Below are 57446 nucleotides of genomic sequence, written 5' to 3' on the forward strand. Positions count from 1 at the left end.
CCAGGTCCGCACTGAAGTCCATGGTGTTGCGCCCGTGGAACCAGCGTCCGTATTCCCCGCGCGAGGTGAAGGGGTAGAGCTGCACGCCGACGTCCCGTAGGCGCTCGTCGGCGCAGGCGAGCATGGCCGCGGCGATCAGATCCACGTTCATCGCCGTGCCGTGGGTGTCCCACAGCTCGCGCAGGGCGCGCTTGAGACCGGCGGTACGGTAATCGCCGAGCGGTTCGGTCGGGGCGGCCATCGCCGTGACCATGGCGGCGATCACGTCGGCGTCTTCTTCCCACGTCTGCAGCAGCTCGAAGGGATTCAGCACGATGTCCGAGTCGGCGGTGAAGGCGACGAACTGCCCGCCGAGGGATTCGCAGAGGTTGGCGTAGCTGCGCCCGACGTCGATCACCCAGCAGCGCCCGCCGACACTCAGGTTGGTCGAGAGCAGCTCGTTGGCGAGGAACGACTTGCCCGAGCCCGAGGAGGCGGCGATGACGGCGTTGTAGTTGGTCGCCGAGTCGAAGAGGCTCAGATCCACGAGCTGACCGGTGCGCCCGATCAGGTTCAGCACCGGGGTGCCGGTGCCCTTCCAGTCGCCGAAGACCGGCATGAGCGCGACGGCATGGGCGGCGGAGAGGGTGCGATAGCGAAAGCTGGTGCGGATCGCCCCGCGATCGGCCCCGAACGGCAGGCAGTTGAGAAAGAGCGGCAGCACGAAGAAGCGGTCGGTCAAGACCTGAAAGCCGAGCTCGCGCCAATAGGTGCGCAGATTCGAGGCCGCGCCGGCGGCCTCCTCCGGGGCGGTGAAGAGCACGATCCCCAGATAGGCCTGCAGCGGGCGGTCGCCGTGATCCAGCCGGGCGAACAAGGCATCGAAATCGCGCTTGTTGTGGGCCAGCCGCGGCATGTAGTGCGAAAGATTGCCGCTCACCTGATGGGCCGCCCATTGCGCGCGCGAGGTGAGATTCACCCGCGTCGCCTCGGGGTCCGGAAAATGCATGGTCAGGGTGATCAGCGCATTGTGGCGCACCCCGCGCGAGCCCGAGAAGGGATCCCCGAGGAAGCGCGCGGCCAGCCCGAAGCCGGCCCGGTCGGGAAAGCGCTTGACGGAGAAGGTCTGGATGCGCTGCTCACCGAGGGTGATGCCCTTGGCGTCGACGTCGATGCCGACGTCGTAGTCCAGGTACTGATCGCGGACCGGGCGCCGGGCATCGCACTCGGGCGTGATGCGGTCGCGCCAGCCCGCCTGCGGCCCCCAGTTGAGCAGGGTCGTCATGATCCGCACGTGACGGTCGGCGGTGAGGCTCGTCGGGCGCATCCCGGCGGTGACCAGCACCTGCAGGGCGGTCGCCTGCAGCTCGCGGGCATCGCGCAGCTCGTGCGCGCTCGGCTGCGGGGCGGCCAGCGGCAGCTTGGCCGTGACCAACACCTGCAGCTCGCGCAGCCGCAGATCCCCGGCCGGGGAGAGCGGGGCGGTGCTGCCGGCGCGCAGATAGGCGGCGGTGCGGCGCGTGGATTCCCGCAACAGCGCGGTGGCGGTCTCGATGCGCAGCCCTTCCATGCGCGCGACGGTCTCCTCGATATCCGGGGAGGTCCAGAGCGCGACCTGCAGCAGGGTCTCGGGCGGCCAGTCGAGATTGCCGAGCACGAGCAGACGGTCGGCGTTGGACTGATCGGCGGCGGACAGGGGCTCGCACAGAAAGCCGAAGGCGAGCGACTGGTCGTCGAGCAGGAACAGATGGCTGTCCGGGTCGTAGGCCAGGGTCGGGAAGAGCGCGTTGGCGCGCGAGCCGGTGAACCGGCGAGGTGTCGTCATGAGGGCTTCTCGGTCAGGCGGATGATCGGGGGTGTCGTCGAGATCCAGGTCGCGCGACCGCGGCGGACCATCTCCCGGGCGCGGCGGCGGGCGCAGTCGCTCAGGGGCTTGCCCGAGGGCGAGCGCACCTGGACAGGGGCGGTGCGGGATCGGCTCATGGGCGTGCCCCCTGCGCACGGTCGAACAGGCGGGTCTCCGCGAGTCGGACCATCGGAGTGCGGTTGCTCGGGTCGGCAGGCAGGGAGCCGAGCGACACCAGGGTCGCGCCGTCGACGGCGGCGACTTCGCGCGTGACGATCAGCGCATCGTCGATTGCGGAGGCATGGAGCCGGAAGACGGCGCCGCGCACGTCGAGACCCTGCTCGGTGATCGAGATCGGCGCGAACACAGGCTGGGGGTGGCGTCGGATGTGCGCCGCGCTCCAGGCGAGCGGGTCGACCGCTTCGGCGGTGATGAGCGTGCCACCGTCGGGGAGCAGGATGGCCAGACCATGCGCGGTCGTGGCGACGGCGAGGCGACCGGCACCGTCACGTGCGCCTGCTGACTGCGATTCGGCGGAAGGTTCAACGTGATACTCCGCTTCGCTGCAGAGCGCCGTCGGCCCGGATCCCGCGGAGAATCCGAGGTCGGAATCCCGTTTCGGGGCACAGCGGGTGACGACGAGCGTCCGGGACCGGGACGGAGCGCCGTCGGCGTGGTGCCGTGCCATCCGGTAGGCGACCAGGAAGAGACCGTCCGCGCCGTCCGCGGCGAGGGCGATCGCGCGATCGAGCACCGCGATGTCCGGATCCCTCGGATAGAGCAGATCGGCGGTGCCCGCGAGCCAGGCGTCGCGATCGGCAAGCGCGCCGTCGATGACCTGTCGTGCGCTCGTGCAGGCCGCCTGGTCGCGCGCGGGGATGCGCCGGCAGACGTGGACGTCGCCCGAGCGCGGATAGACGACGAGATCGCCGACGCCGGGCAACGCGCCCATCAGGGATTCGGGAAGCCGCGGAGCGACCTCGGCGTGCGTGACCGAGACCGCCATGACGAGGGCCACGCCGGCGACGGCGTGCCTGTCGAATCCGACCATAAAGACCTCGCGTGAAAGGGGGTCCCGTGGTCGGGACCCGGCAATGGACCCGATGGTCGGGGTCCGGGCGATCGGAAGGCTCCGATCAGAGGACGGGCAGGGTGGCGGTGACGACGCCGTCGACGATCGCCGGGGCCAGGAACATGCCCACGCCGGCGGCGATGCCCAGGACGAAGCCCATGATCGACTGGCGTGCGGCACCGGCGATGACGCCGATGATGATGAAGATCACGGCCACCACGCGGCCCAGAAAACCGGTCATCCAGCCGGTGAGCAGGGTGTAGAGGGCCGAGAACTCGGTCCCGGTGGTGCCGGCCGTGGCGGTCGCGGAGAGCGCCAGGGCGAGCAGGGTCGCGGCGAGGCCCGCGAACAACAGGGTCCGGCGGTCGCGACCGGACAACGGGGGCGGGGACAACATGAAAAGCTTCTCCTGAAGGTTGAGGACCGCACGCCGCGCGCGCGGGTTCGAGTGGGCCGATCGTCCGGTCTGCACCGGACCACGGTGTTCAGGCGCCGCGCTTCTCCGCCCGCGGCAGGTGCATCGGTGCGTGTGCCGGATCCGTCGGAGGTGCATCCGGGGGCATGGCCGGGTGTGCTGCGTCTCCGGGCGCGGGCGATCGCAGCTGTACCTGCAGCGGCCGCAGCACGGTCAAACGCCCGTGCGGTGCACCGTCGTACTGCCAGTGTTCGCGCAGCACCTCGATGTACACCGTGGAGGGCGGATACAGATCGCCGGTCGCATCCTCCCAGGGGGCGATCCAGGCCTGCATGGACGAGGCGGCGGCGCGTGTGGGTCGATACTCGGCAGGGCGTTGGTCTTGGGCCGCCACCGGTTCCGGGACGGGGGCTCGGGTGGCGCAGCCGTTCAGGGCGGCGAGCGCCGAGAGCACGATCGGCAACGTGAGGCGTGAGGTCATGGCGGTCTCCTAATCCCGCAGGCGTGTCGTCCAAGCCCAACCGGACCCGGCAGCAAACCCGCTGTCGGTCTCCATCGGGAGCGGGCGCGCGATGGACGCGGGCGGCGATCCGACACCGTCGCTGAGGCTGTAGACGGCACTCGGCGGCAGACAGAGCGGTTTGCCCGGATAGCCGGGACAGGCATATTCGGGGTTGCCCGAAGCGCAACCCCCGAGCAGGGCCGCGCACAGCAGCAGGGGTGTGGCGTGGATCATTCGGCGTGCTCCTCGACGGCGGCGAGCCAGGCCGCGAGGTCGTCGGGTCGACCTTGACGCAGGCGCCCGTCCGGCGCGATCAGGAAGGGCGTGCCGCGAATCCCGAGAATCTGGGCTGCGATCAGGGTGCGTTGCGCGACCGCCTCGCCGCATCCTGCCGCGGGCTCCGGGAGATCCGCCGTCAGTCCGCCGAGCAGCGCGTCGCGCGCCTGCTCGGGATCACTCCCGGACAGACACGCCAGCGCGAGCACGGCGCGCTGCGAGGCTTCGCCCAGCACCGGAATCGGGACCAGCCGGAAGCGATAGGTCGCGCGCAGCGGCGCCAGATCGGCATACATCGCGGTGCAATGGGGGCAGAAGGGATCGACGAAGATCACCACCTCGGGGCCTTCGCCGACGTCGATCGCCCCCAGATCGGCCACGTCGAGCTTCAGTCGCGCCAGATCGATCCGCCCGGCGAGGTGTTGCGTCTGATCGAACGCGGTGAGCTTGGCTCCGTGCCAGAGATCCACGGCACTGCCGCGCAGCACGTAGCGTCCGTTCTCCGAGAAAAACAGCAGCTCCCCGTCGGTGGTCTCCACCGCCTGCAGACCGCCGGACGGCAGCTGCGCCATGCGCGCGATCGACGCGCTCGGCAACGGCTCGGCCACGCCGGGGTTCGCCAACGACGCCGCCGCCAACCCGAGGGCTGCCAGCGAGGCAGCGAGGTGCCGGGCAATACGCCCGGGCGTCTCGTCGAGAGGTGAATCGAGGTTCTGTCGCATGCCGCTGCCCTGTCCGTGAAGGTGCGGACAGAGTGCCGGCCGACGGGCGTGACGGCGACGGCGCTAAGCATCCGAAAACGCGGCTTTACTCGCAGGTGTGTCGGCTGCTGCGCGGACGGCGCAGCGGGGAGGTCGTCACGGCGCCGACGGCTTTTGTTCACAATCCCTGTGGCCGGTCGTGTGGATAACCTGTGCTCGAAGGGGTTAAGCGCCGGACAGGGCAGGGCGGAATGCCGGCCGGTCGAAGAATGACCGGGTCCGGACGGTTCCGGCGAGACCGTGCGAGATGTTCCGCGGTGGATCCGGGGAGGGTGGCGTGTGCGTTGTGCGAGTGGCGGGTTCCGAGCGGCCGAGTCGGGGTCTTGTCCGCGTGCCGAAGCGTCGGCAGGCGCTGGATGACGGTGGCGTCCCGACGCGTGCGGTGCGACCCGGTGTCGGACCAGGAGGAGACGATCTCGTCGACCCGGGCCTTGGCCTGTGCCTGGACCCTGGCCTGCGATGCTCCGCTTGGCGGCTCGGGTCAGGACCCGCACGCAGGGTCCCCGGTCGGGCGGAATCGGGCGCGCCGGATCGTGGACACTTTCAGGGTGTCGTGAAAAAAGCGGGGGTCGCGCGCGACGACGTCGACTTACTGACGGTTCTATGACGGTTAATATTCCGGTTAGGGGGAACTGCGTTCCCTATCAAAGAGAACTCTGTTCCCTACCGACGGAACTGGGTTCCCTACCGACGGAACCGTGTTCCCTACCCATGGGCACAGTGTTCCCTAGGGCATGCTGTTCCCTCCTCCCGAAAAGGGCACTGGGTTCCCCAGCGCTGTGTACAGGGTTACCTCGGGAACCCGGCTCCCTGCCCTCGCCCGGGGACTGGTGTTCCAGATTCCTTTGGCACCCTGGATCCTTCTGCGAGGCGGACAGCAGAAGGCGGTTGTCAGTCGCTTGTCCGGGTCCGCCTTTCGTGCGCTCGATCAGCATGACGCCTCCGGTGCGGGGATCCGACACCCGCGGAAGAGGAACGCCACCTGGCTTACGTGGCCTTCACCCGCGCCAAGGAGCAGCTGGTCCACGGCATCCCGTCGGACGAGCGCTTCGATGCGGCATGGATGGGCCGCCAGTCGCGAGGCCCTGGAATCTCGCGCACGCCGGTCAGCCGGTTTGTCTTCGTAGTGAACTTCTTGACCACCGTCTCGCTCTGGGCTCCGTGTCCGGATGGCCGTCCGGAAGCGATCCGGAGGCTAAGCTTCCCGATGTGCCGGCCGAAGCGAACGGCCTGCTGAATCGCTATCCGGAGCGGTCGGCATATCCGAATGCTATGCCGCGCTGAAAACGCAACCAACGGCGTCGAACGGGGAGGGCTAGGGAGGGCTCGCCGCGATGGGCGGTCAAGGATCGGATCCGACATCGGGTGTTCGGCGAGGGACGCATCGTCGGTGTGCGCGAGAAGGACGTTCTCGACATCGACTTCACAGGGCGAACGCGCTCGTTTAAGCTCGGCATCGTTGCTTTCGAGCGGATCGGATGGGCACCCCGGCTAGCGCCACCCGAGCGAGCTGTCTGCATTCGATCACGCGCGCCGTCGGTGACGCTCTCGTCGGCGGACCGAAAAGGTGAGCTCGGCAGGCGCCGGTTCTCGGGAGCGACGATGCGTCGTGGTTCTTTGCGTTATCGAAGATCGCGCCGCCGCGGACCGCGGCGATCGTTTGTCGGTGCGCCATCGCCCGGTGCGATCAGCCGTCGATCGAGGTCCAGTCCGAGCCGCAGCGCCGTCTCGGCCTTGGCAAGCTCGGCGCTGAGTCGGCGCTGAGATAGCCGGCATGGTCGAGCTGCGAGACCAGCTCGGTGCGCGGCAGCCCTTGTCTCTTTCTAACCGAAGTTTACAAATATCCGAAGTGTTGGTTCCGGACATTGAAGTCCCGGTGGTGTGCCTGCGATATCTTCACATGGCTTTAGGATTTCGAGGGAGCTGCACGATTTCGTCAGGCGAGGTTTAAACTGACCTGTTCCGTCCGGGCTTTGCAGGGATAGAGCCCTTGATCACAATCTCTGGCTCATCTCCGTCCGCGTTCATGAAAACTATGCGCTAACTGCGTTTTCATGTCCCTCAGTCGCCAGCAGCAACGCAACCCTATTCCCAAGCCTCCGCCAGGCGTCCCGCTGCTCAGCCTTAAGTTCATGGCGTTGGTATATCCGCTTGAGCTTGTTCTGCTCCACATGGTTCAGACAGCGCTCGATTACCTCTCCCATAACGCCCAGTTCGCCCATCATGGTTGCGCCGGTGCGACGCAGATCGTGAGGCGTCCAAGCGCCGCCCGACAGCAGTAAGGACGCCGTAGCCTTAGTGCGGTTGGATAGCGGCTCATCCCGCACGCGGTCCTTGATCTGTTTGGTAATGGATTTCAGACACACATGTCCCAGATCATCTCTGGCTGGCAGGCACCAATTCGAGTCGCCGGTCAAGGTCTTCAGGGCGTCAAATTGCTCCTTGGCGAAGTCGGAAAGATAGATGGTGTGGTCCTTGGCGTTCTTGCTGTTGCCGGCCGGGATAGACCACACGCCTTTCTCCAGGTCCAGATCCGCCCATCGAGCTTGCGATAGCTCGCCCACCCGGCAGCAGGTGGAGAGCATGATCCAGATGGACAGTTCCGTTGTGTGCAGCAGGTTCGCCGCCGGGAGACGACGTTTCAGCTCGATGATCTCCTCCTCGGACAAATAGCGATCTCGCTCCTTCTGACGGCCGCCGATCTTTTCTTTGTTCAGTCCTGCCAGCGGGTGCACATCGACCCATTCACGGGCGAGCGCGAAGTTAAAAAATTGCCGCAGATCGCCGAACAGATGATTAGCCATCACTCGCGCGCCGCGCTCGACCACCCCGTCGAGGACCTCCACCAACATCGATCGCTTGACATCGACCAAGGCCACGTCGCCCAAGGCTGGCAGAATATCCTTCTCGATTGCCCGCATGGACTCCTTGCCTCCATCTTTGCGCCGCGACAGCTCAGCCCGTTCCCACTGACTCATCGCTTCCTTGAAAGATCGGCGCGCGACGGCTTCAGCCGTGATCCGTGACAGCTCCGCCTGATGCTGCTCCACCGCTTGTGCGTCGGCGACCTGCCTACGCAACTTCTCGGCCCGTCCTTGCTCGACCGGATCGGTGCCGGTATCCACGAGCGCTTGCTTTGTATCCCGCAACTTGCGGATGTCCTTCAACGACTCATTCGGCCACTTACCGCAAGCCGCCGTCCGAGTCTTCCCTTGCTGCTTAAACCGATACTCGAAGGTCACGACGATCCCTGCCTTCTGCGCTCGGACCCGTCCGTACAATCCCTCGCCATCGAACAGCTTTCGCCCGACGTCATCGGTGGAGAGAAATTCCAGTTGCTTGACTGTCAGCTTTCCCATCGGCGCACCTTTTTCTGTTCACACTACTACCCACGTTTCAACGAGGCATGATTGATCATGGTCCGAACGTACGGGTTGAGCCTGTTGAAATCAGATGCCATCATAACCGATGGGGCGAGAGCAGAAAGGCGATGCGATACCGGGTACGGGAGGGCGGACGGACGTGTGATGCAGCAGAACTGGAACGGGTTGTCGTGGAGAGCACTTACGTGAGGACGAACGCTACATCTCGACTCATCCCCCAACAGGGAACGGGTCGAGCCTAGTGGATCGTGGTCCTGCGTCGCCACCTGCCGGGGGTGGCCGAATGCCCGTGGATACCGGTTGCCCAATGGACGTGGATTACGCAGATGGAATGCCTGGTGCGTAAGGCAGGCGAGCGCCACGCGCCGCTGCCAGGTTCCGACCGACTCCAGGTACCGTTTGCCTGTGTTCGACAACCGCCTCTCGCGCGATTTCACCCGAGCGGCCCGACTCAGGACTGGAGCGCCGAAATTACGTCCCTGTGGAAGGATCAGGGCTGGCGGCCATCGTCCTCGACCTGTTCAACCGCGAAGCGTGAGCCGGGCGCTGACACCGCGCATGTTGGCCGATCCCATCACGGAACCTCAGACCATGGGTCGGTTTCGGCGAAGCAGGGCCCAGGCTGAGCCACATTTCCGATCGAGTTCGCCATAACGTGAGACATGCGTTCCAAACGAAGCTGGCGCAGAACTGCATGGTCTGCTCGATCGACTCTCGGCGGGGAGAAAAACAGGTACCATGACCCTTGCACTTGGAAGATGAGGAACGGAAGGGATCCTCGCAGCAGAATTGCTGCGATTTCCTGCTCGTCCCGAACGCCGATATCACCGTTGCCGAAAGTTGTGGGGAACAGCATGCGTCTTGGCACTTCGAGTGGGGGTTGGGGTGGGCGAAAATTTTTACCCCCACTTTTACCCCCACTTTCGGGGTGGCTCTGACGGAATCATGGTGGACGTAACTGGACGACACGAGGCATGGAGAAGAGCATTGGCATTGTTTTTATTAGCATAAATGGACGCGATTGGATGAACCTGGATTCCGCAATACCTAACTACGAACCAGGTGGTAGGAGGTTCGAATCCTTCCGGGCGCGCCAAATCAATCGACGGCTTAGATGTACTCGCATCTAAGCCGTTTTTCGTTGTGCTACACCCTTTGGATTCATCGATCTGCGCGGGATCGGCTTGCCGGTTTGGCTCGCCGGCTCTCGCGCCAAGCGCTCGACCTCTTTGTTTGATGCAGAAGATGGCGAGCCTGTTTCCGTCCTGTGTTCGCGCGTTGAGGCAAACCGACAGGGGCTTTTCCGGAAGGCATCGAGATGTCGAAGCGCTCGCGCGGAAACGGGAATTGGGCATTTTCACGGCTCGGCAGCGAAGGATCCTCGGGGTCACCGATCCCGACCCGCACCTAACCGAGCCAGGCGGTTCCGCCGCCGAGCTGTAGCGCCGAGCCTTCCGTCACCGCGCCCCGGGCGACCGCCACCTTGCCGCTCATGTTCGAGAAGAGCGCATTGACCGCGGCATCGTTCTTCCAGAGCGCGACGATCAGACTCTATCGGGCGCGCGTGCACTTCTGTGCGGGCTCGCTCCTGACCCCCTCGACGGACGCACCCTCCATGTCCACGGAGGCGCAGACGCCGATGTCGAGCGGACCCTCGTCGGTGTCGATCTCGGTCGCGGCGGCCGTCGTGACGGCCTGTCCGCCGATGACCCATTAACCGATATATCCGTCCGCGGGTCGGCTTTCGACTATCCCGTCCCGTAGAAATCGTCGTCGGCCACGACGCCGAGCGAAAAGGCGAGGGCGGAGGTGAAACGACGACTTCAGTAGTGCACCCGCCCAGGACTGGCGGCGTACGCTTCGAGGATCTTGAGTGCCTCCGCCCGAAGCAGCGGAATCTCGGGGATTGCTCGCTGTCCCGGTGGCTTTGCCAACTGCTCATGGATGAAGTGGTCATCGAAGCCGATGGCGGCCGCATCCTGGATGCTGAATCCGTAGAACACGCGCTCGATCCGCGCCCAGTAGATCGCACCGAGGCACATGGGGCAGGGCTGGCCGCTGGTGTACAGATCGCACCCCTGCAGGCCGATGCTCCCGATCCGTCGGCAGGCATCGCGGATCGCGACCATCTCGCCATGGGTGGTTGGATCACGGGTGGCGATGACCCGGTTCCAGCCCTCCCCGATGATGTGCCCGGCACGCACGATCACGGCACCGAAAGGCCCGCCGTCGCCCGCTGCCGAGCCCCGACGGCCCAGCTCGATGGCGCGCCGCATGAAGCGCACCTGATCGGATGATCCCGCGGCATCCCCGGAGCTTCCAACCGAAAGATCCGACTGCTCGCCCATATCAATGCCCATCGGCTTGCGGCTGCCCCGGCCGTTCCGTCATGATCTTCCTGCACGCCGCCATACATGCTTCGCTCGATTGAACTTCTTTGTCGGACCCTCGAACTGCCCCCACAGGCAGTAGATCTAGCCGGCAAGGCGATCATGCCGCCAGTCCAGCACGCGATCGATCGCATCGCAGCATTCGGCCAGGCGCGGTCGGCGTCCTCGTGGACTGTCCAAGGAAGCGTACGGCAACGATGATCTCGCGGATGTCGATCCTGCGCCGGCCCAGTCGTCGAGCGTCCGCAATGATCCACCTCCGGGGATACGACTTCGATAAGGCTATTTTACTGTTTGCCACGGCCGCTGGACAGGCGGCGAGGCGTTGCCGCAGCCTCTCGGCGGATTGACAGGCCGTCGCCCCGTGCGGCTCAATGCGTCGCTCACAGCAGCGGACTCGAGGAACCTTCGCACCCGATGGGAGCTCTACGCTGCGGCCTTTCCCTTTTTTACCCGAACCCTTTTGACCGGAAGGAGAGTTTCCAGTGGATCACGACGAGCACAGCATGATCGGCAACCTTTTCGCCAAGCTCAAGCAGGCAGAACAGCAGGCTGGCCCCCGCGATCCGGCTGCGGAGCAGGAGATCACCGCGGCCGTGAGCCGGCAGCCCGCCGCGCCCTACTACATGTCTCAGGTCATCCTGATTCAAGAGCAGACGGTGCAGGCCCAGAACCAACGAATCCAAGAGCTGGAGAAGCAGCTTGCCGAGCGCCCCGCGGCGGGCGGCGGATTCCTCGGCGGTCTCTTCGGGGGCGGGGCGGCTCCGGGCGCAAGCGCTGCGCGGCCAACGGCCGAGCGCACGCCGGCCATGACTCCGGGCAGCACGCCGGCGACGGCTGCGGGCGCAGCTCCGGGCATGGCGTTCGGCAAATCGTCCGCCCCCGCAGCTCCGAGCCGAGGGTGGTCGCAGCCGACACCGTCCGCCGGGGGCGGCTTCATGGCATCGGCCCTGACGACCGCCGCGGGCGTCGCCGGCGGCATCATGATGGCCAACGCCCTCACCGGTCTGTTCGGCGGCAACGAGGCCCAGGCGTCGGAAACACCTGCGGAGCCCGACGAGGCGCCCCTCGAGTCCGAGGAAGCCTTCCCGGACGAGGGCGGTGATTTCGAATCCTTCGAGGAGTTCTGATCCACGCCCGGCGCATCGCCCTTGCCGATGAACGGGGCCGGTTTGGCCCCAAAGGTCGGCGATGCGCTTCCTGCGTTGGGCGAGGCTCGTCTCCGTTACGGGCACTGATGGATAAGCGTATGAGGAATCGACGTTTCGGACAGCTTGCGACCGCGCTTGTCTGCGCCCTATCGGGTGCCCTGGTGGATGCGGCTTGTCTGGATATCGACGCCTCATCCAGTCCCTGTCGATATCCGGCGGGCGATGCCTGGTGTGCCCGCAACGACGGCGCCAATCTTTACGCGTATAAAGACGGCTGCGTCGACGAAGGTCGGCTCGCACAAACCGAGACGCCGGCTCGCGCGCCGGCCAAGGCCGCACCGGGAGATCCCGTTGCCGTCTGGGACTGCGCCAAGGCCAGAACCGACGTGGAGCGCTTGATCTGCGCCAACCCCGACATCCGAGCCCGGGACGCGAGAATGGGTGTCCTCTACACCGAGTTGCAGGCGCTCGGCCTCTCGCCCGAGCGGATGCAGAAAGCCTGGCTCAGAAACGAGCGCGCCGCTTGCGGTGATGCGGATTGTTTGCGCGCCCTCTATGCCGAACGCATCCGCTACTTCGAGTCGCTCTTACAATCCGGTGCTGCGGAGCGCAAGGCGGTTCGGGACGAACCGGATTCGGAGCCCGTTGCGCCAATCGCTGATCCGCCGGCGCCCGATACCGAGGTCGATCGGAATCCGGCGCTGCCGCCCGCGACCGAGCCGGCACCGACTGACCCTTGGGCGTCGAGCTCGGAGGCGACCTTGCCGACGGATGAGCCCGTGGCCTTCCTCCCCGAGCTGCCGCAGCCGGAGTTACCCTCCGCATTTTCGGGTGACGCCTCGGCTGTCGGCGGCATGCCCGGCTCTTCCGACGCTGCTCCGGGCCAGCCCGGCCATCAGGCACCTTCTGGCTGGCTGCGCGTCGGCGTTGTCGCGGGGGGTGCAGCCGCGCTGATCCTGGCGATCGGTCTCTTCGCGTGGCTGCGGCGCACCCGGATCCGCGGCGCGGTTGCTGTCTCCAGCGATCACCTCGCATCTCTGCTTGAGTGGTTTCAGACGGTGTCGGCGGACTGGTTCGCTGTGCTGCGGCGACTCCGCGCCCCTGTCCGCGCTCCGCGGCTCGCTTCCTCGCAGGTCTCGCAGAAGCCATCGCGCCCCGCTGAACCATGCTTCTCGGACGAGATCCTCGCACGCTTGCACGCGCTGGCACGGCCCGGAGAATCGCTGTCGTCCGTTCTCGGGCGAGCGGTCGCCGCGCTGGAAACCGCCTCGGACCAGCCGCGGGAGACGGTCGTTTTATCCCGCATGGCAGCACTTGAGGCCCGCTTGGCAGAGTTGGAAGGCAAGAGGTCGACGTCTAAATACCCCTGAGCGACCGCAGTGGGATTGCCCTGTCGCCGAACGCAGCCTTTCCCTCCAAGCACACTCTGCTAAAGTGCCTGCCCGCCGTCCACTCGGGATCGTCCGCTCGTAATGCCTCGCCGTCCGTCTCGCAAAGCGCCTCCGCCTCGAGCTGCAACCCGACTCGCCGGGCTTGCCCGATTGGTGCCGGCGCTGCGCCGAAGCATGATCGCGCTGCGGGATCTCGGTATTGGGCTGGTCTTGATCTGCGTCGTTTCCTTCCTGCCGATGAGCCTGACGCAGAGCTGGCCGGAACCTGCGGGTCGTGCGGTCGAGATCGCGCGCGACATCCGCGTCTTGTTGTTCGACGTGGTGCGCAAGACGGCTGTCGGCGTCGGATCCCTGCTCTCGTTCGGCGATGGGGGTGTCGCGGCGCCGGTTCGTGCAACCGCCGAACCTACCTTAGGGTGGTGGCCGTTCGATCGTCGGGCGTTCGGCGCTTTGGCTGCGTCCGACGCTCCTCGGTCCGGGATTGCCGGCAGCTTCGATGATGCTCGTACAGTCTTGCTCGACACCGTCTACGCCGATCGTCGGGTCACCTTCTTCTGCGGCTGTCGCTACGACCTCCGGGGTCGGATCGACCTTGCGGGCTGCGGTCTGGGCGTGCTGGTCGGCAGCCGCCGGGCGGAGCAGGTCGAGGCCGCGCATGTCGTCTCGGCAGCCCAACTCGGAGGGTCGCGCCGCTGTTGGCGTGAGCCCGCAGCCTTCGCCGCCTGCACGGCCGGCGGGGCGGCTCCCCTCTCGGGGACGGCCTGCTGCGAACGGGTGGATCCCGCCTTTGCCGCTGCACACCAGGATCTGCACAACCTTGTTCCCGCGGTCGGAGCGATCACGGCCGCGCGCTCGGATCACGTGTGGGGCGAGCTGCGCTCGGGACAACAGCTGGGCGATTGCGCGATCCGTTTCGACCCCATCCTGCGCCGGGTACAGCCTCCGGAGGAGGTGCGCGGGGACATCGCCCGGACGGTGTTCTACATGCGCGACACCCACGGGGTGCGCCTCGGCCGTCAGGACGTCCAGCGCTATACGGCGTGGAGCAACGCCGATCCACCCGATGCCCCGGAGATCGAGCGCAATCGGCGGATCAGGCGCGTGCAGGGCAGGGGGAACCGTTATGTAGAGGACGAGCGGCGGTTCCGAGCGTCCTTGGAAACGGCGATGTAGCCGGGCCGGGGCACGTCCGTTGTGCCGTAATCCTCGGCTATTTGAGGTTCTTGTCCCGCAACCGCCATTGGAAATGGCTCAAGAGCTTGGAGCGCACCTTCTTCTCCTTGTGCTTGGCCGCCGCGGCGAGACGCTTTTCGGCGACACCGATCAGGGTCTCCTGGGCACCCTTGGCGTTTTCGTCTTCCGGTGTGCGTTGGGTATAAATGCCGTCCGAATCCATGTCCCAGGCCGAGCGGGTATCGGCGAACTGCACGTCCAGAATAAGCCTCAGCTCCTGCCTAAGCTCCGGGTTCTCGACCGGGGCATGTACCTCGACGCGGCTGTCGAGATTACGGCCCATCATGTCGGCCGAGCCGATGTAGTACTCTTCCGCGCCGCCGTTCTTGAAATAGATGATCCGGCCGTGCTCGAGGAAGCGCCCGACGATGCTGACGACGCGGCCAGTCTCGCTGATCCCGGGCAGACCGGGTCGATAGCGGCAGGTGTCGCGGATGATGAGATCGACCTTCACGCCGGCGCGGCTGGCCTTGTAGAGCGCACGCGTGATCTCGGGGTCTTCCAGCGCATTCATCTTCATCTGGATCAGTCCGCCGCCTTGGCGCTTGTGATGCTCGATCTCGCGATTGATCTTCTCGATGATCCCGCGCTTGAGCGTATAGGGCGCGGCGAGGATCTTGCGATAGCTCGGGGGCGGCGAATAGCCGGTGAGATAATTAAAAAGCTCGGTGAGGTCCTGGCCGATGTCCTCGTCGCAGCCGAGCATACCCAGATCCGTATAGAGCTTGGCCGTGCCCGAATGATAGTTGCCGGTGCCGATGTGGTAATAGCGGCGCAATTGCGAGTAGTCGCGCCGCACGATGAAGATGAGCTTGCTGTGGGTCTTCAGTCCCATGACGCCGTAGTTGACGTGGATGCCTTCGGCTTCCAGACGCCGTGCCCAGACGATGTTGGCGGCTTCGTCGAAGCGCGCCTTGAGCTCGACCAGCACCGCGACCTGCTTGCCGTTGCGCGCGGCCTGCATCAGCGAGTCCAGGATCGGGCCGGCCGAGGTGCGGTAAAGCGTCATCTTGATGGCGAGCACCTTGGGGTCTTCAGCGGCGGTGCGCAGGAAACGCTCGACCGAGGTGCTGAAGGCCTGGTAGGGATGCTGGAGCAGGAGCGGCCCGTTCTCGCGGATGATATGGAAGATGTTGCGCCGATCGTTGGCGAGCAACGGGTGATCGACTGCACGGTGGGTCTTGTCGTGCAGCTCGGGCTTCTCGATTCCGGCGATCTCGAAGAGGTCGCGCAGGGCCATCATGCCCTCGACTTCGAAGACGTCTTCGTCCTCGTTCAGACCCAGCTCGGCGGCAAGCATGCCGCGATGGGTCCGTTCCATCCCGGGTTGGACCTCCAGACGCACGATGGGCGCGAAGTGGCGCTCGCGCAGCTCGGTTTCGATCATCTCCAGCAGATCGTTCGCAGCCTCGGCGTCCGGCTCGACGATGGCGTTGCGGGTGATCCGAAAGAGTGCGCAGGAGTCGATCTCCATCCCCGGGAAGAGCATGTCGAGGTTCTTCACCATCAGGTCTTCGAGTGTGACGAAGGTGGTGGTGCCGTCGATGGCGATCAGGCGCCGCGACACGTCCTTGCTGACCGGCACCTTCACGCGTGCCATGTAAACCTCGCTGCCGCCCGGGAAGCGCAGGGTGACGAGCAGGTTCAGGGTCAGGTTGGAGATGAAGGGGAAGGGATGGGCCGGGTCCATGGCCAAGGGGGTGAGCATCGGGAAGATGTTGGCGCGGAAATAATCGCGCAGCCGCTCACGCGCCTCCGCCGGCAGATCGTCGTAGAGTGCGATGCGGATGTCGTGTTGCGCGAGCTCCTGCATCAGGATGCTGTCGATGCGCTGCATCTCGGTCTGAAATTCGCGGACCGCGGCCTGGCATTCCTTGAGCTGCTGCAAGGGGGTGCGGCCGTCTACACTCGGGGTGTGCACCCCGGCGGCGATCTGCTGCTTGAGACCGCCGATGCGTTTCATGAAGAATTCATCGAGGTTGTTGCTGACGATCGCCAGAAACTTCACCCGCTCCAGCAACGGTGTGCGGCTGTCGTCCGCCTCGTGGAGGACGCGGCGGTTGAACGCAAGCCAGGTCAGCTCGCGATTCAGATAGAGCGAGGGGTCGCCAAGGTCGATCTCGTCCGGGATGCTCGGGGCGACGTCCGGGGTCGGATCGACGTCTTGCACGAACTCGGAATCCTCGTCGATGGCTTTCTGGATCTCGTTCTTGTTCAGCATGTTGCGTTCCCTTTGACGGCAGGTCGGCAGTGGTGTGGGCGGGGCAGGTATTCTAGCAACCGCGCGGCGGGCGAAGATGGCGGTTTAATGACGTGACTCTGCCTTGCCTTCCGTATTGCTGCAAGCCCATCATGACTGTGATCGAGGATGCGAAGTTTGACGATGAACGAGCCCGATGACCTTTTCGATCGACCGAGCGCTCCAGTCAAGCCGTTCGAGTTCGATGCCGATGTCGCCCGGGTCTTCCCGGATATGGTGCGTCGCTCGGTGCCTGGATATGCCGAGCTGGTGGGTCTCGCCGGACTCATTGCCCGGCGCGTCGTGCGGCCGGGGACACGCTGTTACGACTTGGGGTGCTCGCTGGGCGCAGTCACCCGCGAGCTGCTGCTGCAAACCCCTCCGGATGTGCCCGTGATCGCCGTCGATTCCTCGGAGGCGATGATCGAGCGCATGGGTGCGCGGCTCGCCGGTGTCCCGGGGATCGAGCGACTCGTGCCGCTCTGCACCGATCTCGAAGCGGTCGAGGTGAGCGGTGCCGGATTGGTCGTCTTGAATCTGACGCTCCAGTTCATCCCGCCCGAGCGGCGCGACGCTCTGATGGCCCGTCTGCGTGCCGGTCTGGTCCCGGGCGGGATGCTGGTGCTGGCCGAGAAGGTCGAGATCCCGGATGCGCAGGGCGGGCGCCTGATGCGCATCCTCCATGAGGACTTCAAGCGTGCGAACGGCTACAGCGAGCTGGCGATCAGCCGCAAGCGTGCCGCACTCGAGCGTGTGCTCGTTCCGGAGACCGTCGAGACGCACGAGCGGCGACTCGACGATGCCGGTTTCGCCGGTCATCTGCGCTGGTTCCAGAACCTCAACTTCGTGGCCTGGGTCGCATGGACCTGACGCCGTTCGAGCCCTTCCTCGATCGGCTCGGGCGGACCGGTCTGGGTCCCTGGCGCGAGACGCTGGCCGAGCGCACCGCGTTTCGGATCGGCACGCAGGCGCATGGGGATCTGCCGAGGTGGGAGCAGGCGTTGGCGCGGCTGCCGGATCTGCCGAGCGGTCGGTCTCGACTGGATGGCCCCTGTGTCGGGATCGAAGGTGTCGGGCCGCTCGCCCCCGATCTCGGACGGTCTCTGCGCGATGCGCTGATGGCCATGCATCCCTGGCGCAAAGGCCCCTTCTGCATCCAGGGCGTGCACATCGACACCGAGTGGCGCTCGGATCTCAAATGGGATCGCGTGGCCGGCGCCATCGCGCCGCTCACCGGTCGTCTGGTGCTCGACGTGGGGTGCGGCAACGGCTATCACGGCTGGCGGATGCTCGGCGCCGGCGCCTGGTTGGTGCTGGGAATCGATCCGACGCTCCTGTTCGTGTTCCAGTGGTTGGCGCTCAACCGTTATCTGGTGCGGGACGATCTGGCGGTGCTGCCGCTCGGCATCGAGGACCTGCCGGGCGATCTCACCGGCTTCGATACGGTCTTCTCGATGGGCGTGCTCTATCACAGGCGCTCGCCGATCGATCATCTGATGGACCTGCGGCGGCTGCTGCGCCCGGGCGGCGAGCTGGTCCTGGAAACCCTGGTGCTGGACCGCGAGGGCGAGTGCCTGCTGGTCCCGCCGGGACGCTATGCCGCCATGCGCAATGTCTGGTTCATCCCGAGCGTCGATGCGCTGGCGGTCTGGCTCGGCCGCTGCGGATTCGCCGGGATCCGTGTCGTCGACGTCACCCGCACCGGCCCGGAAGAGCAGCGCTCGACCGACTGGATGCGCTTTCAGTCGTTGCCCGATCATCTGGATCCGGCCGATTCGAGCCGCACCATCGAGGGACACCCGGCGCCGGTGCGCGCCGTCCTGATCGCGAACCGACCGGAGTCCAGACCATGAGCGGATTCGTCGATAAGCTCAAGCTCAAGGAAAAGGCCGAGGAGGATCTCTACTTCGCCCGACGGGACGCGGACCTCTTGGCTGCGCGCAGGTCGGTCGAGGGGCATGATCCGCCCCTTCCCGAGACCGGCATCCGGGTGGTCTCGGGAGGTCAGAGCGGTGTCGATCGCGCGGCGCTGGACGCTGCGGTTGCGCTCGGTTTGCCGATCGGCGGCTGGTGCCCGCTCGGACGCCGCGCCGAGGACGGTCCCATCCCGGACCGCTATCCGCTGCACGAGACCCCGAGTGCCGACTACGCGGAGCGGACCGAGTGGAACGTCCGCGACAGCGCCGCGACCCTGATCCTCCATCGCGGTCCTATGACCGGCGGCACGCGTCTGACCGTGGAGCTGGCGCGTCGACTCGGCAAACCCCTGCTTGCGCGCGACCTCGCGGAGCCAATCGATGTCCAGGCGATCGTCGACTGGCTGGTCGCAAACCGGGTCCATATCCTGAACTGTGCCGGGCCTCGGGAGTCCGGTGCACCGGGGATCGGCGAGGAGTCGCAGCGGATCTTCGTCGAGGTCTTTCGCGCCTGGCCTCGCCTCAGCGCGGCGTCGGGTCTTGTCGATGCGTCAGCAGACGCGTGAGCTTCAGGATAAGCAGAACCCACGGGGTTGCATGCAGCACCAAGTCGAAGATGTCGATCGGCTTCACCAATGTCCCGTCCGCCAGCATCTTGAGCTTTTCCCAAAGGTGCGGCTCCGGGGCGAAGGGCGATAGCCCCAGGGTCAGGGCGGCGACAACGAAGAGGTAAAGCGGAACGCGGTCGGTCCAACGGAACATCGGATTAGTCCTGTGTGCGTGCCGGGTAAGCCCGGTCCCGGTGTCATGTACAAGGGGCGACTTCAGTCGCCCCTACAGGGTGGTCGATCCTTTCTTGGAAATCACCTAAGGCGGGCCCTCGGCCCACATCGGATGATGCCATCCGAAATAGGCCCCGAAGAGTCGATTCTCCTCGCGGCGCTCGTAGGGTTTCAGATCCTTCGAATAGAGCACCTTCATGCGCGTGCGCAGAGGCGGCAGACCCAGCGCCGTCGCTCCGCGCGATTGCGCCTCGCGGATCAGCGCGTAGCGGGCGAGCTTCTCGGCATGAAAGGTCTGCAGGCGCGGGATATCACGCGCGATTTTCGGCACATTCGAGACCGCGAGCAGTGCGATCAGACTGGCCGCCGAGACCCAGCGGCGCACGGGGGCTCGGCTCGGGGACAGGCGTTCGCCGAATGCGTATTGCAGCGCCGCCATCGTCGGGATCAGGACCAGTGTGCCGAGCAGCACGCTGACGCTCTGCACGCGCCCTGGTGCTTCCGCCCCTTTCGCCCAAGCGGCCGGGAAGAAGAGCATGACGAGCAGCCCGATGAACGCCAGTGCGAGCAGGATGCGCTCCGCCGTGGACAGCCGCCCGATGATGGCGTGGAAGCGTGCGAGCCCCTCCGCAAGGAGCGTACGAACGAACCCGATCTGAAGAAAAATCACGCCGAACAAGATCAGCTTCAGCGTGGTCACGAGCGCATGGAAGACCGAGATCAGCAGGCTGCGCGACAGCGATTCGTTCCCGACCTCGCCGATGATCCCCAAGCGCACATCATGCCCGGGGGCGAATGCGGCGATCGCGCCTAATACCAGTATGACGATGAAAGGCGGCAGCCAGACGCCGATCCGCGGCCCGCGCAGGCGAAGTACGACCAGCGCCATCAACGCCGACAACCCCACCGTCACCAGCATGATGGTCTCGTTCATCCCGGCGATCAGCGCCGCGAGCGCGGCCAAAATGAGACCGAAAAGCAGATCACGCGTCGTTGTCGCGGGGCCACCGAAATAATCGGCCCAGACACCGACGAAGACCAGAAACAAGGCGTTGCCCGGCTGATAGGTCGCAGCCCCGGCCAGCCAGTAGAAGGCGGTATCGAGCCTCGGGATGAACAACAGATAGAACAGGAACGCGAGATGACCGAGTACGATCGGACGACCCATTCCGAGCAGCCGGCAGAGCGCGCGGAATGAATAGAGAAAGGCCGCATAGAGGGTCAAGAGGCTCGCCGCGGTGACCATCCAATAGGACTGCGTGAGATCCAGCCATCGGCCGAATGCGAGCGTGATGGCGGCGCTCGCATAGCGGCCGCTCCAGTTCTGATAGAAATGGATCACCCCGCCGAGGATGCCGTGCTCGCGCGCGACATAGGCGTAGTCGAAATCGTCGCTTGTGGGATGCGCGTAGAGCCCCAAATCAAGCAGCAACAGGAGCAGTGCGAGGCAAGCGAGGACCACGCCGATCCCGATCCATCGAGCCTGCAGCTGGGATTGCGCGGTCACAGGTTAGACCCCTTAGGGTCGCCGAGCCGACGACGGCGGATCGGGATGAGGGAGCGAACAGATCGCTTGGTGTCGCAGGTTTTCGGCGGGCTGGGCAAGGCGGGGCACCGGTGTCTGAGTGGCTGGATGAGAGTCCAGTGAGATGCTTGCGCCGCGCAGTATACTCGTCGAGTCGCGAAACACCCGCGTCCGGTGCACCCGAGCACAACTCCATCATTGATGAGGTCACCATCATGAGCAACCCAAAGATCATTGCCGTCTTCGGCGCGACGGGCGCACAGGGCGGCGGTTTGGCGCGCGCGATACTTGACGACTCGGACGGCGGCTTTGCCGTGCGCGCGATCACGCGCGATGTCGACTCGGACAAGGCCCAGGCGTTGGCAGAGCTGGGCGCGGAGGTCGTCGCCGCCGATGTCGACGACGCGTCCAGTCTGCGCCGCGCCTTGGAGGGGGCCTACGGGGCCTACTTCGTCACCTTCTTTTGGGCGCATTTCTCGCCCGAGAAGGAGAAGGAAGAGGTCCGAAACATGGCGGCCGCGGCAAAGGCCGTCGACCTGCGTCACGCCATCTGGTCGACCCTCGAGGACACGCGTCTGTGGGTGCCGCTCGAGGACGCGCGGATGCCGACCCTCATGGAGCACTACAAGGTCCCGCACTTCGATGCCAAAGGCGAATCCGACCGCATCTTCACCGAGATGGGCGTGCCGACGACCTTCCTGCTGACCTCTTTTTACTGGGACAATCTCATCCACTTCGGCATGGGGCCACGGCGCGAGAGCGACGGTCGTCTCGTCTTCACGCTGCCGATGGACGACAAGAAGCTGCCGGGCATCGCCGCCGAGGACATCGGGCGCTGCGCCTACGGCATCTTCAAGCAAGGCGAGCGCTATATCGGCCGGAGAGTCGGTATCGCGGGCGAGCATCTGACCGGCGAGCAGATGGCGGCTGCACTGTCCGATGCCTTCGGAGAGGAGGTGCGCTACCGCACCATTCCCCCGGATGTCTACCGCGGACTGGGTTTCCCCGGTGCGGACGACTTGGGAAACATGTTCCAGTTCAAGCGCGATTTCGAAGCCGACTTCTGCGGTGCACGCGATCCGGCGGTCGCCCGCGCGCTCAATCCCGCATTGAAGTCGTTTCGAAAATGGTTGGAGATCAACAAAGACCGTATCCCGCGCGGCGGGTAGCCGGTCACGGCCGGGCGGCGCGATCCGCGTCCCCGGCATCGGGTCTCGGTCAATGACCGTCGCCGGGCCCGGTGAGCCGCTTCACGAGGTAATAACCCCCGACCAGCGTGCCCAGAAGCGCAGCCAGACCGAACATGTACATGGCCGGATCGCCCTTGCTCTCCAGATCCATGACGACGACCTTGCGGGTCAGCGCCGTGATGGCGATCAACAGCATGATCTCGACGTGTACGGACTTGTCCATCATGTACATGTAAACGCTGGCCATCAGCTCGATCGCGATCAGCACGATCAAGAACATGCCGAAGAGCTCGAAGAGCTCGCCGAGGTCCAGGAGAAACAGACCCTTTTGGCTTGTGATGTCCTTGTACAGCACAAAGCAAAGCTCGATGACGGCGATCACGGCGACAACCGAGATCAAGAACAGCAGGACCGCGGCCAGTATTTTCTCGAAATGGTGAAACATCCGGTCGACCACGGATGTCGGCCGAGTCTGGCTCTGAGTCCGGCTCGCACCCTGTCCCGACCACCCGAACGGATCGAGAGACAGGGGCTGCGGCGCACGCTCGCTCGAGGCAGGGACGATCCGAATCAGTGCGCCGGCGTCGCGGAAGGCGGTCTGGTACCGCGCCGCGGTCTCGCTGTCGACACCCCTCCTGACCGTCACCGGTGTGCCGCCGAAGAGTTGTCCGACAGCGGAGTCGGAAAGGTTGAACGCGTGCTGAATCCGCTGGCGAGCGGCGAGCACGTCGGTCCCCGGAACGAGGTCTCCGCTGAATTGGATGTCGAATCGGTTTCTGTCCATGCTGTGCATCTCCCCGAGGCGCAAGCCCGTGAGGATAGGCGATCGCGGCATCGGCGAGTAGATCCCGCCCCGGTTTCCTGCCGTGGGTTCGGTAGAATCCCGCCCCGAACCTTTTCGCCGGGCGCGATCCGGTGCGACATCGGTCGGCGCAGAGGGTGTGTTCGGGGCGGGGTGGAAGCCTCGTCTATACTGGGCGACACGGCTTCGAGTGGAAAGAACGATGACAACCATCAGCTATGACGCAGACGTTGTTGCTTGGGCGAACGAGCAAGCGCACCTGATCCGGGCGGGTCGGTTCGACCAGCTTGATCTGGAACACATCGCCGAGGAAATCGAAGACGTGGGCAAGAGCGAACAACGCGAGCTGGCGAGCCGCATGGCCGTGCTGATTGCGCATCTCATCAAATGGCAGTATCAGCCCGAGCGCCAAAGCAACAGTTGGCGGCGAACGATCAAAGAGCAACGCAAAGCCCTGGCATTTCATCTCAAACAGGTGCCGAGCTTGAAACCGAGACTCGCCGACGCCGAGTGGCAGGGGGCGATCTGGGCCGATGCGGTCACGCTCGCGATCGACGAAACGGGAATGGGTGCTTTCCCGGACGACTGTCCGTGGACGATCGAGCAGATCCTCGCGGATGATTTCTTGCCGGCTTAAACCGCGCCCAGCGCGGGATACGATGTTTCTGGATGGGATCGGCCCCAGCAGACTTAATGACCGTTGGAGCTGGCGCGGTTTAAGATATGAAAATATAACATTTTCAATCGCGTCCCCGCTAAGGGCTGTGGATGCACCAAACGTCGAGATCCCTCGGAAATGAGCATTGCGCTCTGGATGCGGTTTAGCCGCGCGCAGACCTCCCCTTACATATCCGGCTACGTCGCTGAAACCTAACGGTAGGGTGGACGAGCGAGAGCGACGTCCACCGAACCCTGCACCGGTGCCGGTGGACTACGCTACGCTTGTCCGCCTACGGGCGCTGGTCCACCCGTCGATCTTGTGAACGAGGCAGCCCCCGCATGCCTTCGACGACCTCGTCTGCCGAGCGTCAATCATCAACCACGGAACCTTTGCACTCCAATGACATCGACTCTGTCCACCGCCGAGCAGGCATTGCGCGACGCCGCTCGGGAGTATCACCGCAGCCCCAGTCGCGGCAAGATCGCCGTCACGCCCACCAAGCCACTGTCGAACCAGCGCGATCTCTCGCTGGCCTACTCGCCCGGAGTAGCCTATCCCTGTCTCGATATCCAGGCCGACCCGGCGCTCGCGGCGGAGTACACCTCGCGCGGAAATCTGGTGGGCGTGATAACCAACGGCACGGCCGTGCTCGGCTTGGGCGACATCGGCCCGTTGGCCGGCAAGCCGGTGATGGAGGGCAAGGGTTGCCTCTTCAAGAAATTCGCGGGCATCGATGTGTTCGACATCGAGCTTGCCGAGCGTGACCCGGACAAGCTGGTTGAGATCATTGCCGCGCTCGAACCGACGCTGGGCGGGATCAATCTGGAGGACATCAAGGCGCCGGAATGCTTCTACATCGAGCGCGAGCTCAGCAAGCGCATGAACATCCCGGTGTTCCATGACGATCAGCACGGCACGGCCATCATCTCCAGCGCCGCGCTGCTGAACGCCTTGGAATTGGTCGGGAAGGCCATCGACACCGTGAAACTGGCCGTTTCGGGTGCCGGTGCGGCGGCACTCGCCTGCGTCGACGTGATGGTCGGTCTGGGCATAAGGCGCGAGCATGTCTTCATGGTCGATTCCAAAGGCGTGATCTACGAGGGCCGTCCGGGCGGGTTCGACACGTCCAAGGCCCGCTATGCCCAACAGACTGACGCGCGTACCCTGGCCGATGTGGTCGACGGTGCCGATGTCTTTCTGGGTTGCTCCGCACCCGGCGTGCTGACCGTGGAGATGGTGAAGACGATGGCCGATCGGCCCATCATTCTGGCCCTGGCCAATCCCGAGCCGGAGATCCGCCCGGAGCTAGCCAAGCTCGCGCGGCCCGACTGCATCATCGCCACTGGCCGCTCGGATTACCCCAATCAGGTCAACAACGTCCTGTGCTTCCCCTATATCTTTCGCGGCGCACTCGACTGCGGCGCCACCAAGATCACGGCGGAGATGAAGCTTGCCTGCGTTCGCGAGATCGCTGATCTGGCGAAGAGCGAGACCAGCGCCGAGGTGGCGACGGCATACGCCGGACAGGATCTGAGCTTCGGCCCCGATTATCTGATCCCCAAGCCCTTCGACACGGGGCTGATCCTGCGCATTGCGCCCGCCGTGGCCCAAGCCGCCGCCGACTCGGGGGTGGCCACGCGCCCCATCACCGACATGCAGGCCTACAGGGAGAGCCTGACGCTCTTTGTTTACCAAACAGGCATCCTGATGCGCCCGGTCATCAATGCCGCCAGGGCCCTGCCCGACGCCAAAAAGCGCGTGGCCTTTGCCGACGGCGAGGACGAACGCGCCCTGCGTGCCGCCCAAATCGCGCTCGACGATCGCCTGGCTCGCCCGATCCTGATCGGTCGTCCCGCAGTGATCCAAGCCCACATCGAGAGGGCCGGCCTGCGCATGCGTCTCGGGGAGGATGTCGAGAACGTCAACCCCGAGCAGGACCCGCGCTTCAACCAGTACCGGGAGCATTACCACCGGCTCATGGGTCGCAACGGGGTCACGCCCGAGGTGGCCGCGGCAGCGGTGCGTCGCTCCAACACCATCATCGCTTCGCTGATGGTCGCCCTGGGCCACGCCGACGCCATGATCTGCGGCTTGGCGGGCAGCTACGAGACCCATCTCGAGCGCATCCACAGCATCATCGGTCTGCGGCCCGGCGTGAGCAATTACGCGGCCCTCAACGCGCTGATGACCGAGCGCGGCGGACCACTCTTCATTGCAGACACCTATGTCAACGAAGACCCCGGCGCCGAACAGCTGGCCGAGATTGCCTGGATGGCCGTGCAGGAGATTCAGCGCTTCGGCCTGCCGGCGAAGGTGGCCTTTCTGTCGCACTCGAGCTTCGGCTCATCCAAGCGTGCGTCGGCCAAGAAGATGCGTCTGGCGCGTGACCTCTTCGTGGCGAGCCACCCCGACATCGAATGCGACGGCGAATTACATGGCGATGCCGCACTGGAGGAAGATATCCGCAGCCGCTACCTGGCCGACTCGACCCTCGCCGGCTCGGCGAACCTGCTGATCTGTCCGAACCTCGATGCCGCCAACATCCTCTACACAGTGCTCAAGACCACCACCAGCGGTGGCGTGACCGTGGGTCCGATCCTGATGGGGGCTGCCGCTACGGCCTGTATCCTCACCCCCGCAGCCACCGTGCGACGCACCCTGAACATGACCACCCTGGCAGTTGCGAGCGCTGCTGCAGCGCGGCAATCGCCGGTGTCCTGATCCGGACTGGGCGGATGCCGGGTGCAATCGACTGGCTTGCCCAGCACCGGCCGACCGTCGGCCGTGATCTCGGTCGCCCGCGGGGTCGGGGGTGTCCCGGAGGGACTGCCGAGCCAGCGATGGATTCCGGCACCGGCAAGCACCAGGATCACGACGGCTAGGGCGGGAAGAAGGCGTGCGACGGTCTCCATCGCGGCCCCTCAAACGGCCGATGCAGAGCGTTCGGGTGCGGCCGCGACCGGAGGGCAGCATTCGTCGTAGGTCGGAATCCCCGGGCGCGACTCGTACCAGCCTTGGGTGCGCATGACGACATGCACCACAAGCAGCATTACCGGGACCTCGATCAGGACACCGACCACCGTGGCGAGCGCCGCCCCCGAGTTGAAGCCGAAAAGCGCGATGGCGGTCGCCACGGCCAGCTCGAAGAAGTTGCTCGCGCCGATCAGGGCGGAGGGTCCGGCCACGCAATGCGGGGAGCGCACCGCGCGGTTGAGCAGATAGGCAAGCCCCGAGTTGAAGAAGACCTGAATCAGGATCGGCACCGCCAGCAGGGCGATGATGAGCGGCTGCGCGATGATCTGCTCGCCCTGAAAGCCGAACAGGAGGACCAGGGTGACCAAAAGGGCGATCAGCGAGAGCGGCTGCATGAATGCAAGGACCCGGCGCAGCTTCTCGCCGCTCGGGTCCTGCTTGAGTAAGAGTGTGCGCCAAATATTCGCGATGATCAGCGGCACCACGATATAGAGCAGCACCGACAGCAGCAGGGTGTCCCAGGGCACCGTGATCGCGGCCAGCCCGAGCAGGAGTCCGACGATCGGCGCGAAGGCGAACACCATGATGACGTCGTTGAGCGCGACTTGCGTGAGCGTGAAGTGCGGCTCTCCGCGCGAGAGATTGCTCCAGACGAAGACCATGGCCGTGCAGGGTGCGGCGGCCAACAGGATCAGCCCCGCGATGTAGGAGTCGACCTGCTCGGGCGGCAGATACGGCCGAAACAGCCAGCCGATGAAGAGCCAGGCCAGCAGGGCCATCGAGAAGGGTTTGACGCCCCAGTTGATGAAGAGCGTGACGCCGACCCCGCGCCAGTGCTCGGTCACGCCCTTGAGCGCCTTCAGGTCGATCTTCAGCAGCATCGGTATGATCATCAGCCAGATGAGCACAGCCACCGGCAGGTTGATCTGCGCGACCTCGACCGCAGCGACCGCATGGAAGGCTCCGGGAGCCAGGTGACCCAGAGCGATGCCGACCAGGATGCAGATGAAGACCCAGAGGGTCAGATAACGTTCGAAGAATCCCATGGGTGCGTCGGCGGCGCGTTTGCCCGTGGTTTCGCATTGGCTGCTCATGTTGCCCTCGCAGTTGGACTCGAGATGGGCGCGCCGGGCCGGAATCCGGATCGGCGCGCGCGCTGACGAGGATCATATCCGGTCTTCCGTATATATGAAAAACCGAACGCGCCTGCGTTTGATCCGGGACAGGTGTTTGACCATCAAGTCCATCGCCTGCTACTCGGCCTCCAACGGGAGATAGGTCCGGTTACCGCTGCGCCGATCATTAGAGCGCAAAGTCACCACCGTAAGGCTCGGGTCCGTCGACGACCGGCAGAGTCAGCTCGTTGCCCCAGTGCGACCAGCCGCCGTTGTAGAGCCGCACGTCCTCGTAGCCGAGATGCTTGAGCTGCAGGTAGGCCAGGCCCATCCGGAATCCGTCGTGGCAGTAGACATAGATCCGCTTGTCCTTGGGGATGCCGGCATAGAGTGTCGCCAGACTCTCGTCGCTGCGCCATTTTCCGGTCTGTCCATCGACACCGTCGAGACTGACGACGTTGACGGCGCCCGGAATGTGGCCGCCCATGATCGAGTGTCGGATCACCTCGCCGGTATACATGTCGCTCGGGCGTGCATCGAGCAGGACCACATCCGGATCGCGGCGCGAGACGACATCGTCGTAGACGGCGGGCCATTCGATGAAGAGCGCCGGGTCGGCGTCCTTCAGGGTCACCGTGCCGGGCGTTTTCGGCGGCGTCGGCTCCTTCTCCAGCTCGTTGAAGCCCGTCCATTCGAGGGTCCCGCCGTCGAGGATCTTCACCCGGTCCATGTCGAAGCCGTAGAGGTCGAGCAGGAAATACAGACGCGCCGCCAGCGCCGTGCTGGAATCGTCATAGATGACGAGTGTCGAGTCGTCGTCCAAGCCGTCCGCGAGCCAGTCGGCATCGACCAGGAAATCCGGATCGGCGAGCGCCTGGATGGGCGCAATCGCCAACGCGAGCAGCGCGGCGAACCCGATGGGCAAGAGTGCCCGATACGGCCTGTGCGACATGACAGTCTCCTCTGATGGCGTGTTGAGTCGTTGGGTGGCGCTGCGGGCCGGGCACATCCCGTGCGCCGACCCGGAAGCTCGTTCACGCGTCGGCTGACCCGAGATTCGAGCAACGGCTCGCCCATGCCGGCGACCATGCGGTCTGGGGGCAGCGGCATCGCGATCAGGCGCGGCCCATCGGTCGGGGCGACGCCGCAGTCGTCGAGCAGCCCTCGGACCGCGTCGATGACGGGCGCGGCGGGGTGGGAGTCGGGATGCGCGCTTTCTCCGGCCGGACACCGGGCGCAGAAGCCGCGGTCGAGCAAGGCGACGGGGCGTCCGTCGGCCTCGGCCGTCAGCTCCGCGAGTGCGGCGGTGGAGAGCCCGCCGAGACAGGGAACCCGCACCGCTGGGCGAGTCCTTCGCAGGGACTCGCCAGCAATCGATCGTGATCATCCCGCCCGTCGTCGGAGTGATTTCGAATCCGGGCACGGACAGTGCCTCGGTCGGACAAGCTACCGCTCAGCGGCCGCAGTCCACGCAGCCCGAGGCCAACTCGGGTCCTCCCGATGTCGCGACCAGTGCGCCGGTTGGACAGGCGTCCGTGCAGCGTCGACAGGACATCTCCGGGAATCGCGCGGGCAGGCAAGACCCTTCCCGATAGGCGAGGCGGGCCGAAGGGCCGAGCGCTTTTGCAGGTGGGATCTGCCGCCGGTGCTCGAGGGTTGCGGTCGGGGAGGGCGCCATGACGTCTCTCGGTCGCGCCGTCGAGGGTCGACGGCTTCGGTATCGGCCTATGTAAGCAGGCGATATACCAGACTCTGCGACTATGCTCTGTAAGCGACTGAATGCTATGCCTCGACACGGATGCAAGCCGTCGATCCAACAGCCTTCCCGAAATGCCGGGTTACAAGACGGTAACGCTCTATCCCGTCATCTCCGGTTGAATCAACGAAAGATTAGGGTCTTGCGTCCGAGGTAACACGAATGACGAAGTGTTACCGAAAGGAAACGCATGTGAGACATCAAGGTCGGGAAGCCGCGAGCCGCGCTCCTTGCTGCATGCCTCGCTGGTCCACTCGGCAGGTCCGGGCCGATCCGGATTCCAATTCGGGGAATCTCTATCCGCGGTTTCGGCTCACACGTTTGTCACGACAATCTGCGATGCTCTTGGCCATCGGCGATGGATGTCGTTTTACCGACTCAAAGTCGAAACAGCATCCGGTGCATCGGGCGGCGACATCGGCACGCCGGCGGCGCGATACTCTGCACCTTGATCCAAGCCCGACGAGTTCCTCTGCGATGCCCTTCGCCCACGGCTTTCCCTTCGATCCGAGCTACGGCTATGGCCTGGATGCGCTTCTGGCGGTCGAGCCGCCGCCTGAGCCCGCCGATCTCGGCGCCTTCTGGCGCACCCGCTACGCTCGCGCATTGGAGGTCGAGCCCAACCCCCGCTTGCGAATCTCGGGCGAGACCCACCCGCGTTTTCGAGTCCACAACCTGGAATATGACTCGACCGACGGGTTCCCGATTCGCGGCTGGCTCCTGACACCGCGGGTTGGCTCGCCTCGGCGAGGGTTCGTGCTGGGACACGGCTACGGCGGCATCGAGGTTCCACCCTACGACCTTCCCCGCGACGACGGGGTCTATCTCGTGCCCTGCTTCCGCGGCTTGGGCCGCAGCCAGCGCCCGCCGATCTCGGCGGACCCCGATTGGCATGTGCTGCACGATATCGACAGTCGCGACAACTACATCCTGGGCGGCTGCGTGGATGACGTGTGGGTCGGGGTCTCGACCCTGCTTCTGCTCTTTCCGGAGTTGGCCGGCCATGTCGGCTATCTCGGCATCAGCTTCGGCGGAGGGATCGGAGCCATGGCGATGGCCTGGGATGCGCGCATTGCTCGTGGCCACCTCAACGTGCCCAGTTTCGGTCACCAACCGCTGCGGCTTGCCTTGCCCAGCATCGGCAGCGCGGCTGCCGTTCAACGCTGCGTCGGCGCCCGGAGTCGAATCAGCGATACCCTCGCGTACTACGATGCCGCGGTTGCCGCGCGGTCGATCCGTCAACCGATGCATGTCGCCGCCGCCCGCTTCGATCCGGCCGTCGCGCCGCCCGGGCAATTTGCGGTCTACAACGCCATCCCCGGAGACAAGCGGCTGTTCGTGCTCGACGCAGGACACTTCGACTATCCCGGGCGGGCGCGTCAGACACATGATCTGCTTGCCGAGCTCTGGGCTTTCTTCGCGCCGCTTTGAGGTTTCGTTCCAGCCCAATGGATTGGCGAGACAAGAGACCAGTCCAGCATCCGGCGTCGAGTATCAGGTCGTGCTCCTGCGAGCATGTTCTTTCCGGCCGGCAACGCTCGCGCACCCCATCCGAGCGTCACACGATTGCAACCGTGGATGCCTACAATTCTGCGTATAGGGACGAGGTGAGCCAACCTGGTCGCTATGCCCATTGAATGGGGCCTCTTGGTTGGCGAGCCGTCGCCCCGTCTTGGTTCCGGCGAAGGTTATCAACCATTCGTGTGCAGCGTCTTTTTTGTCACTGGACTCAATGAAGCTCGAGAATGAAGCGCGAATACCACAGATGGTACAGCGACCGGCTCGGCCGGGACATGGAGCTGCTGGTCTTCGGCCATGCGGGAGCCAAGGTTCTCGTGTTTCCGACGCGCGACGGTCGCTTTCATGAATATGAAGATCTGCGCTTGATCGAAGCACTCGGTCACAAGATCGATGCCGGCCAGCTTCAGGTCTATTGTGTGGACAGCATCGTTTGGGAGTCGCTCTACTGCGAGTGGTGTCACCCCGCCGATCGTATCCGCCGGCATTGTGCCTTCGAAGACTATGTCCTCAACGAAGTCCTGCCCTTGATGGCAATGAAGAATCCACACCCCTGCACCATCGCACATGGCTGTAGCTTGGGGGCTTACCACGCCGTGAATATCGCGCTGCGGCACCCTCATCTCTTCAAGAAGATTGCAGCCTTTTCGGGGCGCTATGACCTCACCCTGGAGGTGGACTGCTTCCGCGATCTGTTCAGCGGTCACCGCGACGACCTGATCTACTTCCACAGCCCTGCGCAGTTCCTCGCGAACCTCGACTGTCCGGAACGCCTTGCCGCCCTGCGCGGCATGGACATCACCTTGGTGGTCGGCAACGAAGATCCATTTCTCGATCACAATCGCCGGTTCAGCCACTTGCTTTGGGCGAAAGGGATTTGGCATGCGCTGCACGTGTGGGACGGCCGTGCGCACCGCGGCCACGATTGGCGGCGCATGGCGCCGCTCTATGTCTGAAACCGGGTCTGAATCTCCTCGCGCGTCGCTATCGGGGGATCGGATCGGGCCTCGGCGGGCGGCCTCGCCGAGCCGACTGACCCGGTCTGCACGCAACGTCCGACGGCGCGAGCCCTGGCGCGCGTGACCCATCGCGTCCCCGCATCGACGGGTGTCACACGATTGTCACCGGAACCGTCGATAATCCGGCCTACCTTGACCGGATGTGGTCCAGCCGCCTGGAACCTTGCGTCGTGACTCTTCGCCCGCTGGCTGAACACCACAGCTCCCCTCGCCGTCCCCGTAGCGCTCGGCAAATGCCCTCATGACGACCGTCGATCTCATCTGGTTCAACGCCGGGGGTGGTCATCGTGCCGCGGCGCTGGCATTGGAGCAGGCGATCCATGATCAGGGTTTGCCCTGGCGTGTGCGCAAGGTCAACCTGATGCAGGTGCTGGACCCGCTCGGGTACTTTCGCCGCATCACCGGGATGGAGCCCGAGGACATCTACAATCGGCGCCTGGCCACCGGCTTTACGCTCGGGCTGGCGCAGGAATTGAAGCTTCTGCAAGGCATGATCCGCTGGACGCATGCCCTCATGGTGCAGCGCCTGGCGCTGCATTGGCGAACGACGCGGCCCGATCTCGTCGTTTCGCTGATCCCCAATTTCAACCGAGCGCTGCATGACAGCTTGGCGCTGGCCGCTCCGGGCGTACCCTTTGTCACGGTACTCACCGACATGGCCGACCACCCGCCGCACTTCTGGATCGAGCCGGACCTCGCTCAGCATCTGGTGTGCGGTACGGCCTACGCGTACGCGCAGGCCATGGATGCCGGCTGCTCGCCGGATCGTGTGCATCGCAGCAGCGGGATGATCCTTCGCCCGGAGTTCTATGCGCAGGCGCCCATCGCACGCACCGAAGAGCGGCAGCGGGTGGGCTTGGATGCGGCCACGCCGACCGGTTTGGTCCTATTCGGCGGCACCGGTTCGCGGGCGATGAAGGGCATCGCCGCTCGTCTGCCGAAGACCCCTCTGATTCTGATGTGCGGTCGCAACGAGGCGCTGGCAGCGGAGCTCCGCGCTCTGCCGGCACAGGCGCCGCGTGTCGTGGTCGGTTTCACGACCGAGGTTGCGCGATGGATGCGTCTGGCCGATTTCTTCATCGGCAAACCGGGACCGGGCAGTTTGAGCGAAGCCGTTCACCAGGGATTGCCGGTGATCGTAACCCGCAATGCCTGGACCATGCCGCAGGAACGCTGGAATACCGAGTGGGTGCGCGAACATGGCCTGGGAGTCGTGCGACGCAGTCTTCGGTCCATCAACGCAGCGGTCGACGACATCACGCGGAACCTGCCGGAGTACCAAGCCAGGGTACGCCGGATCGAGAACCGTGCTGTTTTCGAGGTGCCGCGGATCCTCGCGAAAATCCTCGAGCAGACGCGACAGCCTGCTCGGGCCGCGAGCCGAGTGCCGGTGTTGGGTCTGGTCGAGTCATCCTCCGAGCACCGCGAGATGGCCGCGGCCGATCGGCCGGCGATCTCCGAGTACCCGGCTCTCTTAAGGGGCTGCCCGTCGAAGGCGGTATCCAAGATCCCGAAGCTGGGCCGCGCAAAGCGCAAGGAGCGCAATCTCGTTGCCCCTTCGATCGTGACCAAGAAATGGTGAGCGGATGAACCGATGAACACGACATTCGCTGCAATCGGCTGCGTTCTGCTGTCCGTCACCGCACAGTTTCTGATCAAGGCCGGCATGTCGAGCGTCGCGGTCAAGGCGGCGTTGGCGAAGCCCGCCGCGCTGCACGTAGCAGGAACCGTCATGCTTAATCCCGCCATCATCGGCGGCTTTGCGCTCTATACGCTCGGCGCGGTTGTCTGGTTGTGGGTGCTGGCGCGGTGGGACGTCAGCAAGGCCTATCCATTGGAAGGTTTGGGATTCGCCTTGGCGTTGCTGGTTGGATTTCTAATCGGAGAGCAGGTGACCCTGCTGCGCGCCCTGGGTGTATTGTTGATCTGTGCAGGGGTGTTCGTTATCAGTGCAAGTTGAGCATGCGCACGGGTCGCGGTCATCGCATCGTCAAACTTGCTCGGTATCGTGGCGGGTCAACGATCCACCCCCGCGTGTAGACGACCCTGAACCGCTCCGGAGGCCGAGCATGGCTGAGTCACCCTTACTGGTTGAAAAGAAGCGCGATGCATTGCGACAGGGTTTGCTTGCCCTAGGGGAGCAGGTCGAGGTGGCGTTGCGTCAATCGCTGGACGCCTTGCGTGGACACGACCTCGATCTGGCTCGGAGGATCGTGGATGGTGATCAAGCGATCAACCTCCGGCGCCGTGTCCTGGAACAGGAGGCATTGCTCGCACTGGCCGCCTATCAACCGGCAGGCGCCGATCTGCGCATGGTCGGCGCCGCCATGGACATGGTGGCGGAAGCTGAACGTATCGGGGACTATGCCGCGGACGTCGCACGGATTCTGCTGCTCAACGCCGATCAGGTGTTCCCGGCCCCCCTGACAACACTCGTCACGGAGATCGGCGAGGCCGCCGTCGCCATGTTCCGCGATGCCATGGCGGCCTACGGTCGCAACGGCGGAGACGCGGCGATGGCGCGAGCGGTCGCGATCCGCGACGACCAAGTCGATGCCCTCCAGCGCGAGCTCATTGCCGCAATCGTTGCGTCGATCCGAAGCGAGCCGGAGGTCGCGGCCTGTGGCGTTGCACTCTCCTGGATGGCTCACAACTACGAGCGCGTCGCAGACCGCGCGACCAATATCGCCGAACGGGTGGTCTACATCGCGACCGGGCAGATCCCTGAGCTGAATTGAGCCGCATCGGGGACCGACCGCAACGCGGTCGAGACCCGTCTCTGCGCTCCGCAGAGGGACATCGGTGCTCCCCCGAAGGGTCGACCCGCAGCGAAGACCGCCTGGGGCGATCGCCGAGACCGCGACCCGGGCGCGGGCAGCCAGCTGTCGGCACCTCCGGTCTCATCGCCGACATCTCGGACGCGCCTAGGACGATTCGGCACCCTCCATCGAAATTCTCCCAATCGACATCTTCCGGACACGCGTCCTTCACCGGCGCGCTTTAGTCTCTTGTGCGGCGCAACATCCCGCGGCGCCTTGGCGCTTTCCGGCCCCGAACCCGTGAGCCGCCGATCCTCTCAGCCGGAGTCTTCACCATGGCCGAGTACCTCGAGAACCGGGTCTTCGACGAGATCCGAGTCGGTCAGACTGCAGAGCTTCAACGTACCTTGACGCGAGACGATATCGCGCTCTTCAGCAAGGTCTCGGGCGATCTGAATCCGACTCACATCGACGAGGAGTATGCGAAGGCGCGTGGCGCCAAAGGCGTGGTCGGTCACAGCCTTTGGGCGACCAGCCTGGTCTCCAGCCTCCTCGCGAACGTCCTGCCCGGCCCCGGGACGGTTTACCGCACCCAGGACGCGGTCTTTCATCGGACCGTCGATCTCGGCGACACCCTCACCGGCCGTGTCAAGGTCGTCGAAAAGGGACCCGAGACGCTGGTGACCTTTGCGTGCGAGGTCCTCAACCAGCGCCACGAACCTGTGATGACGGGTCTCGCCTCGGTGAATGCGCCGACCGAGAAGCTGCGGATCGAGATCCCGGATCTCGCCGAGATCTCGGTGCGCCATCACGACAGCTTCGGGGTTCTTCTGGAGCAGGCGACGCGGCTGGAGCCCGTCCCGACCGCGATCGTGCATCCGGTGGATCAGGTGTCGCTGGAAGGTGCGATGGAGGCGGCCGAGAGCGGCTTCATCCTGCCGATCCTCGTCGGACCGGAGGCGCGGATTCGAGCGATCGCCGACCAGTACGGGATCGATCTGGGCGGTGCGCGGATCATCGACGTCGAGCACAGCCATGCCGCCGCGGCCCGCGCGGTCGGCTTGGTGCGCGAGGGTGCCGCCGAGATCCTCATGAAGGGCAGTCTGCATACCGACGAGGTACTCGCCGCCGTCGTCGACCGCGTGAGCGGGATCCGCACCGAGCGGCGCATCAGCCATATCTTCCTGATGGACGTGCCGACCTATCCCAAACTCCTGCTGATCTCGGATGCGGCGGTCAATATCGCCCCCGATCTGGACGCCAAGGCGGACATCTGCCGCAACGCGATCGACCTGGCCCACACGGTGGGGGTCGAGCGACCCAAGGTCGCGATCCTCTCCGCCGTCGAGACGATACGTCCCAAGATCCAGTCGACGCTGGATGCGGCAGCGCTCTGCAAGATGGCCGATCGCGGCCAAATCACGGGCGGCATCCTGGACGGTCCGCTCGCGATGGACAACGCCATCAACCTGGAAGCGGCCCGCATCAAGAAGATCGACTCCGAGGTCGCCGGTGTGGCGGATGTCCTGATCGCCCCGGACCTGGAAGCCGGCAATATCCTCGCCAAGCAGCTCATCTTCCTGGCCAACGCCGAGGCATCCGGGATCGTGCTGGGTGCCCGGGTGCCGATCGTCCTCACCTCGCGCGCCGACAGCGTGCGGACCCGTCATGCCTCCGCGGCCACCGCTGTCCTGCATGCCCATGCGGTGCGACGCGGCCTTCATAAGGCCGGGTTTTAGAAGGCTCGGGAGACAGCCATGAGCGACTTGATCCTGACGCTGAATGCCGGCTCCTCGAGCATCAAGTTTGCGGTCTATGCGGTCGAGGGCGAGGGCCTGCAGCAGACCATGAAGGGGCAGGTCGAGGGGATCGGCACCCGACCGCATTTCGTCGCCAAATCTGCCGACGGGGCCTTATTGAGCGAGAGCTACTGGCAGCCTGTCGAGGGCGCACAGGGTCATGCGCGCGCCTTCAAGCAGATCTGGAGCTGGCTGGCATCCGCCGCGGAAGGGGCTCGGATCCAGGCTGTCGGGCACCGCGTGGCCCACGGTGGCGAGGCGTACGCTCGGCCGGTCCTGATCGATGACGCCGTGATCGATGTCCTGACCGGCCTGATCCCGCTGGTCCCCCTGCATCAGCCCAACAACCTAGCCGCCATCCGCGCGGTCGCGGCGGATCATCCCGATCTACCGCAGGTCGCCTGTTTCGATACCGGCTTTCATCGGGGTCGTCCGACTGTGACCGAGCAGTTCGCACTGCCGCGTGCGTTGCTTGATCGGGGGATCAAGCGCTACGGCTTCCATGGTCTCTCCTACGAGTACATCGTCGAGCGGCTCCGCGAGCTGGCTCCGGAGCTGGCCTCCGGTCGGATCGTGGTCGCGCACCTGGGTAGCGGATGCAGCATGACCGCCATGAAGGAAGGTCGCAGCGTTGAGACGACCATGAGCTTCTCGGCGCTCGACGGTGTCCCGATGGGGACACGTTGCGGCGTGCTCGACCCGGGCGTGCTCCTCTTCCTGATGCGCGAGGAGCGCATGGGCGTCTCCGATCTGGAGCGGCTGCTCTACAAGGAGTCGGGTCTGCTCGGTCTGTCGGGTGTGAGCAACGATCTGCGCGACCTGCATCGCAGCGACGACCCCAAGGCGGCCGAGGCGATCGACTATTTCGTCTACCGCATCGGGCAGACCCTGGGCGCGCTCTGCGCCGCGATCGGCGGACTCGATGCACTCGTCTTCACGGCGGGGGTCGGCGAGAACGACGCCGACATCCGTGCCCGTGTCTGTCGGGATGCCGCCTGGCTCGGCATCGCCATCGACCTGGAGGCGAATGCCGCGGGGGCGCTTTGCATCAGTCCCGAGGGTCGGCAGCCGTCGGTCTGGGTCATCCCGACCGACGAGGAGCGGATGATCGCGACACATACCTTGCGGGTCGTTCGCGCCGCCGCCTAAACCGCGTCCAGAGCGACATGCGTCATTTTCATTTTGCGTTTGGCTTCGAAGATGTCCTCGATCTCGGTGGGGCGCGGTTTAAACAGCCCTTTCTTGCTGAATCATTTCATCGGAACTGCACATGATCGATCAAGACTATTTTTCCCTTGCCGGCAAGAAGGGCCTGATCCTCGGGATCGCCAACGAGCACTCCATCGCCTATGGGTGCGCCCGCGCCTTCAGAACCCTGGGTGCCGATCTGGCCGTGACCTATCTCAACGAGAAGGCGAAGCCCTTTGTCGAGCCCTGCGCCCAAGCGGTCGAGGCCAGCCTCTTTCTGCCGTGCGACGTGACCCAAGAGGGCCAGCTCGAAGGGGTCTTCGAGACGATTCGTGAGCGTTGGGGCCGGATTGACTTCGCCGTGCATTCCATCGCCTTTGCACCGCGCGAGGATCTTCAGGGCCGGCTGGTCGACAGCTCCGCGCACGGCTTCGGCGTGGCCGTCGATGTCTCGGCCCATTCCTTCCTGCGGATGTCCAGGCTCGCCGAGCCCCTCATGACCGACGGCGGCTCCCTCTTCGCGATGACCTTCTACGGCTCCGAGCGGGTGGTAAAGACCTACAACCTGATGGGGCCGGTCAAGGCCGCGCTCGAGTCAGCGGTGCGCTACACCGCCGACGAGCTCGGCCCGAAGAACATCCGGGCCTTCGCCGTGTCGCCCGGACCGCTGGCGACCCGTGCGGCATCCGGTCTCAAGGACTTCGACGAGTTGATGGAGGAGGCCCGAGCCAAGTCACCGCTCGGTCGACTCGCGACGATCGACGACGTCGGTGCGGTTACGGCCATGCTGGCGACCCGCACCGGCGTGATGCTGACGGGCCAGACCATTTACGTGGACGGCGGTTACCACATCAAGGGTTGAGATCGCGATCGGGCCTTCGATCGGGAGTCGACGTCGTGACCGGATCCATACCGAGAAACGCACTGATTCAGCGGAGCAATGCCATGTTCGATGTCGCCGATTTCGCCAAGTATTCGGATCCCTTCAAGCTGCTCGCTCAACCCCTCGACCCTAAGGACGTCTTCGATGCCTGGGCCCGAGTCCTGCCGCTGTCTCGACCCTCGACGAACGGCGCCGAGGACAAGTCTGCCGACGCCGGTTTGCCCGACCTCAAGGTCGACGAGTACGCCGACTACGTGCGGGACCTGGAGCGGATCCTTCAGGCCCATGGTTGGCAGGCGTCCGAGAGCACGCTGACCAACATTCGCAAGAACATCGACGCCTGGACCAAGATCAGCGGCGCCTTCATGACGCCCATGCTGGGCAAGCACTGGCTTGACTACACTTTGGATGCCGCGCAGCGTTCGGTGCTCTACACCGATGCCTTGCGTCAGCGGGGCAACCTCTTCGTCGAGCATGAAGAGGGCAGCAACAAGACGGTGCTGAGCTGGGATCACGAGATGGTCGTCGACGGCACCAAGCTGGCGCGTCCGGTCAACTATTCGCTGGTCCGGATCGTCCCGCCGGCCGGCGTCGCGGTGCGCGAAGACGGTCGGCCCTACATCATCATCGATCCTCGCGCGGGCCACGGCTCGGGAATCGGTGGATTCAAGAACGAAAGCGAAGTGGGTGCCGCGATTCATCAGGGCCATCCGACCTATTTCGTGACCTTCACACGCCTGCCCGTGCCCGGCCAGACCCTCGCTGACGTCACCGCGGCCGAGGCCGACTTCGTCCGGGAGGTACGTCGGCGCCATCCGGATTCGCCCAAACCCGTCGTGATCGGCAACTGTCAGGGCGGCTGGGCAGCCATGCTGCTGGCTGCGACCAACCCGGACATCACGGGTCCGGTCGTCGCGAACGGCGCGCCGCTCTCCTATTGGGCCGGTCAAAAGGGCAAGAACCCGATGCGTTATCTGGGCGGCCTGGTGGGCGGCGCCACCACCGTGAAGCTCCTCTCGGATCTCGGCAACGGCCAGTTCGACGGGGCCAACCTGGTTTCGAACTTCGAGCGCTTGAGCCCGAGCAATACCTGGTGGTCGAAGTACTACAGTCTCTGGGATCAGGTCGACACTGAGGTCCCGCGGTTCGTCGGCTTCGAGCGCTGGTGGGGCAGTTTCTACTTCATGACCCCGGCCGAGATCAGCTGGATCGTCGAGAATCTCTTCGTCGGCAATCGTCTCGGGCGGGGTTGCGCCAATCTCAACGAACGCACCCATGTGGATCTGCGCAACATCAACTCCCCCATCATCATCTTCGCCTCGCACGGGGACAACATCACACCGCCGCAGCAGGCGCTGGGATGGATCGCGGATCACTACAAGGATGTCGAGGAGATCCGGGCCCGCGGACAGCGCATCCTCTATACGCTGCACGAGAATGTCGGCCACCTGGGGATCTTCGTCTCCTCGTCGGTCGCCAAAAAGGAGCATGACCAGATCATCTCCACACTCAAGGCGATCGAGGCCCTCGCCCCCGGGCTCTACGAGATGGTCATCGCCGAGGTCCAGGGCGAAGGGGTCGAGAAGTCCTTCAAGGTGGCCTTTGCCGAGCGCAGTATCGAGCAGATGATGGAGCAGACCGGCGGGGACGATTCCAATCGACCCTTCGCGGCGGTTGCCCGTTTCTCCGAGATCGGCACCGAGATCTATGACCTGACCCTACGCCCCATCGTCCAGGCGATCAGCAACGAGACCAGTGCCAAGTTGCTCGCCGATACCAGCCCGATGCGGATGCAACGATGGCTCGAGAGCGATCGCAACCCCCTGATGCAGCCCGTGCAGGGGCTGGCGGAGGATGTCCGCAAGCAACGCCGCCCGGCCGCGGACGACAACCCCTTCCGGATGATGGAGCGGGCGGGTGCCGGTCTGGTCACCCAGTGGTTGGACAACGCGCGCGACATGCAGAACGCCATGATCGAGTGGAACTTCCACCTGCTCTGGGGTGCGCCGCCCGTGCAGGCCATGGGCGAGCGGCTCAGCAGGACCGTCAGCGAAGCGCCGCGCGAGGATCTGCGGACCCTGACCTCCGTCCAGGACGCGCTCGATCGGATCGAGCTTGGCGACTTCGCGGACGGCGTGATCCGCATGCTGATCTTCTTGGCGAGCTCGCGTAAAGAGGTGCGGCGTTCCCGTTTGGAGCGCTCCAACCGGATGCTGATGGCGACGGAACCCTTTGCGAGCATGAAGGCGAAGCACCGCACGCGCATGATCCACAAGGAAAGCCTGATCGTCGGCTACGAGCCCGAGGCGGCGATGGCCGCCTTGCCGAAGCTGATCCTCTCGATGGAGGATCGGCGCCGCGCGATGGCCCTCTGCGAAGAGATCGCCGGTTCTCGCGACGAGATGAGTCCGGAGACGCTCGCGATGCTCGATCGCTTGGCTCGGGTGCTGGACCTGGAGTCATCGCCCGCGTTGGTCGAAACCGAAACCCTGCGTCGGATCGCCTGAGGCCGCAGAGCAGGGCGGGTCGGTCGACGGCGGATTGACCTGCCCCCGCATTCGAAGCCGAGCCGCCATGCGGGCGCGGCTAAATCGCGATCGAGCGAGGAGCGCGAATGACGAACGAGCGTGACCGGCGGATCCCGCAGCCCCTGCGCGATTGGCTCTTTGCCCAGCGCGAGGCCAAGCACAAGGCCCGCGAGCATGGCTATCGGCGCACGGCCACCAATACACGCGAGGCATGGGATCTGCTGACCCGTCGGTTCGTGACCGAGTCCCCCGAGGTCGCTTGGGTGCGCGACGACCTTATCCCGGGTCCGGACTATCGCGTGCCGGTGAGGGTCTATCACCCGCGACCGGATCGGCCGCTCCCGGTGGCCCTCTTCGTCCATGGCGGCGGCCATATCGCCGGCGGCGTCTCTCTATACGATCCGATCGCCCGACGATTGGCGCTTGCGGCGAATCGGGTGGTGGTCTCGATCGAGTACCGACTGGCACCCGAATGCCCCTATCCGGCCGCACTCAAGGACACCATGGCCTGTGCGAAACGGGTTTTTCCGCTGCTCGGGAATCTCGACATGCCTTATGAGCCGCGTCTGGCTTTGACGGGCGACAGCGGCGGGGGTGCGCTCTGTGCGACCGTGTCTCATCTGGCGCAGTTCGACGCGGGCATGAGCATCGAGCGTCAGGTGCTCCTGTACCCGAGCCTGGATTACACCCTCTCGCAACCCTCGGTGACCGAGAACGGGGACGGTTACCTCTTGGAGCGCGAGCGGATCCTCTGGATGTTCGATGCCTATCTCCAGAATGCCGAGGATCGGCGCGCCATCTCGCCGCTCTATATGGACCTGACCCCGGACTATCCCGCGACGCTGGTGATCACCGGCGAATTCGATCCGTTGCGCGACGAGGGCATTGCCTACGCCGACCGCTTGGAGCTTCACGGGATCCGCGCGGAGAAGCGGGTCATGCCGGGGATGATCCATGGGTTCCTGAACCTCGAGGCCATGGTCCCGGAGACCTGTGCCGAGGTTTACGACACGATCGGTGCGTTCTTGAACGCTTGATGGCCCACGCAGGCACGCGCTGCGATGAGCAGGCGCAGCGCATCCGACTTCCAACAGCAGTCGAGACACATCCATGAGCAGCACATTCGGACCCGGGCGTTCAGCGTCCGACGCCACCGCCGACCCGGCGCCCAAGGCGCACCCGATGACCGAGCGCGCGTCCGGAGGCCACGCCGAGCGCGGCAAGCTGGTCACCGCATCGGATGCCGTTCGGCTGATCCGCAACGGCGATACGGTCGCGACCGGTGGATTCGTCGGAATCGGTTTCGCCGAGGCGGTTGCGCGCGCTCTGGAACAACGCTTCCTGGACACCGGCGCGCCGCGCGATCTGACCCTGGTCTATGCGGCGGGGCAGGGTGACGGCAAGGAGCGCGGGCTCAATCACTTGGGGCACGCGGGCTTGGTCCGTCGGGTCATCGGCGGCCACTGGGGACTTGTGCCGAAGCTCCAGGCGCTGGTCAATTCCGGATCGATCGAGGGCTACAACCTGCCCCAGGGTGTGCTCGCCCATCTTTTCCGCGATATTGCCGCCGGCAAGCCGGGCACCATCACGCGGGTCGGTTTGGAGACCTTCGTGGATCCGCGCAACGGCGGCGGTCGGCTCAATGCCCGGACCACCGAGGAGCTGGTCCGAATTCTGGAGATCGACGGCGAGGAGTATCTCTTCTACAAGGCATTCCCGATCGACGTCGCCATTGTCCGCGGGACGACCGCCGACCCGGACGGCAACGTCACCATCGAGAAGGAGGCCCTGGTCCTGGAATCGCTTGCCCTTGCGACCGCGGCACACAACTCGGGCGGGATGGTGATCGTGCAGGTCGAACGGATCGCCGATCGGCACACCCTTAACCCGCGTCAGGTGCGTATCCCGGGGATCCTGGTCGATTGCGTCGTGGTCGCGCCGCCCGAGCATCACTGGCAGACCTTTGCCGAGCCCTACAGCCCGGCCTTCAGCGCCGAGATCCGGGTGCCGATGCAGTCGATCGCCGCTTTGCCGCTGAATGCGCGCAAGGTGATCGCGCGGCGTGCCGCCTTAGAGCTGCGACCGAACGCCGTGGTCAATCTCGGCATCGGGATGCCCGAGGGGATCGCCAACGTGGCGAACGAGGAGGGCATCCTCGACTATGTCACCCTCACGGCCGAGCCAGGTCTGATCGGCGGCCTACCGGCCGGCGGTCTCAACTTCGGGGCCGGGACCAATATCGCCGCCCTGGTCGACCAGCCGGCCCAGTTCGACTTCTACGACGGCGGCGGGCTGGATCTGGCCTTCCTCGGTCTGGCGCAGACCGATGCGCAAGGCAACGTCAACGTCAGCCGCTTCGGTCCCAAGCTGGCCGGGGCCGGCGGCTTCATCGACATCAGTCAGAACGCCAAAAAGCTGGTCTTCGTAGGAACCTTTACCACCGCGAAGGGCGCGATGCGGATCGGCGACGGCCGGATTGTCTTAGGGGAGGGCGACGGCGGACGCAAGTTCATCGAGCAGGTGGAGCAGGTCACCTTCAGCGGCGAGCGTGCCCGACGGGTCGGGCAGCCCGTTCTCTACATCACCGAGCGCTGTGTCTTCGCGATGCGTCCCGACGGCATGACCCTGGTCGAGATCGCACCCGGCGTGGATCTGGATCGCGACATCCTCGCCCACATGGGTTTCCTTCCACGGATCGCCGAACCCCTGAAGACCATGGATCTGCGGATCTTCATCGACCGTCCGATGGGGCTCGAGAAGGATCTGCTGGAGATCCCGCTTGCCGATCGTCTGGTCTACGAATCCGACCAGAACCTGCTTTTCATCAACCTGGAGGCCTTCGCGGTCCATGAGCCGGGCGACATCGAGCGCATCCGCGCCGCGGTCGAGTCGGTCGTCGAGCCGTTGGGGCACAAGGTCTATGCCGTCGTGAACTACGACAACTTCACGATTCGCCCGGACTTGGTCGGCGCCTACACCGGGATGGTCGAGGACCTGGTGGATCGCTTCTATGTCGACATCACCCGCTACACGACCAGCGTCTTCCTGCGCATGAAGCTCGGGGAGTCACTCGCGGCACGGGGCCTGGCCCCGCATATCTACGAGAGCCGCGACGAGGCCAGGCGCGGAATCGAGCCGATGAAGGGCTAATCCGATGCCCGTTGCACATCCCTTTCTGCGCAAAGCATTCCCTTACTTCAAGTGGACGGTCTTCGGTCTGCTCGGCATCAACGTCATCCTTTTCTTCACCGAGCAGACCTTCGTCGAGGGGTTGGACAGCCTGGCCTGGCTCACCCTGCTGCTGTTGTTCGAGTGGGAGACCAGTCAGCTCGACAAACCCTATGTCTCGCGTTGGGAGAAATGGGGCATTCATGCCGGGCGCATCCTGGCTTACGGCCTGATTCTGCACAGCGCGGTGGGTTATGGCGCGGCGGACTACATCACCGAGCACGGCCCGGTCGATCTCTGGAACGCCATGACCTGGATCGGGATCGTGCTGCTCCTCGAGTACGATGTCTACTCGCCGGGCGAGTATGCCCGTTGGGAGTGGTATCTGCGCAACGGAGCCAAGCTGGTGCTCTATGCGGCCCTCTTCGTCTTCGCCCTGCTCTGGGGGCTCGATGGCGAATGGCTGGATACCTATGACGCCCTGCTCTGGATCCTCTGCTTCTTCGCTATCGAAATCAACGTACTGGAGTTCGAGGAGGAGATTCCTTACCGCGATGCTCCCGATGATGACCCCGCGACCGCCGAAGCCTCGCCCGCAGCGGGCCCGGCGTCCGAGGAGGTCTAAGCACGGAGGGCGTCGACCCGGTCGGGTCGGACGCCTCGCCGTCATCTGTTCAACACATTCAACAGCTATCGTATAGCCTCATGTGCGATCTGGCCGAGCGTGGGGTCGCGGGCTCGGCTCATGGGATGGAGTAGGCGTTCCTACGGCACCCCGAGAGCGCCTAATCGAGGCATCACATGGCGGATTCGGATCGCAAAACACCCCTCGAGAAGGTCGAGGCGCTTTACGAGGAGCTCGTCGACTGGTACGCGGAAGGCTCGGATCGCGAGATGCGCGCCGCATCCAAGCTGCTCATGATCGCCCTCCTCAAGCTCAACGCGCATGGCGGATTCGGGTGGCAAGGACTCGTTGAGGATTACGTCCTGATGCTCAAGCAGGATCCCGAGCGCTATGCGCGGATCCTCGAAGCCAACAGAGGCGAGGGCAAAAAGGCTTGAGGATTTCTGCGCTCGCTCCCGAATACCGCGTCCGGAGGAGCGGACACCGTCCGCACCGAATACCGACCAGATCGAACACCGAGAGGAACCTCAGATGCCGTTGTCTCCTGTCCTGCGCGTCCTGACGCTCGCCTTCGGCGCGCTGGTCTGTGCATCCTTCTGGCAGCCATCCCTGGCTTCGGACCTGATCAAGATCAATGGCGCGGGGGCGAGCTTTCCGGCCCCGCTCTATCAGCGGTGGTTCCGGGACTATTTCCTGGCGCATCCAGACATTCAGGTCGACTATCAGCCGATCGGCACGGGACCCGGCGTGAACAGCTTCATCGAAGGCCGGCTCGATTTCGCGGGGTCCGATCAGCCCTTGACCGGTGAGCTGGCGCAGAGGGCCGGGGACGATGTCCTGCAACTTCCGTTGACTGCGGGCGCGGTCGTCTTGACCTACAACCTTCCCGGGATCGACGCGCTCCGGCTCTCCCGCGAGGCCCTCGCCGGCATCTTTCTCGGCTCGGTCGCCCGTTGGAACGATCCGCTGATTCTTGCGGCCAACCCGGGTGTCGAGATCCCGGATCTGCCGATCGTGGTGGTCACGCGGGTGGACGCGAGCGGGACCACCTTGGTCATGTCCCGGCATCTAAGTGCGATCAGCGAGGCGTTCGCGAAGCAGGTCGGCGAGAGCCAGTCGCCGGCATGGCCCGCACTGCTGCTGGAGCGAGGCGGCCTTATCCGCGGGCACGGCAACGGGGGTGTGGCGGCCTTTGTTCAGGCGACGGTCGGTGCTATCGGCTATGTACAGTATGCCTACGCCCACCTGCCCGGTATGCAGATGGCGTCTGTCGAGAATCGCGACGGCGAGTTTGTTTCGGCCGGGAGCGAGTCGTTCCGGGCGGCGATCGAGGCCTTTCGGGCGAAGCTCGACTATTCACAACTCATCGATCCGGACGGTGCGGGGGCTTACCCCATCTTGTCTTTGTCCTGGTTGGTGATGCGCTCCGGCGGGGATGATACCAAGTCGCAGGCGATGCGGGACGTGGTGCGCTACGCGCTCACCGACGGACAGGCGGATGCCTCCAAGCTGGGTTATATCCCTCTCAGCGCGAAGGCGGTCTCCCTGATTCTTCAGGAGCTTGATTCCAGGAAGTAGGACGGATCGAGGATTGCTCAAGCGATGAAATCGAACGCCTCTTGGGGGATTGCGCTCGGCGTGGCGGCCGGTCTGCTGGTCGTCGGTTGTACGCAAGAGACGCAAAACAACTTCGGTCGGACGCTTCAGAATTGGACCGGGGTCAACGGCGTCCTCGAGATCTACGGGGGCGAGAAGCTGGTTCGGCGCTTCATCAAGATCGACAAGCTCACGACGGCCGGTGCAACTCAAGGCTCGGGTACGCGACCCTATCGCTTCGGCTACGGCGTACTTGACCTGAATCTGAACGGCATGCAGGACAACGGCGAGAGAGCAGTCTACTTCGAGATCAGCGACTACTCGACCAACTATGTCTTTTACGGCGATCCCGGCTCCTAAGGAGCGAAGCACCCTACAGAAATACCCCGCCGAGTCGGAACCATAGCCGATGAGGTCGGGTGAGCGACCTGAAGGCAGGAGGCAGGAGGCTAACCCCTTTAGTCCTCCGCCCGCAGCACATCCGCAAACTCCGCCATAAGCCGCTCGAACGATGGCGCCAGATGGTCAATCACCCCTCGGTCCTTGCGTTTGAGGCTATTGCCGATATAGACGCCTCCGCCGCACCCGACCTCGCGTTTCGCCGCTCGGAGATTCTTACGGCTATTGTCGACGACGATGCAGGACCGAGGCTCGACATCCAACTCTTTGAGAACGAAACGATAGCCTTGCGGATCCGGCTTCGGATGCAGCTTGTCCTTTTTGTCGAGCGTCGATATCGCATCGAAGATGTGCTCCGGCGGAAACATCTCCGTAAGCCCCTTAACCTCAAGCACCCGGAAGACGTTCTCGCGGACCCCGTTGGTCAAAATGGCGACTTGGATGTCGTGATCGCTTAGCAGATCCAGTCCCTCGCGGATCCGATCTCCGGCTTGGCTGATCCCGCGATAGTCGAGGTTGCCGGTGCAGGCGTCGATGAGCCTCGCGAGCGTCGGCTCGATCGGGTCATCGGCGGGCTTGAGCAGCTTGGCCGTATGGTACAAGAGCGGTCCGAGCTGCAGACTTCCGCCCGCATCGTAGATGGCTCGACCGGCCAGCCGCATCATCTTGAGGGCACGCTCCCCGAAGTGCGAGCTGATCGCAGCGAAGACCGATAGGGTCTGCGCCTTCAGCGCCACGTCTTCCGCTTCGGTCGTGATCACACCATCGAAATCCAACAACAAGAGCCGCGCATTGCGGATAAGTCGGGCAGGCACTCCCGTCATGGATCACCTCGGAATCCGAGAAGCTTATTGGCGGGCTCGGGCTCGTCATGGCGCCGAACGAAAGGCCGATCGAGCGCCCGCGGTTCGATATACCCGGCGCGCGTTGCTTTTGGACAGCTGGATGCGTCCTGCGCGCCATCCGACGAAAATTCGTTCGACGCCCGTATATTACTCCAAGATGTAGGTCCCGTGTGCAGCGCTAAGCACCGGATGATCGCCAGCTCCCGAGGTGGGAAACGCCACCTCTGGACCGCAGCGTCCCGACTGCTACGCCTTCCAAGGCGCCGAATAGCCTCGATTCACACTCCGGCAACCGAACCGCCACTCCAGCTTCACGGCTGAGCACTAGAGTTTCTCGCTGACGCCGAGGCGTCTCGCATCCAACCCAACTCGATAGGGCTCGATCCATGACCAACACCAAGACGCTTGCCGTGACTTTGGCGGTGCTCGCGACGGCGGGAATCGCCGGGGCACACGCCGAGATGGACGACTCCAACGTGACTCCGGCTGCTCGCTCCGATTATCGCCATGACTCAATCCAGCTTGGCCCACGTCCCTATTACCTCGTGCAGGGGATGGACGCCGGGCGGCTCAAGAATCGCCTCATGGCCTGTAAAAACGGGCCGTTCTACCGGACCGACTTCTCGATCGCACACCGGGGTGCGGCCCTGCAGATGCCCGAGCACACCGATCTAGGCTATACGGCGGGTGCTCGGATGGGCGCGGGAATCGTGGAGTGCGACGTGACCTTCACCGGGGACGGGGATCTCGTCTGCCGGCACAGCGAGTGCGACCTGGCGACCACGACCGACATCGTTGCAACCCCGCTCAACGCCAAATGCACCGTGCCCTGGACCGGCCCCGGCCAGAGCCCGGCCGTGCAATGCTGCACCAGCGATCTGACCCTCGAAGAGCTGAAGAGTCTTCAGCCTAAGATGGATGCGAGCAATCCGGCGGCCACCACGGCGGAGGGCTTTCTCGGAGGCACTGCGAGCTGGCGTACCGACCTCTATACCGGGCGCGCCGAGATCCTGACCTTCAAGGAGAGTGTCGCGCTCAACCGGGCGAACGGCGTCAAGCATACCCCTGAGCTCAAGGGCGCGACCTATCAGGATCGCATCGATTCCATCTTTGGAGGCCAGGAGCAGTACGCTCAGAAGCTCGTCGACGAGTTGAAAGAGGCAGGGGTGAAACCAAAGGATGTCTGGCTGCAATCCTTCAACTTGGATGACGTGCTCTACTGGATCGAAAACACGCCTGCATTCGGCAAGCAGGCGGTCTATCTGGACAGCATCGATCCCACCGCCAATCCGCCCATCTCGCGTCTGACGCCGGACGAGCTCAAGGCGCTCACAACCGCGGGTGTGCGCATCTTCGCCCCGCCGATGTGGGCTTTGCTCGACGTCGATGCCGCCGGCCGCGTGGTGCCCTCGCAGTATGCCGAAGACATCAAGTCGGCCGGGCTCGACATCATCACCTGGACCTTCGAGCGCTCCGATCTTCGCCAGGGCGCCTCGAAGGCCGGTTGGTACTACCAGTTCGACCCCGAGGGCAGAGCCATCCGGAAGGACAGCGACATGTATAAGGCGCTTGACGTTCTGGCCCGTCAGGTGAAGATCCTCGGAATCTTTTCCGACTGGCCGGCAACCGTAACCTACTATGCGAACTGCATGGGTCTGAAATAGGGCAGCCATCGAGACGAGCGATGCGGAACCGCGTCGCTTGAGTATCCATTCCTGGTCGACAAGATCCCCTGCCGGGAGGTCCCACTCCCGGCCATCAGCCCTCCCGACCGTATCTTCGACCCCGACTACAAGCTCTCCGTCTTGCCCGCGGGGCTTGTGGTGCCGTCGCGGCAACACGCCGGCGATGTCGGGCGATGTCGCCGGCATGGACTCGCAGGGGCGGGCCTCGTGCTCTGCGCCTCAGCGCAGCGGAAGATAGAGGGCGGTGCGCAGCTCCTTGGGACTCACGACGCCGGACGGGTCGTTCTCGTAGACCTCCAGCATGGGCCGGTGTTTGTCGAGCTTGAGCTTGAGCATGCGGACATGGGCGACGGCGGCGTACCAGGCCAGCTCCAGATAGTCATAGCCGCCGGCGAGGGTGACCCGGTAGTACCGGCCGCCGTTGAAGTCCTTGAGGGCGAAGGGGGCGGCGACGGTATCGGCGGGTGCCGGGATCGCCATGTCGCAGTCGAAGCGGTTCTTCTTTACGTTCACCTTGTGATAGGCGCTGAAGGGTGGACCATCGGGCGCGACACCCAGCGACGCGAGATGCCCGGCGAGCCTTGGAAAGCCGTCTTCCATGGCCCGCACCATTGCCTCCATCCCGCCGGTGAAGGGGATGACCAGCGCGCTTTGCGGCTGCAGGATTGTCTCACCCTCGAAGCGCAGCTCGGGCCGCGGGGCGTCCGGATCGAGTTGCCCGCGCAGCAGTGCCAGGCCGAGCTCGAAGTCCTTGCCGATCATCTGGCGCACCAGGGGGATCATGGGACGCAACAGGAAGGGCATGCTGCCGCGCAGGCACCAAGCGACCTCCGTCCCGTCATCCGTCTCGGCGAATTCCCACCAGACATCCGAGCCTGACTTGAAGGGTCGCTGGATCTCCAGCCGTTGCTCGATCCGCCCAGGCGCATCGAAGCGGACATGGGTCAGCCGGCCGGCACCGATGGCGCGGCCATTCCAGGTATAGGAGCCGCCCGGCTGATCCTCGGCCGTGCTGAAGTCGCGCTTGGCGTCGGGCTCGTGGAGCAGCCAGGGACTCCAGTCGGCCCAGGTTCGGAAATCCCGCACCCGGTCGAAGACGGTTTGGCGGTCGGCGCGCATGGTCAGGCTGCGCCGGACCTCGTAGTCTTTCGGCAGTCGGCTCAGATAGACGAGCCCGGCGGCGAGGACGATGGCGAGGACGATGAGGACGGTCAGCATGGGCGAGCTCCGGATGGGCTGGGTTTTCGGAAGTTTAGCTTTCCAAGCGTTGCAAGTGGATGAATCGAAATGCTCGTCGACCGGGATCCGGCTGATGGACGACTTCTTTGGGCAGGAGTACCGGCATGCGTGTCAGACCTGTCCCGGCGCCGACCGACAAGCCGGGTGACCGGCCGGATCGCGCGGGCTCAGACGCCGTGTCTGCTCCGCAGCGCCGCGATCTCCAGGTCGATTGCTTGCGTCAGTCTCGCGATCGCCGTTGCCGGTGCTTCCACGTCGAGGTCACCAATCTCGAAATACTGGATCCGCTCCAGCACCTCGGGAAAATGCTCGCGCAGCATCGGCTCATGCTCGCGGCGGCTGACGGCAATGATGCGATGGGCGGCTTCAAAATCCGTTGGCCGTGCGGTGATCGGGTGACGGGCGCCGCCGCGGATCGGGATCGCGCGGCGTTGCAGCTCGGTGACGGCGAAGGTGGAGATCGGCCCCTGATTGCCGGTCGCCGCGAGATCGCGCGCGAGCGCCCGCGAGTCGGCCCGCCAAGGCAGCTCAAACCGGTCGGCCTGGTGGTTGAAGTACTCCTCTGCGAAACGGCTGCGGTAATAGTTGCCTGTACAGAGAAACAGGATTTTGTTCATCGGAGCGGACCCTACGGATCGGAAGGAGCGTGGAGCGGACCTGGCAGGCGCATCCCGGCTAAGGTTGCGTATCGTCATCTTGCCGTCACCCATGATGCGCATGCTCTCCTGCGATGGCGTCCCCGCCCTGGGGGCGCGCGGATTTGACCGGAGGAACTCATGGCTCGCACCCGTTTCTCGCTCGCCACCTGCAATCTCTACAACCTGAACCTGCCGGGTCTGAAGATGTATCGGGACGCCGATGGTTGGGACGCGCCGGCTTTCGCCCGCAAGGTGCAATGGCTCGCGGAAGCGATTCGCAGGGTCGACGCCCACGTCTGGGGTTTCCAGGAGCTCTGGCATCGGGACGCGCTGGAGCAGGTTTTCGCCGCGGCGGCTCTGCCGGAGACCTACCGGCTGCTGGTGCCGGATGACCATCAGGGTCAGGGCATCCTCTGCGCCGGGGCCGTGCGCGCCGATCTGCTGGAAGGCGACCCGGAGTGGATCGACGCTTTTCCCCAGAGATTCATCCTGGAAAGCAGCGGCGACGATGCCCAGACCGGGGAGATTGCGGTGCGGATCAGGCGCTTCTCGCGTCCGGTGCTGCACTTTCGCATCCGCCCGCGCGCAGCCAGCGAGCCGATCTCGATCTATGTGGCGCACCTCAAGTCCAAGCGCCCGACCGAGATCTATCGGGAGGGCTGGTACCGCGCCGACACCGACTATTTCAAGCGTCATAGCGAGGGTCTCGGCGCGGCGCTCGCGACCATCCGTCGCACCGCTGAGGCGGCGGCGTTACGCATGATACTGGTGGACCGGCTCAAGGACACCGACAGTCCGGTGATCCTCATGGGTGACCTCAACGACGGGACCGGCTCCAATACCATCAATATCCTGACCGGACAGCCCAACTACCTGGCGAGCCCGCTCTCCCTCGGCGACGGCGACACCGACCTCTACAACCTGGGCCAGCTCCGGGCTCTGCGCAGCCTGCGCGACGTGTATTATACCCACGTCCACCAAGGCAGCCATGAGTCGCTCGACCACATCCTGGTCTCGCAGGAGATCTACGACCAGTCGCGGAAGCGGGTCTGGGCGTTCGTCGGGCTGGAGCTGATGAACGACCACTTGAGCCACGACGACCACAAGGAGAGCGGAACCAGCGACCACGGGATCGTCCGGGCGGAGGTAGAGTATCGCCCTGCTTGAAGCGAGACCTGGATGTCCGGTCGGAATACCTCTGCCGGGGCGTGACAAGGTCGAGAGTCGTGCGCTGCTGCGCGGGGTGATTGCGCGATGGCGTCGCGCGGCAAAATCCCCTTAGCCCTGCGCTTTCGCGACGACTCGGTCCGAATTGCGGCTTGGGCGGTCGTCAAGGCCGCTCCGAATCTGCTACTCCAAGACGTAGGTCCCGGGCGCGGCGCAAAGGACCGGATGATCACAGGAACCCGGGGCGGGAGGGCACCCCTGCGGCCCGCAGCGTTCGGATAGGCAACCTGCCCAATCGGACCACCAGGATCCCTGGAGAGGCGTTTGGGTGGCCAGCCAGTCGTCCGGTGCGGTACCGGGCTCGACATCCCCGGACCAATAGCGTCGGCGGGATTTCGCTGATGGCGGGTTCACGATGCCGGCCGCGTGACCCTCGCTGGAGAGGCTGAACCGGATCGGGACGCGGAGATGGTCGCGGACTCGGAAGACCTCTATCCAGGGTGCGATATGGTCCTGAATACAGCCGACTGCATAGAGCGGCTGCTCGATGTTGCTCAGGCGGAGCCGGCGCTTGGCCAGCGTCAGGCCGTGATCCGACACCAAGCGGTTGTTCAGATAGAGCTCGCGAAGGTAGAAGGAGAGCATCCGTCTGACGACCAGGCCCGGGCGAGCTTCAGAAAGCTCGTGGACACGAGCAGAGGATCCCAATGCCCGGAATTCGGGATCATGATGCGTTACCCGTTACGGATCTGCTCGATGATCTCGCCGACGCTGGTTTCACTGCTCAGCATCTCCTCCGGGGTGGTGACGCCGAAGGCCGTAGCGAGATAGGTTTGAAGATTGACGGCCGACATGGAGTCCCAGCCGGGGATGTCGTCCAGAAGTGTCTCGGACCCGATGATGACGTCGGCCGCATCGGGAAACAGTTCTTTGATACAGGCCGAGAGGGTGTCGATGTTGACGGCTTTGATCATGGTTGACTCCGCAGGTATGTCGATGGATGACGATCGTGACGAAGCTGTTGTGACTTAGATAGGGGGAAATGCGCCCCGCGCACTCAGAGGCGGATCAGGTTGGCTCCCCAGGACAGACCCCCGCCGAAGGCAACCGTGACCAAGAGATCACCCTCTTTGGCCTTACCCGATGCGAGTGCCTCGTCCAGTGCGACCGAATCGTGACAGCTCGAAGAGATCTACTTCAGCTGCGCGACCGAGAGCTTGCGCAGCGTGGCCCGCCGTTTGACGTAATGCTCGTCCATGCGTCCGATGATGCCGTCGAGGAAACGGACGGTCTCGACGATGTTCGGCCCCTTGTTCAGCATGGCGCATTCGGCCTGGATGCTCATGGCGGCGTCCGAGACCTCCGCGCGCGACGGTGCTCCCTTTTTGGCCATGCCCTCGAGGATCTGGGTGGCCCAGATCACCGGGATATGCGCCGCCTCGCAGAGCCAAAGGATCTCCTGCTGGACCTCGGAGAGGCGCTCGAAGCCGACTTCGACCGCCAGGTCACCTCGCGCGATCATGATGCCCACGGGCGGCGAGTTGAGACTCGCGAGCAGGATGCGGGGGAGGTTCTCGAAGGCCTGACGGTTCTCGATTTTGAGCACGACTCCGAGACGGTTGGCACCGAGTCGGTAGAGCGCGTCGTGCAGACGCTCGACATCTTCGGGTCCGCGGACAAAGGAGAGGGCGACCATGTCCGCAAATCGCACTACTGCCGGGAGGTCCTCCAGGTCCTTGTCGGTCAGAGCGGACATCTCGAGCGCGGTATCGGGGAAGTTGATGCCCTTCTCGGCGCGCAGCTTCGCGCCGCGTGGCCCGGTATGGGTAATCTTGACCAGGATGCGTTGACCGTCGTTTTCCTGGACGAGCCCGCCGATCTTTCCGTCGTCGAACCAGACACGGTGCCCGTGCGCGACCTGCTCGAACGCAGCATCCAGGGTACAGTGAATCCGTGCGTGCTCGACGATGCGACCGGATGTGTCGCGCTCGGCCTCCCGACCGGGCTCGTCGTGACGGGTCAATATCAGCGTATCGCCGGGTAGGAGGTAGATGGGGTTGACCACCTCGGGTATGCCCACGATGCGTCCCGCTCCGACCGACTCGCCGTTGCGCAGTCCCGTCACCGGGGTCTCGTCCTCGATGTAGGCCGTTCGCTCGGTTTCGGCGATGAATGATCGATCGAGCATCTCGACGATCTTGAGCTCATGACTCTGACTGCGCGCGTCGGTCAGGCCGATGTGATCGCCGACTGCAAGTCTCTCGAGCAGATCGCCCTCGATCCGGAGGGCAAAGCGAATGTCGCCGGGGGTCGGCTCGGCCGCAGACGCCGGAGTCAACCAAATGCGAGCTGGCCTGGCGATGCAGCCGAAGACATCGCGATCGGGCGCCAGTCGCTTCACCCGCCCGCTCGCCCGAATGGCTCCCGTGCGGAGCTTCGGACCGGCTAGGTCGGCCTGCACGCGGCAGTTGCGCCCGACGACGCGCTCTGCGCGGCGCAGGTTTTCCACCATCGCGAACCAGGCATCCGGACCGTCGTGGGCGCAGTTGATGCGCATGACATCCATCCCGGCAATGAGGAGATCCTGAACCAGTTGGGCATTCGAGGCGGCTTCGCTGGGCATGGTCACCATGATACGAACGAATCGGTCCCGCGGCTCGGGACCCAGGAGCGCTCGCGTGTGATCCCGAAGCAACAAGGGTCCGGTACGGAAATCCACAGGCGGCTCCGGCGCCGGACCGAGATCCTTGCCGCTGAGCTGCTCGAGGATGGCCATGACCGAGTTGAGGCTCGCCAGGGCATGGGGCTCCAGTATGCCGAGCGAAGAGAGCCCCAAGGCGCCGAGGTCCTGCTGCAGACTGCGGATGTCGTGTTGACGAATACTGAGATAGTGCAGGAAGTTGCGTGCACTGTCGCGATGGCTGGGCTCGACCTTCTCGATCTCGGCGGCGTAGGCTCGCTCGAATTCGACGGCACCCTCGCGGAGGGTGGCGAGTTGGGCGATCGGCCTTTCAAGTTGGCGAGAAGTCGGCGTCGTGGTCATGGGGAGAGTGCCTGCGAGGTTGGAATCTGCCGAAAGGTACTTGCCTACGTCTAAAACATACGACGGTTGTGTTGCGGTTGTGTGATCCCGGTGCGCGTTGCTGCGCTCGGCCTGCCGCGATTGCCGGGTCTAGGGTTGATTCGGATGCGTTGTTTGCACCTGCGGGGTTCCCTCGATCCGGATCGAGGTTTCGGAGCCTGTTCCGCGGGTATCGGGACCGTGCGGTTCCGTAGGCTCCAGTGTCTTGGAGTAAATGGCCACCAGAAAGCCGAGGAGGGTCGAGAGGCCGACGACCGAACCGCCCTTGAGGTAGGCCTCCGGAAGCATGGTCTCGGCGATCATGGTGAGCATGGCACCCGCGGCCAGTCCTTGCATGACGGCAAAGATCTCGGGGCCGGCTCCGACAAAGAGTTGGCTTCCGGCCGCGGCACCGATGCCCGTAATCAGCATCAGTCCCGACCACATCAACAAGATCCTTCCGGGAGACATCCCTTGTCGACGCATGCCCACGGAGCTCGACAGGGCTTCCGGGTAGTTGGACAAGAAGAGACCGACGATCAGCGAGAGGCTGACCGATGCTTGAATCGTGCTGGCGCCGATGACGAGCGATTCGGGTATGCCGTCAAGTGTGATGCCGAGGAAGATGGCGAGCGGTGCACCCGCGACCTCCCGATGCGCCAGGCTCAGGGCTGCGGCGGCCGGCAGGGGCTGGCGTGCCGCCAGCGCATGTAACGCCGAGCGACGCCAGCGCTTGGCTTTCTCGTCCGGGAAGTGCTGACGCTCGGTCAAGTAGTCCGTTGCTTCATGTCCCTCGACGAAGGCGCGAACCCGCTGGGCAAAAACCGGTGCCGTACGGAGCAGCTCGTCGAGATCGGAGCGACGCAGCTCCCAGGCGTTGGTGTCTTCGGTCGCTACGGCGGTCACGGTGTGACGCGCTCCCGTCAGCATCGACGTGCCGCCGAAGGCGTCGTTCTCGTGAATCGTTTCGGGAACCCGGTGTCCGGCTTGCGGGTCGATGAGGCTGACCGTGCCATGCTCGATGAAGAACATGCGCCCCGCCGGGTCGTTCCGATGGAAAAAGTGCTCCCCGCGACGACGGGTCTTGTAGATGAGCCGGCCGGCGATCAACTCCTGCTCCTCCGGAGGCAGGCCGTGAATCATCGGAAAACGCCGGACTTCGGCAAGACGCTCACGGAACAGGTCGCGCTTGCGTTGGACCGGCTGTGCCGGCGGCACTCGACCCGACGAGAGCAGGGTCTGTGCCGCCCGATCCAGCCAGGCTCGCGCTGCTTCCGGAGCCATGGATTGGCGTTCGACGAGGTATGCGTCCATTTGCTCGCTTCGCAGGAGACGATGCACTCGCTGGTTCAATTCCGGGGAATTGCGGATCAAGGAGTCGATCGCGGCCTTGGGGATGACCCACAAGGAGGCACCGGTGGCAGCAAGCGCTGCTTCGCTGGTCGGGGCGCCGGTGATGCAGGATAGCCATCCGAATGCCTCGTTTCTTTGGATCCGCTCGATCGGTCTGCCTTGGTCCGATGGCGCGTAGAGCTCTACCTCCCCGGAGGCGACGATATAGAGTGCATCCGCCGGATCGCCTGCGAGGTAGATTTCGGCGCCCTTGGCGAGATCCAGGTTTCGGACCGACGGGGCGAGCGCCAGGTAGTCGCGTCGCGCGAGATCGCGGAATAGATCCGTCCGCCCGATCTGACCGGTGATCTGCTTGACCCGTCGATGTTCTTGGCGGCGCAGGTAGTCGAGGGTGGTCGAGGATTTACGAAGGAATCCGCCGAAGTCATTGACGACCTGGTTGAGCCCCACGAACAGGAGGCCGCCCAAGATGGCTCCGAGGGCCAAGGCATTGAAGTTGCCCGAATCCAACGCGGATCCGACGAGATCGATCGTCAGCGCTGCGAGCAAGGCGCCGCCGCCGAACGCCATGAGGACGGCCGTCGAACGGTCTCCCGGCGTCCAGAACCGGGTCGTCAA

At 64.6% G+C, this 57446-nt stretch carries 50 protein-coding genes (1 of these 50 running past the window's edge); 27 read left to right on the top strand and 23 right to left on the bottom strand.

Going from position 1 to position 57446, the window contains the following annotated elements:
* The 8 genes from BLV04_RS18015 to BLV04_RS18045 form a co-directional block, all read right to left on the bottom strand.
* Nucleotides 1-1804: TraC family protein (locus BLV04_RS18015; protein ID WP_093035471.1), on the bottom strand; the 1804-nt coding region annotated here is incomplete at its 3' end.
* Nucleotides 1801-1962: an RRXRR domain-containing protein gene (locus BLV04_RS25025; RefSeq protein WP_175534686.1), complete on the bottom strand. Its 162-nt coding sequence runs from the start codon at nt 1960-1962 to the stop codon at nt 1801-1803. The genes BLV04_RS18015 and BLV04_RS25025, both read right to left, overlap by 4 nt.
* Nucleotides 1959-2876: a hypothetical protein gene (locus BLV04_RS18020; protein WP_093035474.1), complete on the bottom strand. Its 918-nt coding sequence runs from the start codon at nt 2874-2876 to the stop codon at nt 1959-1961. Before BLV04_RS18020 ends, BLV04_RS25025 begins: the two co-directional genes overlap by 4 nt.
* Nucleotides 2877-2961: 85 nt before the next feature.
* Entirely contained in the window at nt 2962-3294 is a 333-nt protein-coding gene (traA, locus tag BLV04_RS18025; RefSeq protein ID WP_093035707.1) for a TraA family conjugative transfer protein, read from the bottom strand.
* Between the two features lie 88 nt (nt 3295-3382).
* Nucleotides 3383-3793, bottom strand: coding sequence for a TraV family lipoprotein (locus BLV04_RS18030; RefSeq protein ID WP_093035477.1), 411 nt, complete (start codon nt 3791-3793; stop codon nt 3383-3385).
* A gap of 9 nt (nt 3794-3802) precedes the next feature.
* Nucleotides 3803-4048 carry a conjugal transfer protein TraV gene (locus BLV04_RS18035; RefSeq protein ID WP_093035480.1) on the bottom strand — a complete coding sequence of 82 codons (246 nt, stop codon included), beginning with the start codon at nt 4046-4048 and terminating at the stop codon, nt 3803-3805.
* Nucleotides 4045-4812: a DsbC family protein gene (locus tag BLV04_RS18040; protein ID WP_093035483.1), complete on the bottom strand. Its 768-nt coding sequence runs from the start codon at nt 4810-4812 to the stop codon at nt 4045-4047. The genes BLV04_RS18035 and BLV04_RS18040 overlap by 4 nt, the downstream gene beginning before the upstream one ends.
* A 2072-nt stretch (nt 4813-6884) precedes the next feature.
* Nucleotides 6885-8210: a tyrosine-type recombinase/integrase gene (locus tag BLV04_RS18045; protein ID WP_093035486.1), complete on the bottom strand. Its 1326-nt coding sequence runs from the start codon at nt 8208-8210 to the stop codon at nt 6885-6887.
* Nucleotides 8211-9717: 1507 nt separating this feature from the next.
* Here BLV04_RS18045 and BLV04_RS18055 point away from each other — a divergent pair.
* Complete coding sequence (locus BLV04_RS18055) at nt 9718-9951, top strand: hypothetical protein (protein WP_217633726.1); 234 nt, start codon at nt 9718-9720, stop codon at nt 9949-9951.
* Between the two features lie 106 nt (nt 9952-10057).
* Here the strand turns inward: BLV04_RS18055 and BLV04_RS18060 are convergent, their stop codons facing one another.
* Nucleotides 10058-10582 (bottom strand): nucleoside deaminase, encoded by a 525-nt coding sequence (locus BLV04_RS18060; protein WP_281241866.1) that lies wholly within the window; start codon nt 10580-10582, stop codon nt 10058-10060.
* 527 nt (nt 10583-11109) lie between these two features.
* Here BLV04_RS18060 and BLV04_RS18065 point away from each other — a divergent pair.
* From BLV04_RS18065 to BLV04_RS18075, 3 genes are all read left to right on the top strand, one after another.
* Nucleotides 11110-11754 carry a DUF2076 domain-containing protein gene (locus BLV04_RS18065; protein ID WP_217633727.1) on the top strand — a complete coding sequence of 215 codons (645 nt, stop codon included), beginning with the start codon at nt 11110-11112 and terminating at the stop codon, nt 11752-11754.
* A gap of 119 nt (nt 11755-11873) precedes the next feature.
* Nucleotides 11874-13145, top strand: coding sequence for a lysozyme inhibitor LprI family protein (locus BLV04_RS18070; RefSeq protein WP_093035495.1), 1272 nt, complete (start codon nt 11874-11876; stop codon nt 13143-13145).
* Between the two features lie 195 nt (nt 13146-13340).
* A complete protein-coding gene (locus tag BLV04_RS18075; protein WP_245731940.1) occupies nt 13341-14339 on the top strand; it encodes an endonuclease in 999 nt (332 codons plus the stop codon).
* A gap of 37 nt (nt 14340-14376) precedes the next feature.
* Here BLV04_RS18075 and ppk1 read toward each other — a convergent pair whose 3' ends face one another.
* Nucleotides 14377-16620, bottom strand: a complete 2244-nt coding sequence (gene ppk1 / locus BLV04_RS18080) for a polyphosphate kinase 1 (RefSeq protein ID WP_093035501.1) — start codon at nt 16618-16620, stop codon at nt 14377-14379.
* A 162-nt stretch (nt 16621-16782) separates the two neighbouring features.
* Between ppk1 and cmoA the strand changes: the two genes are divergently transcribed.
* From cmoA to BLV04_RS18095, 3 genes are read left to right on the top strand one after another with little or no spacing between them, the layout of a single operon-like run.
* Nucleotides 16783-17508 (top strand): carboxy-S-adenosyl-L-methionine synthase CmoA, encoded by a 726-nt coding sequence (cmoA, locus tag BLV04_RS18085; protein ID WP_175534687.1) that lies wholly within the window; start codon nt 16783-16785, stop codon nt 17506-17508.
* Entirely contained in the window at nt 17499-18491 is a 993-nt protein-coding gene (gene cmoB, locus BLV04_RS18090) for a tRNA 5-methoxyuridine(34)/uridine 5-oxyacetic acid(34) synthase CmoB (RefSeq protein WP_093035507.1), read from the top strand. Before cmoA ends, cmoB begins: the two co-directional genes overlap by 10 nt.
* Nucleotides 18488-19120, top strand: a complete 633-nt coding sequence (locus BLV04_RS18095) for a putative molybdenum carrier protein (RefSeq protein ID WP_093035510.1) — start codon at nt 18488-18490, stop codon at nt 19118-19120. Before cmoB ends, BLV04_RS18095 begins: the two co-directional genes overlap by 4 nt.
* Here BLV04_RS18095 and BLV04_RS18100 read toward each other — a convergent pair.
* Both BLV04_RS18100 and BLV04_RS18105 read right to left on the bottom strand, forming a co-directional pair.
* Entirely contained in the window at nt 19077-19316 is a 240-nt protein-coding gene (locus tag BLV04_RS18100) for an RND transporter (protein WP_093035513.1), read from the bottom strand. The genes BLV04_RS18095 and BLV04_RS18100 overlap by 44 nt on opposite strands.
* A gap of 105 nt (nt 19317-19421) precedes the next feature.
* Nucleotides 19422-20843 (bottom strand): DUF6056 family protein, encoded by a 1422-nt coding sequence (locus BLV04_RS18105; RefSeq protein WP_093035516.1) that lies wholly within the window; start codon nt 20841-20843, stop codon nt 19422-19424.
* A gap of 233 nt (nt 20844-21076) precedes the next feature.
* Here BLV04_RS18105 and BLV04_RS18110 point away from each other — a divergent pair, with 233 nt between their 5' ends.
* Nucleotides 21077-22030: an NmrA/HSCARG family protein gene (locus BLV04_RS18110; RefSeq protein WP_093035519.1), complete on the top strand. Its 954-nt coding sequence runs from the start codon at nt 21077-21079 to the stop codon at nt 22028-22030.
* A gap of 49 nt (nt 22031-22079) precedes the next feature.
* Here the strand turns inward: BLV04_RS18110 and BLV04_RS18115 are convergent, their stop codons facing one another.
* Entirely contained in the window at nt 22080-22835 is a 756-nt protein-coding gene (locus tag BLV04_RS18115) for a phosphate-starvation-inducible PsiE family protein (protein WP_175534688.1), read from the bottom strand.
* Nucleotides 22836-23055: 220 nt separating this feature from the next.
* Here BLV04_RS18115 and BLV04_RS18120 point away from each other — a divergent pair, with 220 nt between their 5' ends.
* Complete coding sequence (locus BLV04_RS18120; RefSeq protein ID WP_093035716.1) at nt 23056-23490, top strand: DUF29 domain-containing protein; 435 nt, start codon at nt 23056-23058, stop codon at nt 23488-23490.
* Between the two features lie 423 nt (nt 23491-23913).
* Nucleotides 23914-26235, top strand: coding sequence for an NADP-dependent malic enzyme (locus BLV04_RS18130; protein ID WP_093035527.1), 2322 nt, complete (start codon nt 23914-23916; stop codon nt 26233-26235).
* Nucleotides 26236-26435: 200 nt separating this feature from the next.
* Here BLV04_RS18130 and arsB read toward each other — a convergent pair whose 3' ends face one another.
* Together arsB and BLV04_RS18140 are read right to left on the bottom strand one after the other, a co-directional pair.
* Nucleotides 26436-27581 carry an ACR3 family arsenite efflux transporter gene (gene arsB, locus BLV04_RS18135; RefSeq protein WP_093035530.1) on the bottom strand — a complete coding sequence of 382 codons (1146 nt, stop codon included), beginning with the start codon at nt 27579-27581 and terminating at the stop codon, nt 26436-26438.
* A 208-nt stretch (nt 27582-27789) separates the two neighbouring features.
* Nucleotides 27790-28554, bottom strand: a complete 765-nt coding sequence (locus BLV04_RS18140; RefSeq protein WP_093035533.1) for a sulfurtransferase — start codon at nt 28552-28554, stop codon at nt 27790-27792.
* Nucleotides 28555-29835: 1281 nt separating this feature from the next.
* Between BLV04_RS18140 and BLV04_RS18145 the strand changes: the two genes are divergently transcribed.
* From BLV04_RS18145 to BLV04_RS18215, 15 genes are all read left to right on the top strand, one after another.
* Nucleotides 29836-30789 (top strand): acetylxylan esterase, encoded by a 954-nt coding sequence (locus BLV04_RS18145; RefSeq protein ID WP_093035536.1) that lies wholly within the window; start codon nt 29836-29838, stop codon nt 30787-30789.
* Between the two features lie 314 nt (nt 30790-31103).
* The gene (locus BLV04_RS18150) at nt 31104-31832 is read left to right on the top strand and encodes an esterase family protein (RefSeq protein WP_093035539.1); all 729 of its coding nucleotides are present in this window, start codon (nt 31104-31106) and stop codon (nt 31830-31832) included.
* A gap of 304 nt (nt 31833-32136) precedes the next feature.
* Nucleotides 32137-33477, top strand: a complete 1341-nt coding sequence (locus BLV04_RS18155; RefSeq protein WP_093035542.1) for a glycosyltransferase family protein — start codon at nt 32137-32139, stop codon at nt 33475-33477.
* Between the two features lie 12 nt (nt 33478-33489).
* Complete coding sequence (locus BLV04_RS18160; protein ID WP_093035545.1) at nt 33490-33855, top strand: DMT family transporter; 366 nt, start codon at nt 33490-33492, stop codon at nt 33853-33855.
* 109 nt (nt 33856-33964) lie between these two features.
* Entirely contained in the window at nt 33965-34633 is a 669-nt protein-coding gene (gene phoU, locus BLV04_RS18165; protein WP_093035548.1) for a phosphate signaling complex protein PhoU, read from the top strand.
* A 356-nt stretch (nt 34634-34989) separates the two neighbouring features.
* Nucleotides 34990-36393, top strand: a complete 1404-nt coding sequence (locus BLV04_RS18170; protein WP_093035551.1) for a bifunctional enoyl-CoA hydratase/phosphate acetyltransferase — start codon at nt 34990-34992, stop codon at nt 36391-36393.
* A gap of 18 nt (nt 36394-36411) precedes the next feature.
* Complete coding sequence (locus tag BLV04_RS18175; RefSeq protein WP_093035554.1) at nt 36412-37602, top strand: acetate/propionate family kinase; 1191 nt, start codon at nt 36412-36414, stop codon at nt 37600-37602.
* 121 nt (nt 37603-37723) lie between these two features.
* Nucleotides 37724-38503: an enoyl-ACP reductase FabI gene (fabI, locus tag BLV04_RS18180; RefSeq protein ID WP_093035556.1), complete on the top strand. Its 780-nt coding sequence runs from the start codon at nt 37724-37726 to the stop codon at nt 38501-38503.
* 83 nt (nt 38504-38586) lie between these two features.
* Nucleotides 38587-41031, top strand: a complete 2445-nt coding sequence (locus tag BLV04_RS18185; protein ID WP_093035559.1) for a DUF3141 domain-containing protein — start codon at nt 38587-38589, stop codon at nt 41029-41031.
* A 107-nt stretch (nt 41032-41138) separates the two neighbouring features.
* The gene (locus BLV04_RS18190; RefSeq protein WP_093035562.1) at nt 41139-42089 is read left to right on the top strand and encodes an alpha/beta hydrolase; all 951 of its coding nucleotides are present in this window, start codon (nt 41139-41141) and stop codon (nt 42087-42089) included.
* Nucleotides 42090-42162: 73 nt separating this feature from the next.
* Nucleotides 42163-44202 (top strand): acyl CoA:acetate/3-ketoacid CoA transferase, encoded by a 2040-nt coding sequence (locus BLV04_RS18195; protein ID WP_245731941.1) that lies wholly within the window; start codon nt 42163-42165, stop codon nt 44200-44202.
* 4 nt (nt 44203-44206) lie between these two features.
* The gene (locus BLV04_RS18200; protein ID WP_093035566.1) at nt 44207-44845 is read left to right on the top strand and encodes a hypothetical protein; all 639 of its coding nucleotides are present in this window, start codon (nt 44207-44209) and stop codon (nt 44843-44845) included.
* 176 nt (nt 44846-45021) lie between these two features.
* Nucleotides 45022-45282: a hypothetical protein gene (locus tag BLV04_RS18205; protein ID WP_093035569.1), complete on the top strand. Its 261-nt coding sequence runs from the start codon at nt 45022-45024 to the stop codon at nt 45280-45282.
* Nucleotides 45283-45376: 94 nt separating this feature from the next.
* Nucleotides 45377-46423, top strand: a complete 1047-nt coding sequence (gene pstS / locus BLV04_RS18210; protein ID WP_093035572.1) for a phosphate ABC transporter substrate-binding protein PstS — start codon at nt 45377-45379, stop codon at nt 46421-46423.
* 24 nt (nt 46424-46447) lie between these two features.
* Entirely contained in the window at nt 46448-46801 is a 354-nt protein-coding gene (locus tag BLV04_RS18215) for a hypothetical protein (RefSeq protein WP_093035575.1), read from the top strand.
* A 98-nt stretch (nt 46802-46899) separates the two neighbouring features.
* Here the strand turns inward: BLV04_RS18215 and BLV04_RS18220 are convergent, their stop codons facing one another.
* Nucleotides 46900-47664 (bottom strand): HAD-IA family hydrolase, encoded by a 765-nt coding sequence (locus BLV04_RS18220; RefSeq protein WP_093035578.1) that lies wholly within the window; start codon nt 47662-47664, stop codon nt 46900-46902.
* Nucleotides 47665-48071: 407 nt separating this feature from the next.
* On the opposite strand from BLV04_RS18220, the gene BLV04_RS18225 reads away from it, so the two are divergent.
* Nucleotides 48072-49349 carry a glycerophosphodiester phosphodiesterase family protein gene (locus tag BLV04_RS18225; protein ID WP_093035581.1) on the top strand — a complete coding sequence of 426 codons (1278 nt, stop codon included), beginning with the start codon at nt 48072-48074 and terminating at the stop codon, nt 49347-49349.
* 240 nt (nt 49350-49589) lie between these two features.
* On the opposite strand, the gene BLV04_RS18230 is transcribed toward BLV04_RS18225, so the two are convergent.
* Complete coding sequence (locus BLV04_RS18230; RefSeq protein WP_093035584.1) at nt 49590-50588, bottom strand: SRPBCC family protein; 999 nt, start codon at nt 50586-50588, stop codon at nt 49590-49592.
* A 188-nt stretch (nt 50589-50776) separates the two neighbouring features.
* Nucleotides 50777-51319, bottom strand: coding sequence for an arsenate reductase/protein-tyrosine-phosphatase family protein (locus BLV04_RS18235; RefSeq protein ID WP_175534689.1), 543 nt, complete (start codon nt 51317-51319; stop codon nt 50777-50779).
* A gap of 66 nt (nt 51320-51385) precedes the next feature.
* Here BLV04_RS18235 and BLV04_RS18240 point away from each other — a divergent pair, with 66 nt between their 5' ends.
* Nucleotides 51386-52414 (top strand): endonuclease/exonuclease/phosphatase family protein, encoded by a 1029-nt coding sequence (locus BLV04_RS18240; RefSeq protein WP_093035590.1) that lies wholly within the window; start codon nt 51386-51388, stop codon nt 52412-52414.
* A 183-nt stretch (nt 52415-52597) separates the two neighbouring features.
* On the opposite strand, the gene BLV04_RS18245 is transcribed toward BLV04_RS18240, so the two are convergent.
* From BLV04_RS18245 to BLV04_RS18265, 5 genes are all read right to left on the bottom strand, one after another.
* A complete protein-coding gene (locus tag BLV04_RS18245) occupies nt 52598-53059 on the bottom strand; it encodes a polyhydroxyalkanoate synthase family protein (RefSeq protein WP_093035593.1) in 462 nt (153 codons plus the stop codon).
* A gap of 89 nt (nt 53060-53148) precedes the next feature.
* Nucleotides 53149-53388, bottom strand: a complete 240-nt coding sequence (locus BLV04_RS18250) for an acyl carrier protein (RefSeq protein WP_093035596.1) — start codon at nt 53386-53388, stop codon at nt 53149-53151.
* Nucleotides 53389-53471: 83 nt separating this feature from the next.
* Nucleotides 53472-53606: a 3-oxoacyl-[acyl-carrier-protein] synthase III C-terminal domain-containing protein gene (locus BLV04_RS26085; protein ID WP_093035722.1), complete on the bottom strand. Its 135-nt coding sequence runs from the start codon at nt 53604-53606 to the stop codon at nt 53472-53474.
* Nucleotides 53607-55457 (bottom strand): pyruvate kinase, encoded by a 1851-nt coding sequence (locus BLV04_RS18260; RefSeq protein ID WP_093035599.1) that lies wholly within the window; start codon nt 55455-55457, stop codon nt 53607-53609.
* Between the two features lie 129 nt (nt 55458-55586).
* Nucleotides 55587-57446 carry the 3' portion of a cyclic nucleotide-binding domain-containing protein gene (locus BLV04_RS18265; RefSeq protein WP_093035602.1) on the bottom strand. It continues 72 nt past the right edge of the window, so the window shows 1860 of its 1932 coding nt (coding positions 73-1932); its start codon lies off the right edge, out of view — the gene reads right to left on this strand; it ends in the stop codon at nt 55587-55589.

The sequence above is a fragment of the Thiocapsa roseopersicina genome (genome assembly GCF_900106925.1).
GTDB classification, from domain to species: Bacteria; Pseudomonadota; Gammaproteobacteria; order Chromatiales; family Chromatiaceae; genus Thiocapsa; species Thiocapsa roseopersicina.

Coding starts and splice junctions, on each gene's coding strand:
- BLV04_RS18200 (WP_093035566.1), top strand. CDS start 44,207: ATGCCCGTTGCACATCCCTTTCTGCGCAAAGCATTCCCTTACTTCAAG.
- BLV04_RS18215 (WP_093035575.1), top strand. CDS start 46,448: ATGAAATCGAACGCCTCTTGGGGGATTGCGCTCGGCGTGGCGGCCGGT.
- BLV04_RS18155 (WP_093035542.1), top strand. CDS start 32,137: ATGACGACCGTCGATCTCATCTGGTTCAACGCCGGGGGTGGTCATCGT.
- BLV04_RS18035 (WP_093035480.1), bottom strand. CDS start 4,048: ATGATCCACGCCACACCCCTGCTGCTGTGCGCGGCCCTGCTCGGGGGT.
- BLV04_RS18115 (WP_175534688.1), bottom strand. CDS start 22,835: ATGGACAGAAACCGATTCGACATCCAATTCAGCGGAGACCTCGTTCCG.
- BLV04_RS18040 (WP_093035483.1), bottom strand. CDS start 4,812: ATGCGACAGAACCTCGATTCACCTCTCGACGAGACGCCCGGGCGTATT.
- traA (WP_093035707.1), bottom strand. CDS start 3,294: ATGTTGTCCCCGCCCCCGTTGTCCGGTCGCGACCGCCGGACCCTGTTG.
- BLV04_RS18220 (WP_093035578.1), bottom strand. CDS start 47,664: ATGACGGGAGTGCCTGCCCGACTTATCCGCAATGCGCGGCTCTTGTTG.
- BLV04_RS18245 (WP_093035593.1), bottom strand. CDS start 53,059: ATGCTCTCCTTCTACCTTCGCGAGCTCTATCTGAACAACCGCTTGGTG.
- BLV04_RS18225 (WP_093035581.1), top strand. CDS start 48,072: ATGACCAACACCAAGACGCTTGCCGTGACTTTGGCGGTGCTCGCGACG.
- arsB (WP_093035530.1), bottom strand. CDS start 27,581: ATGAGCAGCCAATGCGAAACCACGGGCAAACGCGCCGCCGACGCACCC.
- BLV04_RS18205 (WP_093035569.1), top strand. CDS start 45,022: ATGGCGGATTCGGATCGCAAAACACCCCTCGAGAAGGTCGAGGCGCTT.
- BLV04_RS25025 (WP_175534686.1), bottom strand. CDS start 1,962: ATGAGCCGATCCCGCACCGCCCCTGTCCAGGTGCGCTCGCCCTCGGGC.
- BLV04_RS18030 (WP_093035477.1), bottom strand. CDS start 3,793: ATGACCTCACGCCTCACGTTGCCGATCGTGCTCTCGGCGCTCGCCGCC.
- BLV04_RS18240 (WP_093035590.1), top strand. CDS start 51,386: ATGGCTCGCACCCGTTTCTCGCTCGCCACCTGCAATCTCTACAACCTG.
- BLV04_RS18195 (WP_245731941.1), top strand. CDS start 42,163: ATGAGCAGCACATTCGGACCCGGGCGTTCAGCGTCCGACGCCACCGCC.
- BLV04_RS18145 (WP_093035536.1), top strand. CDS start 29,836: ATGCCCTTCGCCCACGGCTTTCCCTTCGATCCGAGCTACGGCTATGGC.
- BLV04_RS18060 (WP_281241866.1), bottom strand. CDS start 10,582: ATGGGCGAGCAGTCGGATCTTTCGGTTGGAAGCTCCGGGGATGCCGCG.
- BLV04_RS18235 (WP_175534689.1), bottom strand. CDS start 51,319: ATGGGTGACGGCAAGATGACGATACGCAACCTTAGCCGGGATGCGCCT.
- BLV04_RS18100 (WP_093035513.1), bottom strand. CDS start 19,316: ATGTTCCGTTGGACCGACCGCGTTCCGCTTTACCTCTTCGTTGTCGCC.
- BLV04_RS18170 (WP_093035551.1), top strand. CDS start 34,990: ATGGCCGAGTACCTCGAGAACCGGGTCTTCGACGAGATCCGAGTCGGT.
- BLV04_RS18160 (WP_093035545.1), top strand. CDS start 33,490: ATGAACACGACATTCGCTGCAATCGGCTGCGTTCTGCTGTCCGTCACC.
- cmoA (WP_175534687.1), top strand. CDS start 16,783: ATGAACGAGCCCGATGACCTTTTCGATCGACCGAGCGCTCCAGTCAAG.
- BLV04_RS18045 (WP_093035486.1), bottom strand. CDS start 8,210: ATGGGAAAGCTGACAGTCAAGCAACTGGAATTTCTCTCCACCGATGAC.
- phoU (WP_093035548.1), top strand. CDS start 33,965: ATGGCTGAGTCACCCTTACTGGTTGAAAAGAAGCGCGATGCATTGCGA.
- BLV04_RS18130 (WP_093035527.1), top strand. CDS start 23,914: ATGACATCGACTCTGTCCACCGCCGAGCAGGCATTGCGCGACGCCGCT.
- BLV04_RS18110 (WP_093035519.1), top strand. CDS start 21,077: ATGAGCAACCCAAAGATCATTGCCGTCTTCGGCGCGACGGGCGCACAG.
- BLV04_RS18260 (WP_093035599.1), bottom strand. CDS start 55,457: ATGACCACGACGCCGACTTCTCGCCAACTTGAAAGGCCGATCGCCCAA.
- pstS (WP_093035572.1), top strand. CDS start 45,377: ATGCCGTTGTCTCCTGTCCTGCGCGTCCTGACGCTCGCCTTCGGCGCG.
- cmoB (WP_093035507.1), top strand. CDS start 17,499: ATGGACCTGACGCCGTTCGAGCCCTTCCTCGATCGGCTCGGGCGGACC.
- BLV04_RS18150 (WP_093035539.1), top strand. CDS start 31,104: ATGAAGCGCGAATACCACAGATGGTACAGCGACCGGCTCGGCCGGGAC.
- BLV04_RS18095 (WP_093035510.1), top strand. CDS start 18,488: ATGAGCGGATTCGTCGATAAGCTCAAGCTCAAGGAAAAGGCCGAGGAG.
- BLV04_RS18190 (WP_093035562.1), top strand. CDS start 41,139: ATGACGAACGAGCGTGACCGGCGGATCCCGCAGCCCCTGCGCGATTGG.
- BLV04_RS18250 (WP_093035596.1), bottom strand. CDS start 53,388: ATGATCAAAGCCGTCAACATCGACACCCTCTCGGCCTGTATCAAAGAA.
- BLV04_RS18075 (WP_245731940.1), top strand. CDS start 13,341: ATGATCGCGCTGCGGGATCTCGGTATTGGGCTGGTCTTGATCTGCGTC.
- BLV04_RS18175 (WP_093035554.1), top strand. CDS start 36,412: ATGAGCGACTTGATCCTGACGCTGAATGCCGGCTCCTCGAGCATCAAG.
- ppk1 (WP_093035501.1), bottom strand. CDS start 16,620: ATGCTGAACAAGAACGAGATCCAGAAAGCCATCGACGAGGATTCCGAG.
- BLV04_RS18120 (WP_093035716.1), top strand. CDS start 23,056: ATGACAACCATCAGCTATGACGCAGACGTTGTTGCTTGGGCGAACGAG.
- BLV04_RS18230 (WP_093035584.1), bottom strand. CDS start 50,588: ATGCTGACCGTCCTCATCGTCCTCGCCATCGTCCTCGCCGCCGGGCTC.
- BLV04_RS18185 (WP_093035559.1), top strand. CDS start 38,587: ATGTTCGATGTCGCCGATTTCGCCAAGTATTCGGATCCCTTCAAGCTG.
- BLV04_RS18140 (WP_093035533.1), bottom strand. CDS start 28,554: ATGTCGCACAGGCCGTATCGGGCACTCTTGCCCATCGGGTTCGCCGCG.
- BLV04_RS18020 (WP_093035474.1), bottom strand. CDS start 2,876: ATGGTCGGATTCGACAGGCACGCCGTCGCCGGCGTGGCCCTCGTCATG.
- fabI (WP_093035556.1), top strand. CDS start 37,724: ATGATCGATCAAGACTATTTTTCCCTTGCCGGCAAGAAGGGCCTGATC.
- BLV04_RS18070 (WP_093035495.1), top strand. CDS start 11,874: ATGAGGAATCGACGTTTCGGACAGCTTGCGACCGCGCTTGTCTGCGCC.